53 protein-coding genes and 1 tRNA gene (1 of these 54 only partly in view) are annotated in these 56937 nt (G+C 71.6%); 39 read left to right on the top strand and 15 right to left on the bottom strand.

Annotated elements, in window-relative coordinates:
• The 5 genes from GE300_RS22330 to GE300_RS22310 form a co-directional block, all read left to right on the top strand.
• On the top strand, positions 1-1299 hold the 3' portion of the coding sequence (locus GE300_RS22330; RefSeq protein ID WP_154449755.1) for an NAD(P)-dependent oxidoreductase. The gene continues 42 nt to the left of window position 1, outside the view; 1299 of the gene's 1341 nt are visible here — the last part of the coding sequence; the start codon falls outside the window, past its left edge; it ends in the stop codon at positions 1297-1299.
• Between the two features lie 130 nt (positions 1300-1429).
• Positions 1430-1801, top strand: a complete 372-nt coding sequence (locus GE300_RS23480) for a DUF3052 family protein (protein ID WP_325063368.1) — start codon at positions 1430-1432, stop codon at positions 1799-1801.
• Positions 1794-3095, top strand: a complete 1302-nt coding sequence (preA, locus tag GE300_RS22320; protein ID WP_154449753.1) for an NAD-dependent dihydropyrimidine dehydrogenase subunit PreA — start codon at positions 1794-1796, stop codon at positions 3093-3095. The genes GE300_RS23480 and preA overlap by 8 nt, the downstream gene beginning before the upstream one ends.
• Before the next feature lie 298 nt (positions 3096-3393).
• Positions 3394-3576, top strand: a complete 183-nt coding sequence (locus GE300_RS22315) for a hypothetical protein (RefSeq protein ID WP_154449752.1) — start codon at positions 3394-3396, stop codon at positions 3574-3576.
• Positions 3577-3715: 139 nt separating this feature from the next.
• A complete protein-coding gene (locus GE300_RS22310; protein WP_154449751.1) occupies positions 3716-3865 on the top strand; it encodes a hypothetical protein in 150 nt (49 codons plus the stop codon).
• On the opposite strand, the gene rutR is transcribed toward GE300_RS22310, so the two are convergent.
• A complete protein-coding gene (gene rutR, locus GE300_RS22305) occupies positions 3862-4512 on the bottom strand; it encodes an HTH-type transcriptional regulator RutR (protein ID WP_154449750.1) in 651 nt (216 codons plus the stop codon). The two genes, GE300_RS22310 and rutR, sit on opposite strands and share 4 nt — an antisense overlap.
• Before the next feature lie 191 nt (positions 4513-4703).
• Here rutR and GE300_RS22300 point away from each other — a divergent pair, with 191 nt between their 5' ends.
• The 5 genes from GE300_RS22300 to hydA all read left to right on the top strand — a co-directional run bounded on the left by GE300_RS22300 (position 4704) and on the right by hydA (position 9965).
• A complete protein-coding gene (locus tag GE300_RS22300; RefSeq protein WP_154449749.1) occupies positions 4704-6032 on the top strand; it encodes an aspartate aminotransferase family protein in 1329 nt (442 codons plus the stop codon).
• Between the two features lie 145 nt (positions 6033-6177).
• The gene (locus GE300_RS22295) at positions 6178-7428 is read left to right on the top strand and encodes a Zn-dependent hydrolase (RefSeq protein ID WP_154449748.1); all 1251 of its coding nucleotides are present in this window, start codon (positions 6178-6180) and stop codon (positions 7426-7428) included.
• Positions 7425-7772: a hypothetical protein gene (locus GE300_RS22290; RefSeq protein WP_154449747.1), complete on the top strand. Its 348-nt coding sequence runs from the start codon at positions 7425-7427 to the stop codon at positions 7770-7772. The genes GE300_RS22295 and GE300_RS22290 overlap by 4 nt, the downstream gene beginning before the upstream one ends.
• 111 nt (positions 7773-7883) lie before the next feature.
• Positions 7884-8408: a hypothetical protein gene (locus GE300_RS22285; RefSeq protein ID WP_154449746.1), complete on the top strand. Its 525-nt coding sequence runs from the start codon at positions 7884-7886 to the stop codon at positions 8406-8408.
• 96 nt (positions 8409-8504) lie between these two features.
• Positions 8505-9965 (top strand): dihydropyrimidinase, encoded by a 1461-nt coding sequence (gene hydA / locus GE300_RS22280; RefSeq protein WP_154449745.1) that lies wholly within the window; start codon positions 8505-8507, stop codon positions 9963-9965.
• Between the two features lie 41 nt (positions 9966-10006).
• Here hydA and GE300_RS22275 read toward each other — a convergent pair whose 3' ends face one another.
• Positions 10007-10420 (bottom strand): cupin domain-containing protein, encoded by a 414-nt coding sequence (locus GE300_RS22275; protein ID WP_154449744.1) that lies wholly within the window; start codon positions 10418-10420, stop codon positions 10007-10009.
• Positions 10421-10466: 46 nt separating this feature from the next.
• Here GE300_RS22275 and GE300_RS22270 point away from each other — a divergent pair, with 46 nt between their 5' ends.
• From GE300_RS22270 to GE300_RS22245, 6 genes are all read left to right on the top strand, one after another.
• Complete coding sequence (locus tag GE300_RS22270; protein ID WP_233417323.1) at positions 10467-11288, top strand: ABC transporter ATP-binding protein; 822 nt, start codon at positions 10467-10469, stop codon at positions 11286-11288.
• Between the two features lie 68 nt (positions 11289-11356).
• On the top strand, positions 11357-11740 hold the full coding sequence (locus tag GE300_RS22265; protein WP_154449742.1) for a hypothetical protein: 384 nt from the start codon (positions 11357-11359) through the stop codon (positions 11738-11740).
• The gene (locus GE300_RS22260; RefSeq protein WP_154449741.1) at positions 11737-12723 is read left to right on the top strand and encodes an ABC transporter permease; all 987 of its coding nucleotides are present in this window, start codon (positions 11737-11739) and stop codon (positions 12721-12723) included. Before GE300_RS22265 ends, GE300_RS22260 begins: the two co-directional genes overlap by 4 nt.
• A gap of 20 nt (positions 12724-12743) precedes the next feature.
• Entirely contained in the window at positions 12744-13646 is a 903-nt protein-coding gene (locus tag GE300_RS22255; protein WP_407647757.1) for an ABC transporter permease, read from the top strand.
• 55 nt (positions 13647-13701) lie between these two features.
• Entirely contained in the window at positions 13702-14703 is a 1002-nt protein-coding gene (locus GE300_RS22250; RefSeq protein ID WP_154449739.1) for an ABC transporter substrate-binding protein, read from the top strand.
• 120 nt (positions 14704-14823) lie between these two features.
• Positions 14824-15618, top strand: coding sequence for an AAC(3) family N-acetyltransferase (locus GE300_RS22245; protein WP_154449738.1), 795 nt, complete (start codon positions 14824-14826; stop codon positions 15616-15618).
• Between the two features lie 19 nt (positions 15619-15637).
• Here the strand turns inward: GE300_RS22245 and GE300_RS22240 are convergent, their stop codons facing one another.
• Positions 15638-16567: a LysR family transcriptional regulator gene (locus GE300_RS22240; protein WP_154449737.1), complete on the bottom strand. Its 930-nt coding sequence runs from the start codon at positions 16565-16567 to the stop codon at positions 15638-15640.
• Positions 16568-16768: 201 nt separating this feature from the next.
• Here GE300_RS22240 and GE300_RS22235 point away from each other — a divergent pair, with 201 nt between their 5' ends.
• Positions 16769-16975 carry a hypothetical protein gene (locus tag GE300_RS22235; RefSeq protein ID WP_154449736.1) on the top strand — a complete coding sequence of 69 codons (207 nt, stop codon included), beginning with the start codon at positions 16769-16771 and terminating at the stop codon, positions 16973-16975.
• Between the two features lie 249 nt (positions 16976-17224).
• Here the strand turns inward: GE300_RS22235 and GE300_RS22230 are convergent, their stop codons facing one another.
• From GE300_RS22230 to GE300_RS22215, 4 genes are read right to left on the bottom strand one after another with little or no spacing between them, the layout of a single operon-like run.
• Positions 17225-19324 (bottom strand): hypothetical protein, encoded by a 2100-nt coding sequence (locus GE300_RS22230; protein WP_154449735.1) that lies wholly within the window; start codon positions 19322-19324, stop codon positions 17225-17227.
• A complete protein-coding gene (locus tag GE300_RS22225) occupies positions 19325-22132 on the bottom strand; it encodes a DUF4159 domain-containing protein (RefSeq protein ID WP_154449734.1) in 2808 nt (935 codons plus the stop codon).
• Entirely contained in the window at positions 22133-23026 is an 894-nt protein-coding gene (locus GE300_RS22220) for a DUF58 domain-containing protein (protein WP_325063367.1), read from the bottom strand. It lies immediately after the preceding gene.
• A complete protein-coding gene (locus tag GE300_RS22215; RefSeq protein ID WP_407647759.1) occupies positions 23023-24000 on the bottom strand; it encodes an AAA family ATPase in 978 nt (325 codons plus the stop codon). Before GE300_RS22215 ends, GE300_RS22220 begins: the two co-directional genes overlap by 4 nt.
• A 335-nt stretch (positions 24001-24335) precedes the next feature.
• On the opposite strand from GE300_RS22215, the gene GE300_RS22210 reads away from it, so the two are divergent.
• Positions 24336-24932 carry a DUF1285 domain-containing protein gene (locus GE300_RS22210; RefSeq protein WP_154449732.1) on the top strand — a complete coding sequence of 199 codons (597 nt, stop codon included), beginning with the start codon at positions 24336-24338 and terminating at the stop codon, positions 24930-24932.
• On the opposite strand, the gene truA is transcribed toward GE300_RS22210, so the two are convergent.
• Positions 24929-25696: a tRNA pseudouridine(38-40) synthase TruA gene (gene truA, locus GE300_RS22205; RefSeq protein WP_154449731.1), complete on the bottom strand. Its 768-nt coding sequence runs from the start codon at positions 25694-25696 to the stop codon at positions 24929-24931. The two genes, GE300_RS22210 and truA, sit on opposite strands and share 4 nt — an antisense overlap.
• Before the next feature lie 93 nt (positions 25697-25789).
• Between truA and GE300_RS22200 the strand changes: the two genes are divergently transcribed.
• The 6 genes from GE300_RS22200 (at position 25790) to GE300_RS22175 (ending at position 35188) form a co-directional block, all read left to right on the top strand.
• A complete protein-coding gene (locus GE300_RS22200; protein WP_154449730.1) occupies positions 25790-27217 on the top strand; it encodes a YcjX family GTP-binding protein in 1428 nt (475 codons plus the stop codon).
• On the top strand, positions 27214-27690 hold the full coding sequence (locus GE300_RS22195) for a GNAT family N-acetyltransferase (protein ID WP_325063366.1): 477 nt from the start codon (positions 27214-27216) through the stop codon (positions 27688-27690). Before GE300_RS22200 ends, GE300_RS22195 begins: the two co-directional genes overlap by 4 nt.
• On the top strand, positions 27687-28709 hold the full coding sequence (locus GE300_RS22190; RefSeq protein ID WP_154449729.1) for a YcjF family protein: 1023 nt from the start codon (positions 27687-27689) through the stop codon (positions 28707-28709). The genes GE300_RS22195 and GE300_RS22190 overlap by 4 nt, the downstream gene beginning before the upstream one ends.
• 81 nt (positions 28710-28790) lie before the next feature.
• The gene (locus GE300_RS22185; RefSeq protein ID WP_154449728.1) at positions 28791-31583 is read left to right on the top strand and encodes a DUF2339 domain-containing protein; all 2793 of its coding nucleotides are present in this window, start codon (positions 28791-28793) and stop codon (positions 31581-31583) included.
• Positions 31584-31751: 168 nt separating this feature from the next.
• Positions 31752-34712, top strand: coding sequence for an isoleucine--tRNA ligase (gene ileS, locus GE300_RS22180; RefSeq protein ID WP_154449727.1), 2961 nt, complete (start codon positions 31752-31754; stop codon positions 34710-34712).
• Positions 34712-35188 carry a hypothetical protein gene (locus GE300_RS22175; RefSeq protein ID WP_154449726.1) on the top strand — a complete coding sequence of 159 codons (477 nt, stop codon included), beginning with the start codon at positions 34712-34714 and terminating at the stop codon, positions 35186-35188. Before ileS ends, GE300_RS22175 begins: the two co-directional genes overlap by 1 nt.
• 17 nt (positions 35189-35205) lie before the next feature.
• Here GE300_RS22175 and GE300_RS22170 read toward each other — a convergent pair whose 3' ends face one another.
• The 5 genes from GE300_RS22170 to fsa form a co-directional block, all read right to left on the bottom strand.
• The gene (locus tag GE300_RS22170) at positions 35206-35922 is read right to left on the bottom strand and encodes a CDP-alcohol phosphatidyltransferase family protein (RefSeq protein ID WP_154449725.1); all 717 of its coding nucleotides are present in this window, start codon (positions 35920-35922) and stop codon (positions 35206-35208) included.
• Between the two features lie 77 nt (positions 35923-35999).
• Positions 36000-36575, bottom strand: a complete 576-nt coding sequence (locus tag GE300_RS22165) for a cytochrome P460 family protein (protein WP_154449724.1) — start codon at positions 36573-36575, stop codon at positions 36000-36002.
• Between the two features lie 115 nt (positions 36576-36690).
• Positions 36691-37629: a tyrosine recombinase XerC gene (locus GE300_RS22160; RefSeq protein WP_154449723.1), complete on the bottom strand. Its 939-nt coding sequence runs from the start codon at positions 37627-37629 to the stop codon at positions 36691-36693.
• Positions 37626-38342, bottom strand: a complete 717-nt coding sequence (locus GE300_RS22155; protein ID WP_154449722.1) for a DUF484 family protein — start codon at positions 38340-38342, stop codon at positions 37626-37628. Before GE300_RS22155 ends, GE300_RS22160 begins: the two co-directional genes overlap by 4 nt.
• A gap of 16 nt (positions 38343-38358) precedes the next feature.
• Positions 38359-39012, bottom strand: coding sequence for a fructose-6-phosphate aldolase (gene fsa / locus GE300_RS22150; RefSeq protein WP_154449721.1), 654 nt, complete (start codon positions 39010-39012; stop codon positions 38359-38361).
• A gap of 87 nt (positions 39013-39099) precedes the next feature.
• Here fsa and GE300_RS22145 point away from each other — a divergent pair, with 87 nt between their 5' ends.
• The 7 genes from GE300_RS22145 (at position 39100) to GE300_RS22115 (ending at position 46446) form a co-directional block, all read left to right on the top strand.
• Positions 39100-41295: a primosomal protein N' gene (locus GE300_RS22145; RefSeq protein WP_325063365.1), complete on the top strand. Its 2196-nt coding sequence runs from the start codon at positions 39100-39102 to the stop codon at positions 41293-41295.
• 66 nt (positions 41296-41361) lie between these two features.
• Positions 41362-42450, top strand: coding sequence for a histidinol-phosphate transaminase (hisC, locus tag GE300_RS22140; RefSeq protein ID WP_154449720.1), 1089 nt, complete (start codon positions 41362-41364; stop codon positions 42448-42450).
• Positions 42447-43379, top strand: coding sequence for a prephenate/arogenate dehydrogenase family protein (locus GE300_RS22135; protein WP_325063364.1), 933 nt, complete (start codon positions 42447-42449; stop codon positions 43377-43379). The genes hisC and GE300_RS22135 overlap by 4 nt, the downstream gene beginning before the upstream one ends.
• On the top strand, positions 43376-44002 hold the full coding sequence (locus GE300_RS22130) for an extensin-like domain-containing protein (RefSeq protein WP_154449719.1): 627 nt from the start codon (positions 43376-43378) through the stop codon (positions 44000-44002). Before GE300_RS22135 ends, GE300_RS22130 begins: the two co-directional genes overlap by 4 nt.
• Before the next feature lie 32 nt (positions 44003-44034).
• Positions 44035-45450: a pyridoxal phosphate-dependent decarboxylase family protein gene (locus GE300_RS22125; protein WP_154449718.1), complete on the top strand. Its 1416-nt coding sequence runs from the start codon at positions 44035-44037 to the stop codon at positions 45448-45450.
• 4 nt (positions 45451-45454) lie between these two features.
• Positions 45455-46069, top strand: coding sequence for an SOS response-associated peptidase (locus tag GE300_RS22120; RefSeq protein ID WP_154449717.1), 615 nt, complete (start codon positions 45455-45457; stop codon positions 46067-46069).
• 50 nt (positions 46070-46119) lie between these two features.
• Positions 46120-46446, top strand: coding sequence for an antibiotic biosynthesis monooxygenase family protein (locus GE300_RS22115; protein WP_154449716.1), 327 nt, complete (start codon positions 46120-46122; stop codon positions 46444-46446).
• A gap of 706 nt (positions 46447-47152) precedes the next feature.
• Here the strand turns inward: GE300_RS22115 and GE300_RS22110 are convergent.
• Together GE300_RS22110 and uvrB are read right to left on the bottom strand one after the other, a co-directional pair.
• Positions 47153-48007: a hypothetical protein gene (locus tag GE300_RS22110; protein ID WP_154449715.1), complete on the bottom strand. Its 855-nt coding sequence runs from the start codon at positions 48005-48007 to the stop codon at positions 47153-47155.
• Positions 48008-48022: 15 nt separating this feature from the next.
• Positions 48023-50200, bottom strand: a complete 2178-nt coding sequence (uvrB, locus tag GE300_RS22105) for an excinuclease ABC subunit UvrB (protein ID WP_325063363.1) — start codon at positions 50198-50200, stop codon at positions 48023-48025.
• Between the two features lie 379 nt (positions 50201-50579).
• Here uvrB and GE300_RS22100 point away from each other — a divergent pair, with 379 nt between their 5' ends.
• The 8 genes from GE300_RS22100 to GE300_RS22065 all read left to right on the top strand — a co-directional run.
• Positions 50580-50891, top strand: coding sequence for an ETC complex I subunit (locus tag GE300_RS22100; RefSeq protein WP_154449714.1), 312 nt, complete (start codon positions 50580-50582; stop codon positions 50889-50891).
• 59 nt (positions 50892-50950) lie between these two features.
• A tRNA-Arg gene (locus tag GE300_RS22095) sits at positions 50951-51027 on the top strand.
• Positions 51028-51345: 318 nt separating this feature from the next.
• Positions 51346-52389 (top strand): pyridoxal-phosphate dependent enzyme, encoded by a 1044-nt coding sequence (locus GE300_RS22090; RefSeq protein WP_154449713.1) that lies wholly within the window; start codon positions 51346-51348, stop codon positions 52387-52389.
• Positions 52382-53548, top strand: a complete 1167-nt coding sequence (locus GE300_RS22085; RefSeq protein ID WP_154449712.1) for a M24 family metallopeptidase — start codon at positions 52382-52384, stop codon at positions 53546-53548. The genes GE300_RS22090 and GE300_RS22085 overlap by 8 nt, the downstream gene beginning before the upstream one ends.
• Positions 53545-54297: a maleate cis-trans isomerase family protein gene (locus GE300_RS22080; RefSeq protein ID WP_154449711.1), complete on the top strand. Its 753-nt coding sequence runs from the start codon at positions 53545-53547 to the stop codon at positions 54295-54297. The genes GE300_RS22085 and GE300_RS22080 overlap by 4 nt, the downstream gene beginning before the upstream one ends.
• Positions 54298-54425: 128 nt before the next feature.
• Positions 54426-55433 (top strand): NAD(P)-dependent oxidoreductase, encoded by a 1008-nt coding sequence (locus tag GE300_RS22075; protein WP_325063373.1) that lies wholly within the window; start codon positions 54426-54428, stop codon positions 55431-55433.
• Positions 55430-56200 (top strand): class II aldolase and adducin N-terminal domain-containing protein, encoded by a 771-nt coding sequence (locus tag GE300_RS22070; RefSeq protein ID WP_154449709.1) that lies wholly within the window; start codon positions 55430-55432, stop codon positions 56198-56200. The genes GE300_RS22075 and GE300_RS22070 overlap by 4 nt, the downstream gene beginning before the upstream one ends.
• Positions 56201-56224: 24 nt before the next feature.
• Positions 56225-56937: TauD/TfdA family dioxygenase (locus tag GE300_RS22065; protein WP_233417322.1), on the top strand; the 713-nt coding region annotated here is incomplete at its 3' end.

Genomic DNA, 56937 nt, shown 5'->3' with positions numbered 1-56937 from the left:
CTGGATCCCGCCACGCTGGAAGCCAACTTCGCCGACCTGCACCCGCCGCTGGACCCGCACGAGGCGCGGGTCGCCGCCGACCGCTGCTATTTCTGCCACGACGCGCCCTGCGTGACGGCCTGTCCGACCTCGATCGACATCCCGCTGTTCATCCGGCAGATCGCCACCGGCGTGCCCGAGGCGGCGGCGCGGACGATCTTTCAGCAGAACATCCTCGGCGGCATGTGCGCCCGGGTCTGCCCGACCGAGACGCTGTGCGAGGAGGTCTGCGTGCGCGAGGTGGCCGAGGGCAAGCCGGTGCTGATCGGCCAACTGCAGCGCTATGCCACCGACACGCTGATGGCGAAGGGCGAGCACCCATTCGCCCGCGACGCGCCGACCGGCAGGCGCGTCGCCGTGGTCGGCGCCGGCCCCGCCGGGCTGGCCTGCGCGCACCGGCTGGCGATGAACGGGCACGAGGTCACGCTCTACGACGCGCGGCCGAAGCCGGGCGGGCTGAACGAATACGGCATCGCCGCCTACAAGACCGTCGACGGCTTCGCCCAGGCCGAGGTCGACTGGCTGATGCGAATCGGCGGGATCGTGCAGGAGCACGGCAAGGCGCTGGGCCGCGATCTGGATCTGGACGCGCTGCGCGAGAGCTACGACGCGGTGTTCCTGGGCGTGGGCCTGGCCGGCGTCAACGCGCTGCGCACCAGGGGCGAGGATCGCGACGGGGTGCAGAACGCCGTCGACTTCATCTCGAAGCTGCGCCAGGCCGACGACCTGGCGGCGCTGCCGGTGGGCCGGCGCGTGGTGGTGATCGGCGGCGGCATGACCGCGATCGACGCCGCCGTGCAGTCCAGGCTGCTGGGCGCCGAGGAGGTGACGATGGTCTACCGCCGCGGCCCCGAGGAAATGGCCGCCAGCCGTTTCGAGCGGGATCTGGCGACCTCCAAGGGCGTGCGGATCGTGTTCAACGCGCAGCCGGTGCGGATCCGCGGCAAGAAGGACGGCACCGAGCGCCGGGTGGAGTTCGCCTACACCCGCTACGGGCCGGACGGGTTCGAGGTCACCGACGAGACCTTCGAGATCCGCGCCGACCAGGTGCTCAAGGCGATCGGGCAGACTCTGTACGAGCCGCCGCAGGCGCTGGCGCTGAAGCGCGGCAAGATCCGCGTCGACGCCGCCGGGCGCACCTCGGTCGCGGGCGTCTGGGCGGGCGGCGACTGCGCCAGCGGCGGCGACGATCTGACCGTCACCGCGGTGGCCGAGGGCCGCGACGCCGCCGAGGACATCCACAAGGCGCTGATGTCGTGAGCGCGGCGGCGGGACATGCCGCGGGTTATCCGGGCACGCCGCTGGTCCGCAAGCTGGGCTACGGCGCCCGCGGTGGCGTCTGGGCCCCCGGCCCGCCGGGGTGCGTGCACAGATCGAACGGGACGGCCCGGTGCACTGGGCCGGGTCCGACGCGGCCGCCGATGCGCATCTGTTCGTGACCGACCGCGCCGCCCTGTCCCGGTCCCTTGCACAGGCGATGCGCTGCCTGCCCGAAACCGGTATGATCTGGGTGTCCTGGCCCAAGCGCGCCGCGAAGGTGCCGACCGATCTGACCGAGGACTGGATTCGCGACGCCGCGCTGCCGCTGGGCCTGGTCGACGTCAAGGTCTGCGCCGTCGACGCCACCTGGTCCGGGCTGAAGCTGGTGCTGCGAAAGGAACTCAGAACCGGGGCCGCGACCATGGCCCGCCCCGACACGCCGATACCCGATACGCCCATACCCGATACGCCCATACCCGATACGGAGGTTTCCAATGGCTGACCTGACCACCGATTTCGCGGGCATCAAGAGCCCGAACCCGTTCTGGCTGGCCTCGGCGCCGCCGACCGACAAGGAATACAACGTCCGCCGCGCCTTCGAGGCCGGCTGGGGCGGCGTGGTGTGGAAGACGCTGGGTCTGGACCCGCATGTGGTCAACGTGAACGGGCCGCGCTACGGCGCGGTCTGGGGCGCCGACCGCCGCCTGCTGGGGCTGAACAACATCGAGCTGATCACCGACCGCCCGCTCGAGGTGAACCTGCGCGAGATCAAGCAGGTCAAGCGCGACTACCCCGACCGGGCGATGGTCGTCAGCCTGATGGTCCCTTGCGAGGAAGACCCCTGGAAGTTCATCCTGTCGCAGGTCGAGGACACCGGCGCCGACGGGGTGGAACTGAATTTCGGCTGCCCGCACGGCATGTCCGAGCGCGGCATGGGCAGCGCCGTCGGCCAGGTGCCCGAGTACATCGAGATGGTCACCCGCTGGTGCAAGCAGAACACCCGCATGCCGGTGATCGTCAAGCTGACGCCGAACATCACCGACGTGCGCAAGCCGGCCAAGGCGGCGAAGGACGGCGGCGCCGACGCGGTGTCGCTGATCAACACGATCAACTCGATCACTGCGGTGGACCTGGACAATTTCGCGCCCGAGCCGACCATCGACGGCAAGGGCAGCCACGGCGGCTATTGCGGCCCGGCGGTCAAGCCGATCGCGCTCAGCATGGTCTCCGAGATCGCCCGCGATCCGGACCTGCAGGGCCTGCCGATCAGCGGCATCGGCGGCGTCACCACCTGGCGCGACGCGGCCGAGTTCATCGCGCTGGGCTGCGGCAGCGTGCAGGTCTGCACCGCCGCGATGACCTACGGCTTCAAGATCGTGCAGGAGATGGTCTCGGGCCTGGGGCAGTGGATGGACGACAAGGGCCACGCCGATCTCGACGCGATCCGCGGCCGCGCGGTGCCGAACGTCACCGACTGGAAGTATCTGAACCTGAACTACGTCACCAAGGCGCGCATCGACCAGGAGCTGTGCATCAGCTGCGGCCGCTGTTTCGCAGCGTGCGAGGACACCAGCCACCAGGCGATCGCGATGAAGCCGGGCCGCGTGTTCGAGGTGATCGACGAGGAATGCGTCGCGTGCAACCTGTGCGTCAACGTCTGCCCGGTCGAGAACTGCATCACCATGGAGCGGATGGCGCCCGGCACGGTCGATCCGCGCACCGGCCGCATGGTCGAGGCCGAGTACGCCAACTGGACCACGCACCCCAACAACCCCGCCGCCAAGGCGGCCGAATAGGAATGGCTGCCCCGGTCGCTGTCGAGGCCGCGCTGCTGGCCCTCGATCAGCCGAGCCGGGGCCGGGTCCAGGACGGGCGCGGGGCCCTGCTGCCGCTGGCGCCGGCGATTTTTCCGGCCGTGTTGCAGGTTTAACCGCGCCTGCACGGCTGGCGCGCCCCGTCGCGCTGATGCACACCGTCGCGCCGGTGCACACCGCGCTGAAGTTCGCGCTGGTGCAGCCGGACGCGGTGGCGCTGGCGCGCGCGCTGGGCGACCGCTCGGCGCCGGTGCGCCACAACGCCTGACTGCTGCTGGCGGTGGCCGGTCGGCGCAATAGGATCCCGGCGCTGGCCGCGCTGCTGGGTCACCCCCGAGAGGCCACCCGCGCCATCGCGCGCGGATCGCGCAAGCTGTTCCTCGACCGCACCGGCTCGGGCCGGGTGCATATCGACATCGGCGGCCTCGTCCAGCCCGGCGCCGGAGCCGCCGCGCCCTGGTAGCCAAGGCGCGGACGGTCAGAGCCGCGGCCGCCGCCAGCCTCCCGCCGCCCGAATCCGCCACCTGTGACAATTGCGGTGCCAGAATCGGTGCGACATTGTTATGTTTGAATGTGTAGGTATTGAGTGTGGGGATTTCATCATGTCCAGCATATCGGACTACCTGTTCGCCGGCATCGCGATGGTGGCCTTGTTCGTCATCGTCGGCGGCTACATGTGGTCGTCGCAGCCGAACGAGCCGACCGACATCGTTCCGGCGATCAACGTTCTGGGGACCGAGCCGGCCCGCTAGGGCCGGCGGCGCGCCCCGGCCGCCGGTGGTTTCAGGCCGCCGGTGTAGAGCTGCGTCAGGAACCGCGCGGCATCGTGGAAATGGCCGTCGGCGCCGGCGCCCAGGATGCCACGCACCTGCACCTCGAAATCCGCGTAGTGCTGCGTCGTGGCCCAGATCGAGAAGATCAGATGATAGGGATCGACCGGCGCCAGCCTGCCCGCCTCGACCCAGCCGCGGATCACCTGCGCCTTCTCGTCCACCAGCGCCTTCAGCTCGCCCTGGATCTCGTCGCTGATACGCGGCGCGCCCTGCAGCATCTCGTTCGCGAACAGCCGGCTTTCGCGCGGGTAGTCGCGGCTCATCTCAAGCTTGCGCAGCAGGTAGGCGCGGATCTCGCGCAGCGGCTCGCCCGCCGGGTCCAGCTGCCGCAGCGGGTCCAGCCAGGTGTCCAGCAGCCGGTGCAGCAGGGTGCGGTGGATCGCCTCCTTGCCCTCGAAATAGTACAGCAGGTTCGGCTTCGACAGCCCCGCCGCGTCGGCGATCTGGTCCAGCGTGGCACCGCGGAAGCCGTGCTGCGAGAACACCTCCAGCGCGGCGTCCAGGATCGCCCGGGTCTTTTGCCTCTGGATGCGCGTCGGGGTCTTCTTGGCGGCGGCGCGGGCCATCGGTTCCTACCGGTCTCCGTTCTGGCGGCCGGGCCCGGGATACCCCTTGACCTGTCACCGGGTTTGGCTAGCGTGGTTTTTACCAAATGGTCAAAGCGACTGTCGCACAGCCCGCCCGGGCTGGCAATCGCCAAGACTTCAGGCGCACCCAGCGCGGGGCCGGCACCGCCCCGCAGTCAGCGGAGTACCCCATGTCCGAACGCCGTCCCGTCGCCCCGAACGACCTCAAGGCCTTCTGGATGCCGTACACGGCGAACCGCCAGTTCAAGTCCGCGCCGCGGATGCTGGTCGCCGCCGAGGGGATGCACTACACCACCGCCGACGGGCGGCAGATCCTCGACGGCACCGCCGGGCTGTGGTGCTGCAACGCCGGCCACAAGCGGCCGAAGATCGTCAAGGCGATCCAGCAGCAGGCCGAGGAGCTGGACTACGCGCCGGCATTCCAGATGGGCCACCCGAAGGCGTTCGAGCTGGCCAACCGGCTGACCGAGCTTGCGCCCGCGCCGTTCGAGCATGCCTTCTTCACCAACTCCGGCTCCGAGGCGGTCGAGACCGCGCTGAAGATCGCGCTGGCCTATCATCGCGCGAAGGGCGAGGGGCAGCGCTTCCGCCTTGTCGGGCGCGAGCGCGGCTACCACGGGGTGAACTTCGGCGGCATCTCGGTCGGCGGCATCGTGCCCAACCGCCGCATGTTCGGCACGCTGCTGACCGGCGTCGACCACCTGCGCCATACCCACCTGCCCGAGCAGAACGCCTTCACCCGCGGCCAGCCCGAGCACGGCGCCGAGCTGGCCGACGAGCTGGAGCGCATCGCCCAGCTGCACGGCCCCGAGACCATCGCCGCGGTGATCGTCGAGCCGATGGCCGGCTCGACCGGCGTGCTGCTGCCGCCGAAGGGCTACCTGCAGCGCCTGCGCGAGATCTGCGACCGCCACGGCATCCTGCTGATCTTCGACGAGGTGATCACCGGTTTCGGCCGGCTCGGCGCGCCCTTCGCCGCCGACTATTTCGACGTGATGCCGGACATGATCGTCTGCGCCAAGGGGCTGACCAACGGGGTGATCCCGATGGGCGCGGTGCTGGCCACCGCGGCGATCCACGACGCCTTCATGACCGGCCCCGAGCACATGATCGAGTTGTTCCACGGCTACACCTACTCCGGCAACCCGATCGCCTCGGCGGCGGGGCTGGCCACGCTCGAGACCTATGCCGACGAGGGGCTGCTGACCCGCGGCGCCGAAATCGGCAGCTACTGGGAGGACGCGCTGCACGGGCTCAGGGGCCTGCCGCACGTCGTCGACATCCGCAACATGGGCCTGATCGGTGCGGTCGAACTGGCGCCGATCGCCGGCGCGCCGACGCAGCGGGCGTTCTCGGCGTTCCTGAAGGCCTACGAGAAGGGCATCCTGATCCGCACCACCGGCGACATCATCGCGATGAGCCCGCCGCTGATCATCGACAAGGACCAGATCGACCAGCTGGTCGGCACCCTGGCCGAAGTGCTGCAGGAGATCGACTGAAACCGCGCCCCGTCCCTGCGCCCGTCCCCGCACCCGGCCGCCACGACGGCCGCGGGCGGCGGGGCCCCGGCCCGGCAGGGACGGGGGGAAGCGACCCGGCCCGGAACGGGCCTCCGCTGGATCAACCGAAAGAAGGAGCCGCTCCATGTCAGCCCCCGGCGAAAACCTGAAGATCGACGGCAGCCGCCTGTGGGAGTCGATCATGGAGATGGCCATGATCGGCCCCGGCGTCGCCGGCGGCAACAACCGCCAGACGGTCACCGACGAGGACGGCCAGGGCCGGGCGCTGTTCCAGCGCTGGTGCGAGGCCGCCGGCTGCTCCATGGGACTCGACCGGATGGGCACCATGTTCGCCCGCCGCGAGGGCACCGACCCGGACGCGCTTCCGGTCTATGTCGGCAGCCACCTCGACACCCAGCCCACGGGCGGCAAGTACGACGGCGTGCTCGGCGTGCTGGGCGGACTCGAGATCATCCGCACGCTGAACGATCTGAACATCCGCACGAAGCATCCCATCGTCGTCACCAACTGGACCAACGAGGAGGGCACCCGCTTCGCCCCGGCGATGCTGGCCTCGGGCGTGTTCGCCGGCGTGCACGAGCTGGACTGGGCCTACGCCCGCGCGGACGCCGAGGGCAAGACCTTCGGCGACGAGCTGGCGCGGATCGGCTGGAAGGGCGACGAGCCGGTCGGCGCGCGCAAGATGCACGCCTTCTTCGAGCTGCACATCGAGCAGGGCCCGATCCTCGAGGCCGAGGGCAGGGACATCGGCGTCGTCACCCACGGCCAGGGTCTGTGGTGGCTGCAGGTCACGCTTATCGGCAAGGACGCGCACACCGGCTCGACGCCGATGGAGATGCGGGTCAACGCCGGGCTCGGCATGGCGCGGATCACCGAACTGGTGCACGAGATCGCGATGCAGAGCCAGCCTGACGCGGTCGGCGCCATCGGCCAGGCCAACGTCTATCCGAACTCGCGCAACGTGATCCCCGGCAAGGCGGTGTTCACCATCGACTTCCGCTCGCCCGACCTGGAGAAGCTGGACGGCATGAAGGCCCGCCTCGAGGCCGAGGCGCCGAAGATCGCCGCCGACCTGGGCCTGGGGATCGAGATCGAGCCGGTCGGCCATTTCGACCCGGTGACCTTCGACGAGGGCTGCGTGGCGGCGGTGCGCGACGCCGCCGAGCGGCTGGGCTACTCGCACCGCAACATCGTCTCGGGCGCCGGCCACGACGCCTGCTGGATCAACCGCGTCGCGCCGACGGCGATGGTGATGTGCCCCTGCGTCGACGGCCTGTCCCACAACGAGGCCGAGGAGATTAGCCCGGAATGGGCCGAGAAGGGCGCCAACGTGCTGTTCCACGCGGTGGTCGAGACGGCGCGGATCGTCGAATGACTGCCCCCCACAAGCACGACAAGAAGGGGCTGATGTGCAACCACGTCGCCAAGGGCAAGCGGCCGCTGCGGATGGTGGCGCACGACGCCGACGGCGTCTGGCAGTTCATGTGCGGGCAGGACGATCACAGCCGGGCCAAGCAGGCCAGGCGGATCTGCGTCGCCTGCACCTTCGGCAAGAACCTGCGCAGCCTGACCGCCGGGCAGGTGCCCGCGGGCCATGTCGCCGAGCGCGACGGCTCCGGCGCCGCCTGGGCGGTGCGCGAGATGACCGCCGAGGAGCTGGGCCAGATCGGCGATGCCGCCACCGCCCCGGTGAAGGGCGCAAATGCGCCCCGCGGCTGAACCGTGCCCGGGCGCTGCGCCGATCCCCCGACCGGATGCACGCCGGCGCAGCGCCGCCCGGCGCGCTGTGTTACGACGGCAGGGCAAGATGACAACAGGAAGGGCGAAACCATGACGACATGCGACAACGGCATCCGGCGCTCCCTCGGCACGCTGGCGGTCGCGCTGGCGCTGACCGGCGCCGGGCTGCCGGCCGCCGCCGACCAGCACGACGATGCCGACTGGGAGATCGTCTATCTCGACGACCGCGGCCGCGAGACCCGCCGCCATAACGCGGCCGAGACCGTCGCCCGCGTGCTGGGCCCCCGCGACACCGTGCTCGAGATCGGCTGCAACCCGAACTCGGACAACCGCTACCTGCGGATCGCGCGCGGCGGCGATCGCGAGCCGCAGTTCGCCGGCGAGGAACTGGCGGCCCATGTCGAGGTGTTCTTCGGCGGCCGGACGATCCACGACGAGAGCCTGGAGCTGGGCTGGCGCGACGAGGGCTACTACCAGGTCCGCGCCCGCGCCCGGCTGGGCAACGCGCTGAAAGAGGGCATCCGCGTGGTGTTCAGCGACGAGGACCAGGACATCCGCCTGCCGTTCACGCTGCGCGGCAGCTATGTCGCGATTTCGGCGGTGCCCTGCGACTGACGCGGGTGCCCGCCCCGCCGCGCCCGCCGGGGCGCGGCCACCGCAACCGGACAAGCCGCGCGCCAAGCGCGGCGCCACAGAACAGGGAAGCAGACCATGACCAAGGTTATCAAGGGCGGCACCGTCGTCACCGCCGACCGCAGCTACAAGGCCGACGTCGCCATCGAGGGCGAGACGATCAGGGAGATCGGCCCCGACCTGAAGGGCGACGAATACGTCGACGCGACAGGCGCCTACGTGATCCCCGGCGGCATCGACCCGCACACGCACCTGGAAATGCCGTTCATGGGCACCACCGCCGCCGAGACCTTCGAGTCCGGCACCTGGGCGGCCGCCGCCGGCGGCACCACCATGCTGGTCGATTTCTGCCTGCCCGGCGCCGACGGGTCGATCCGGAACGCGATCAACGAATGGCACCGCAAGTCGGCGCCGCAGATCTGTTCTGACATCGGCTACCACATGGCGGTGACCGGCTGGAACGAGACCATCTTCAACGAGATGAAGGACGCCGTCGACATGGGCGTCAACTCGTTCAAGCACTTCATGGCCTACAAGGGCGCGCTGATGGTCGAGGACGACGAGCTGTTCGCCAGCTTCAAGCGCTGCAGGGAACTGGGCGCGCTGCCCATGGTCCACGCCGAGAACGGCGACGTGGTCGACCTGCTGCAGAAGCAGATGCTGGAGCAGGGCATCACCGGCCCCGAGGGCCACGCCTATTCCCGCCCGCCGGAAGTCGAGGGCGAGGCCGCCAACCGCGCGATCATGATCGCCGACGCCGTGGGCACGCCGCTTTATATCGTGCATGTGTCGTGCGAGCAGGCGCACGAGGCGATCCGCCGCGCCCGCCAGAAGGGGATGCGCGTCTACGGCGAGCCGCTGGCGCAGTTCCTGATCCTCGACGACAGCGAGTATCTGTCGAAGGACTGGGACCACGCCGCGCAGCGGGTGATGTCGCCGCCGTTCCGCTCGAAGGAGCATCAGGACGGGCTGTGGAACGGGCTGGCCGCCGGCTCGCTTCAGGTCGTAGCCACCGACCACGCCGCCTTCACCACCGAGCAGAAGCGGATGGGCCGCGACAATTTCTGCATGATCCCCAACGGCACCGGCGGGCTGGAGGAGCGTCTCGCGGTGCTCTGGACCTATGGCGTCGAGACCGGCCGGCTGACCCCCGAGGAGTTCGTCGCCGTCACCTCGACCAACATCGCCAAGATCCTGAACATCTATCCCCGCAAGGGCGCGCTGGTGCCCGGCGCCGACGCCGACATCACCGTGTGGGACCCGAAGATCAGTCGCACGCTGTCCGCCAGCAACCAGAAGTCGGTGCTGGACTATTCGGTCTGGGAAGGCATGCAGGTCAGCGCGCAGGCCCGCTACACCCTGTCGCGCGGCGACGTGATCTGGGCCTGGGGCCAGAACAGCCAGCCGCAGCCCGGCCGCGGCAAGTTCATCCCCCGACCCGCGTTCAGCTCGGCCGCCAGGGCGCTGTCGCAGTGGAAGGAACTGAACAGCCCCCGCAAGGTCGAACGCGATCCGCTGAACATCCCGGCGGGGATCTGAGCACCATGCGGCGCGCGGCGGCGCGGGGCGCCGGGCCGGGATCAGATCCCGGCCAGCGCCTCCAGTTCGGGCAGCAGCTGCACGCTTTCCTGCTCGTGCGGGTCGGTGCGGGCGATGACGGCGACGGCCTCGGTGCTGCCGGTGTTCATCGGCAGGTGCGGCACGTCGGCGGGGATGTAGATCATGTCGCCGGGGCCGACCTCCATCCGGTGTTCGAGCCGCTCGCCCCAGAGCATGGCCGCCGTGCCCTCGAGCACGTAGATCGCGGTCTCGTGGGCGGCGTGCTTGTGCGCCTTGGCGCGTCCCCCCGGCGGGATGCGCAGCAGGTGCATGCAGATGCCCTGCGCGCCGACGGTCTCGCGCGCGATGCCTTCGAAATAGTCAAAGCCCTGCTTTCCGGCATACTGCCCCGAGGCCCGCAACCTGCGGCAGACGGGCTTGGATGATCCGGTCATGGCGGTATCCTCCCTGAGGGCAAAAGATAACAAGCGAGGACGGTTGTTGACACCTGAAACGGCCCCCCGGCCGGAAACTCCCGCCGAAACCGCCGCCCCGGTGATCCGGGCGCGCGACCTGTCGCTGACCTTCCAGACCGGCGACGGGCCGGTGCATGCGCTGAAGGACGTTACCCTGGACATCGCCAAGGGCGATTTCGTCAGCTTCATCGGCCCCTCGGGCTGCGGCAAGACCACGTTCCTGCGGGTGCTGGCGGACCTGGAGCAGCCCACCGCGGGCAGCGTCACCGTCAACGGCGTCACCCCCGAGCAGGCCCGCCGCGCCCGCGCCTATGGCTATGTGTTCCAGGCGGCGGGCCTGTACCCGTGGCGCACCATCGGCGGCAACATCCGCCTGCCGCTGGAGATCATGGGCATCTCGCGCGCCGAACAGGCCAGCCGGGTCGCCCGCGTGCTGGAGATGGTCGAGTTGGACGGCTTCGAGAGGAAATACCCCTGGCAGCTGTCGGGCGGCATGCAGCAGCGCGCCTCGATCGCGCGGGCGCTGGCCTTCGACGCCGACATCCTGCTGATGGACGAGCCGTTCGGCGCGCTGGACGAGATCGTGCGCGACCACCTGAACGAGCAGCTGCTGGCGCTGTGGGCGCGCACCGGCAAGACCATCGCCTTCGTCACCCACTCGATCCCCGAGGCGGTGTACCTGTCGACCCGGATCGTGGTGATGAGCCCGCGCCCGGGCCGGATCAGCGACGTGATCGAAAGCCCGCTGCCGCGCGAGCGGCCGCTGGACATCCGCGATACGCCGGAGTTCATCGAGATCGCCCACCGCGTCCGCGAGGGGCTGCGCGCGGGGCACGAGGATGTCTGACCATTCGCGCGCGGCCGGCGCCGGGAGGCCTGCGGCGGGGATATTCGAGGAAAGTGGAAGGGGCGCCGGTGAGCTATGACCTGAACTTCTGGCGCTACGCCGACGAGGGCGCGGCGCGCACGCTGGACGATCACCTGGCCACATACCACGCGCTGTCCAAGGGCGAGGTGCCCGCCGGGCTGGGCCCCATCGACCGCGGCGCGGTGCTGGCGGCGCTGCGCGCGGCGCTGGAGCCCGCCTGGACATGGGAGGGTGGCGCCTGGACCCGCCCCGGCGCGGTGATCGAGTTCGGCGGCACCGCGGCCTCGGTGCGGATCGACCTGCGCGGCAAGTGGCCGCACAGCGACGCGAACCGGATCATCGACATCATGGCGGACGATTTCGGCTGCCCGCTGTTCGACCCGCAGATCCGGCCCAGGGGCGAGCGGTTCGGTCCGCGCGGCGGCGCATGAGCGACGTCACCGCAGCCGGGGCCGGTGTCGGCCGCAGCGCGGCGACCGGCTGGATCGGGCGCCGGGTTGTCGCGCTTGGCCCGGTGCTGGCCGTCGTCGCCGGGATCCTGGCGATCTGGTACGCCGCCGTGCCGCCGATGAACATCCACTGGGCGGCCAGCCGGGCGGCGCGCGCGGATGTCGCCGTCTCGGTGCCCGAGGGGCAGTCGATCCGCAGCGCCGGCGCCTGGGCGCTGGTGCTGCGCAATCCGGGGCTGATCCCGGCGACCTACACCCAGGACAAGCCGCGCCTGCCGGCCCCGCACCAGGTGGCGGCCGAGCTGTGGTCCACCACCGCGGGCCCGCCGGTGACCTCGAACAAAAGCCTGATCCATCATGCAAGCATAACCCTCGGCGCGACGCTGCTGGGCTTCGTCTTCGGGGCGCTGGGCGGGCTGCTGCTGGCGGTGGGCATCGTCTACAACCGGGTGATGGACGCCTCGGTGATGCCGTGGGCGATCGCCAGCCAGACGATCCCGATCCTGGCGCTGGCGCCGATGATCGTGGTGGTGTTGAATTCCATCGGCGTCACCGGGCTGGTGCCCAAGGCGGTGATCGCGGCCTACCTGTCGTTCTTCCCGGTCGTCGTCGGCATGGTGAAGGGCCTGCGCAGCCCCAGCGCGATCCAGTCCGACCTGCTGCACACCTACAACGCCAACGGGTGGCAGGGGTTCTGGAAGCTGCGGCTGCCCGCGGCGATGCCGTTCCTGTTCCCCTCGCTCAAGGTCGGCATCGCGGCCAGCCTTGTCGGCGCGATCATCGCGGAACTGCCGACCGGCGCGCAGGGCGGCCTTGGCGCGCGGCTGCTGTCGGGCAGCTACTACGGGCAGACGATCCAGATCTGGTCGGCGCTGTTCGCGGCCGCGATCCTTGCGGCGGTGCTGGTGGGGATCGTGGGCGCGATCCAGACGGCGACGCTGAAACGCATGGGGTTCGGGCGATGACCGGCGCGAACGGATTCTTGGTGACCGCCGCAAGCGCGCTGGTGCTGGTGGTGCTGACCCTGCTGCTTCTGGCCACCGGGGCCGAGGGCGCGGCCCTTGGCGCGGCGGCTCTGGCGGGCGTGGCGCTGGTGGCCCTGATCGCGCACCTGGTGCGGGCGGGGCAGCGCGGCGTGCTGCCGCCGCTGCTGCTGGGCTTCATCATCCTTTTGTTGTGGGAGGCCGGGGTCCGCGCCTTCGACGTGCCGGGGGTGATCCTGCCCTCGGTCAGCGCGATCCTGGCGCGGATGGCGTCCAGCGCGCCGACCCTGTGGGAGGATTTCGCCCAGACCTTCCTGCGCGGCGCGCTGGCCGGCTATGCCATCGGCTGCGGCGCCGGGTTCGTGGTGGCGCTGGTCGCCGACCGCACGCCGGCACTGCAACGCGGCATCTTGCCGGTCGGCAACTTCCTCGCCGCCATGCCGATCGTCGGCACCGCGCCGATCCTGGTGATGTGGTTCGGCTTCGACTGGCAGTCCAAGGCCGCCGTGGTCGCGGTGATGTGCTTCTTCCCGATGCTGGTGAACACCGTGCAGGGCCTGGCTGCGGCCGAGCGGATGCAGAAGGATCTGATGCGGACCTACGCCGCCGGCTACTGGAAGACGCTGACCAAGCTGCGCCTGCCCGCCGCGGCGCCGTTCATCTTCAACGGGCTGAAGATCTGCACCACGCTGGCGCTGATTGGCGCTATCGTGGCCGAGTTCTTCGGCTCGCCGATCCGCGGCATGGGGTTCCGGATCTCGACCGAGGTCGGGCGGCTGGCGCTGGACATGGTCTGGGCCGAGATCGTGGTGGCGGCGCTGGCGGGCTCGGCCTTCTACGGGCTGGTCGCGTTGCTGGAGCGCGCGGCGACCTTCTGGCATCCGTCGCAGCGGCGGGCCCGATGACAACGACAAGACGTGCAACGCACGCGCAAAAAGACGTGCAACAAGGAGAGTGAGAATGAGACGACTGATCGCGACCGCGCTGGCGCTGGGGCTGACCGCCACCGCCGCCTCCACCGCCGCCGCCCAGGACGAGGTGACGCTGCAGCTGAAATGGGTCACCCAGGCCCAGTTCGCCGGCTATTACGTCGCCAAGGACAAGGGCTTCTACGAGGAAGAGAACCTCGACGTCACCATCAAGTCGGGCGGGCCGGACATCGCCCCCGAGCAGGTGATCGCCGGCGGCGGCGCCGACGTCATCACCACCTGGATGGCGGCGGGCCTTGCGGCGCGCGAACGCGGCGTGCCGCTGGTCAACATCGCCCAGCCGTTCAAGACCGGCGGGCTGCAGCTGACCTGCCTGAAGGAGACCGGCGTCGAGACCCCGGACGACTTCGCCGGCCGCACGCTTGGCGTCTGGTTCTTCGGCAACGAGTACCCGTTCTACGCCTGGATGGCGCAGCTGGGGCTGGAGACCGACGGCGCGGACGAGAACGGCGTGACCGTGCTGAAGCAGGCGTTCAACGTCGATCCGCTGCTGCAGGGCCAGGCCGACTGCATCTCGACCATGACCTACAACGAGTATGGCCAGGTGCTGGACGCCGGCTATACCGGGGACGACCTGGTGAACTTCAACTATCTCGAGCAGGGCATCGGCATGCTTGAGGACGGTCTCTATGTGCTGGAGGAGAACCTCGAGGATCCGGCGTTCGTCGACAAGATGGTGCGTTTCGTCCGCGCCAGCATGAAGGGCTGGAAATACGCCGAGGAGAACCCCGAGGAGGCGGCGCAGATCATCATCGACAACGATCCGACCGGCGCGCAGACCCTCGACCACCAGACCTACATGATGGGCGAGGTCGCCAAGCTGACCGCGGGCAGCAACGGCGCGCTGGACCCGGCCGATTACGAGCAGACCGTGCAGACGCTGCTGTCGGCGGTGTCCGAGGACAACCCGGCGATCACCGAGCAGCCCGAGGGCGCCTGGACCCACGCGATCACCGACGAAGCGCTGAACTGAGGCGCCTGCACCGGGCCGGTCACAGCGCCGGCCCGGTTGCCTGCCGCCCTCTCGCGCGCGTCGCCGTCGGCGTGTAGACTGGCCGCCCGCCCCGGCTGGGGACGACGGCGGAGAACTTGGATGCACGGTGCCGGGGCCGAAACCTCGATACGGGAACTGACGGCGCAGTTGCGGGCGCTGGGCGTGACGCCCGGCGACACGCTGCTGGTGCACGCCTCGTTCCGCGCCGTGCGCCCGGTGGCCCGCGGGCCGGACGGGGTGATCGACGCGCTGCTGACCGCCCTGGGCGAGGACGGCACGCTGCTGATGCCGTCCTGGACCGGCGACGACGACGTGCCGTTCGACGCCGCCACCACCCCGGCGGCACAGGATCTGGGGGTGATCGCCGACCGGTTCTGGCGCCGCATCGGCGTGCTGCGCGCCCGCCATCCGATGGCGTTCGCGGCCCATGGCCCAGCGGCGATCCGGCTGCTGCGCGACCGGCTGGTGCTGCCGCCGCACCAGATGGCCAGCCCGGTCGGCCGGCTGCTGCAGGCCGAGGGCAAGGTGCTGCTGCTGGGGGTGGACCACGACGCCAACACGCTGCTGCACCTGGCCGAATGGATCGCCGGCGTGCCCTATGGCGTGCCGCATCACGTCACCCTGCGCGACGCGGCCGGCCAGCCGATGCGCCGCACCTACCGCGAACCCGACCATTGCTGCCAGCTGTTCCGCCAGGCCGGCAACTGGCTGCGCGCACAGGGGCTGCAAGGCAACGGCCGCGTCGGCCGGGCCGAGGCGCGGCTGTTCCGCGCCGCCGACCTGATCGAAGTCGCGCTGCCGCGGCTGCGCCGCGATCCCTTCGTGTTCGTGCACCGCGCCGACTGCGCCGAGTGCCAGGCCGCCCGCGACAGCGTCGCCCGGATGCAGGGCTAGCCGCGCCGCGGCGCCGCGTTCAGGGCCGCACGCCGCCGCCCAGGGTCGCGACGTCGGCGCCGCTGATTTCCTCGAGGGTCTCGATCACCCGGTCCTGCTCGTCGTGCAGCGACCGCACCACCTCGTGCAGCGCGGCGGCGGCGGCGTCCTTCAGTCCCGGCTCCAGGTCCGCGCGCCACACTGCCCACACCGGGTAGGGAAAGGTCGGCGCGCCGGGCACCAGGTACAGCTCGCCCGCGTCCAGGTGGCGCTTCGCGTACTGCGCCGGCAGATAGGCCGCCAGCCCGCGCCGCAGGATGTAATCAGCCCCCAGCGCGCCCAGCGACAGGGTCAGCCCCGGATTGGTCAGCGCCGGCAGGTGCAGCGCGTGCGCCTGCACGAATTCCGGCCCCCAGTCGATGAACGCGTAGCGCCCGGCCAGGTCCAGCGTCGGCTCCGGCCAGGCGGCGACCAGGATCAGCTCCTCGTCCAGCAGCTTCTCGGCGCGCAGCCCGGGGCGCAGCTGCGGCGTGTACAGCAGCCCGGCCTGCACCGCACCCTCGATCAGGAAGCGGGTGATGCGGTCGGGCATGCCCAGCTCTGCGCGGATGTTCAGCGCCGGCCGGGCGTCGCGCAGCCGGTCGATCCAGCGAAAGCCAAGCCGCGGCCACAGCGAGTACTGCGCACCGATCGACAGGCTTTCGTTGAAGCCCTCGGGGATCGCCACCTGCTGGCGGGCCTCCTCCCAGATCCGGAGCAGCGACAGCGCGTAGCGTTCGAACTCGCGCCCGGCGGCGGTCGGTTCGGCCCCGGCCTTGGAGCGGGTGAACAGCGGCCGGCCCAGCGACTCCTCCAGCCGCTGCACCCGCAGGCTGACCGCCGACTGGGTCACGAACAGGCGCTCGGCCGCGTTCACGAACGACCCGGTCGCCGAGACTTCGAGGAAAGTCCGGATCAGGGTGATGTCCATCGCAGAGATCCATGAGCAAATCTTGTATAAAACATGTTTATTATTCGTTTTTCTTGCGGACTGCAATGGACCACAGTGCCAGGCAAGGAAGCGGGCCGGGACTTCGGCCCAATGGCGCGCAGGCGGGTGGGGGCCCGTCCCGTGGCATCGGCCCTCGCGGCCCGCTTCCGGCGAGAAACCGTTCGCGAAAAGGAGATCGCAATGAAAACGACCATTCTGCGCAAGCCCGCCATCGCCGCCGTACTGGCCGCCGCCGTCGCGCTGAGCGCCTGCACCTCGGACCAGGTGATCGACAACACCGTCGGCGTCGCCTCGGGCGCGACCAAGGTCGTCGCCAAGGGCGCCGTGGGCGCGGGCAAGCTGGTCTACAAGGGCGGCCAGGCGATCGTCGGCTCGGACGACGAGTGACCGCCGCCGCCGGTGCGCGGCAGACCCAGCCGTTACCCGGGGCCAAGCCTGACCCGGGCACCTGACACCCGCAAGCCAAGGCTTGCGGGTGTTTTTTTTGATCCGGCGACGGGGCGCGGGCGCAGGTCGCAACCCCGAACGGCAGCGCCCGGATGCGGCGTCAACCCGACATCAAGAATTGAGGTGTCTTTTCAATCAATGGCTTAAGGGGGTTTTCACGGTGAAATCACAGATGTCGCCGCCGTCGCCTCAGCGTCCCTCGATGCGCCAGGCCAGGAACAGCAGGCTGCCGGCCAGCAGCAGCATCATCCAGCCGGGCGCCAGCGGCGTCAGACGGATGTCCAGCACGTCGTAGGCTTCGCGCCGCACCAGCCCGATCCAGCCGCGGCCCTCGGCGACGCGGCCCTCGCGGACCCGGCGCAGGTCGGGCGCGCCGTCCGGCGCGACACGCAGCGTGCCGCCGCCGGTGGCGTCGGCCAGCGGCGCCAGCACCTGGCCGGTCGAGACCGGGTTCTCGAACTCCTTCGGCGCGGCGGGCCCGACCGCGGTGACCGCTTCGGTCTCGCCCTCGGCCAGCCGGTAGATGCCATGCTCGGCGGCGGTGAAACGCGCCTGCCAGGTGCCCGGCGCGACCTGGGTCAGCGTCAGCGTGGTCTCCTCGCCCGAGGGGCTGGTGACGGTGACCGGGCCGACCGTCTCGGCCAGGGTGCGGCGGGTGACGGTGACCTCCTCGCCGGCGGGTTCGGCGACCAGCACCTCTTCCTCAAGTTCGGGCTCCTGCATCAGCCAGTGCGCCAGCCGGCGCAGCAGCTCGCGCTGCGGGCCGCCGCCCTCGTAGCCGCGCGACCACAGCCAGGCGTGGTCCGAGGCCAGCATCGCGATCCGCCCCGCGCCGGGCCGGTCCAGCACCAGCAGCGGCCGGCCCTCGGGGCCCTCCATCACCGTGGTGCCCTGCCGCGCCTCCATCTCGATCAGCCGGAACCAGCGGCCCCAGCCCGGCACGCCATCGGCGCCGGTCGGACGCGGGGCGAACGCCTCCAGCCCGCTGGTCACCGGGTGCCGCTTGCCGATTTCCGAGATGCGCGGCACATAGCCCTGCTCGACCACCCGCGCGGTGGGCGCGGCCGGCAGCACGTCGCGCAGCGGCGTGCGGTACAGGCTTTCGGCGCCGGCGAAGGCGGGCCCCGAGGCGATCAGCACCGCGCCGCCCTCGCGCACATAGCGGCCGATGTTGTCGATGTAGAGCGAGGGCAGGACCCCGCGCCGCCGGTAGCGGTCGAAGATGATCAGGTCGAACTCGTCGACCTTCTCCATGAACAGCTCGCGCGTCGGAAAGGCGATCAGCGACAGCTCGAACACCGGCACGCCGTCCTGCTTTTCCGGCGGGCGCAGAATGGTGAAGTGGACCAGGTCCACCGCCGAGTCCGATTTCAGGATGTTGCGCCAGGTGCGCTCGCCGGCATAGGGCTCGCCCGAGACCAGCAGTACCCGCAGCCGGTCGCGGATGCCGTTGATCGACACGATCGCCTGGTTGTTGCGGTCGGTCAGCTCGCCCTCCAGCGCCGGGGCGGTGATCTGCAGCACGTTCATGCCGCCGCGGTCCAGCTCCAGCGGCAGGGTCTGGACGGTGTCGGCCTCGACCATGAACGACACCGGCTCGGCGCCGTTGACCGAGACCTGCAGCGGCGTGCGCGCAGGCAGGGTGGCCGGCGCGCGGCCCAGCGTCTCGACGCTCAGGCGCAGTTCGACCGCCTCGCCGACGATGGCGAAGGCGGGGGCGGTATCGATCCGCAGGCGGCGGTCCCATTCGTCCTCGCGGCCGGTGAGCACGGTGTGCACGGGGGCCGGGAACTCGGCCAGCGCGGCGGGGTCGTGGACCTGGCCGTCGGTCAGCAGGATCGCCCCGGCGATACGGTCGGGCGAGACTTCGGCCGCCGCCTCGGCCAGCGCCGACAGCAGCAGCGTTCCCGGCGGGCCGCCTTCGCCGGAGGTGTCGGTGACGGTGATCCGGCGCACCTCCAGCGGGGCGGCCGGATCGGTGGCCAGTTCGGCCAGCCTGGCGTCCAGCTCGGCGCGTGCCGCCTCGATCTGGGCGGGGCGCACGTCGATGCCCTGGCTGGCGGTGGCGTCGGTGACGACGAAGGCGATGTCGGGCAGGTAGGCGCGGTCCTCCTGCCGCCAGCGGGGCTCGGCCAGCGCCAGCAGCAGCACGACCGCCGCCAGCCCGCGCAGCCACCAGCCGGTCAGCCCGCGCCAGAGCGCGACCGCCACCAGCACGGCGGACAGCACCGCCAGCGCCACCAGCACCGGCAGCGGGATCAGCGGCGCGAACGAGACCGAGCTTTCCATTCAGTTCCCCAGCCGTTCCAGCAGCGCGGGAACGTGCACCTGGTCGGATTTGTAGTTGCCGGTCATCACGTGCATGATCAGGTTCACCCCGAAACGATAGGCCATCTCGCGCTGCTGCGCGCCGCCGGTGCCGCGGCCGACCGGGTACATCGGCGCGCCGCGCGCGTCGACCGCCCAGGCGGCGGCCCAGTCGTTGGCGCCGATCACCACCGGGGTCACGCCGTCGTTGAGATCGCGGAACGGCATGCCCTCGACCTCCTCGACGTCGGGGGCGGCCTCGACCCACACCTCCGAGCCGGAATAGCGGCCGGGGAAGTCCTGCAGCAGGTAGAAGGTGCGCGTCAGCACATGGTCCTGCGGCGCCGGCTCCAGCGGCGGGATGTCGAGCTTGGCCGCCAGCTGCTGCAGCGTGCGGCCGTTGGCGGTGCCCGATCCCAGCCGCCCGCCCAGGTTGGCGTCGCGGGTGTCGAACAGGATCATCCCGCCCGAGCGCAGGTATTCGTTCAGCTTGGCGTAGGCCGCGTCCGAGGGCGGGCGCTGCACCTCGCTGACCGGCCAGTAGAGGAACGGGAAGAACGCCAGGTCGTCTCGCTCCAGTTGCACGCCGACCGGGTCCACCGGCTCGATCGCGGTGCGGCGGGTCAGCACCTGGCTCAGCCCGCGCAGACCGGCCTCGGAGGTCTGGTCGAGCTGCCGGTCGCCGGTGACGACATAGGCCAGCACCGTGTCGGTGGTGGCATGGAGCGCCAGCTCGTCCTCGGTCATCTGCTGCGCGCGCGCCTGCGGCACGGCCAGCGTCGCCGCCAGCGGCCCGGCCAGCGTCACCGCCAGCAAGACCGCCGTGCCCTGCGCCATGCGCGGCCCGGTCAGCCGGCCCGACAGCCACAGCGTCGCCAGGATGTCCGCCGCCAGCGCCAGCAGCGCGGCCAGCAGCAGCCAGGGCTTGAGCGGGGTTTCCGGCGCCACCTGCATGCTTTCGACCACGATGCCGGCGGGCAGCGCGCCGATCGGCGCGATCATGTCGCCGTCGCGGAACAGGTTCACCGCCACGGTGCGCTCGCCCGAGGAATAGACCCCCGGCGGCATTTCGGCCGAGGGCCGCTCGTCGATCAGCCGCGCGCCGTCGACGCCGGCCAGAAGGCGCGGCTCGACCGGGTTGCCGAAACCGTCGAGCACGGTGACCGGCGTCCAGGTCTGGCCGGCAAGGTCCTCGGCCGCGGGGCGGGCGACGCGGGCGCTGACGGCAAGCCGCTCAAGCATCTGCACGAACAGGCCCGACAGCGGCAGGCTGGACCATTCGGCGTTGGCGGTCACGTGGAACAGCACCACGCGGCCCTCGCCCTGCGCGCGGCCGGTGACCAGCGGCGTGCCGTCCTCGAGCGCGGCCAGCACCCGCTCGGCCAGTTCCGGGTCGGGCTGCGCCATCACCTGGCTGGTGACGTTGACCTCTTCGGGGGTTTCCAGGCCGAAGAACGGGCTGCCCTCGCGGAACGGGCGCAGCGCCTTGGGCGCGCCCCAGGACATCGCCCCGCCGACGCTGCGCCCGCCGGCGCGCAGCCGCACCGGCAGCAGCGCATCCTCCTCCAGCTGGCCCTCGCCCGAGGCCGCCAGCCGCGGCCCGGCGAAGCGGACCAGCAGGCCGCCGCTCTCGATCCAGTCGATCAGGCGGGCGCGCTCGGTCTCGGCGACGGCGCCGACGTCGGCGAACACGATCACGTCGGGCTGCGCCGACAGGATGTCGTCCAGCGGCGCCTCGATCAGGTCGGTGCTGTCCTCCAGCGCGGTGCGCAGGTAGTGCAGCGGGTCGACCAGCCGCTGCGCCTCGCCGGCGTCGCCGCCGGCCAGCAGCCCGACCTTGCGGCGCTTCAGCCCGTCGTCGGCCAGCGCCACCGCGCCGGCCGAGCGTTCGCCCGGGATCGTCAGCCGGGTGACGCGGTTGCGCAGCTCGACCGGCAGCTCCAGCGCGACCTCCGTGGCGGCGCCGTCGTCGGGCTCGAACACCACCCGCTGCGTGCCCAGCACCCGCTCGATGCCCAGCGGGTCGGCGCCGATCGCGGCGATCTCGACCGAGCGGCCGGCGCCGGCCTCGGGGCGCAGCACCTGGGTCTGCAGCGCGCCGTCGGCGAAGCCGGGCGCGGTCAGCGCCAGCGGCGTGCGCGGGTCGGCGATCATCCGCACCGGGCCGCGATCGGCCAGCGCGTCGAAGAAGGCGCGGTCGCCGTCGGTGCCCAGCCCGTCGGTCAGCCAGACGGTCTCGAAGCCCTCGTCCTCGACCGTCTCCAGCCACGCGGCGAAGCCGGCGCGGTCCGGCGCCCAGGCCTTCGGCGCCAGCCCGCCGATGCGGGTTGCCCAGTCCTCGGCGGCGCGGAACGGCAGCCGCGGCTCGCCCGGGCGCGGCTCGGCCAGCGAGATCACCGCCGCCGGGCGGCCGTCGCGGGCGGCCTGGTCCAGGATGTCGGCGGCCCGCGCCTGGCGCTGCGCCCAGTCCGGCGCCGAGCCCCAGCCGCCGTCCAGCAGCAGCAGCACCGGGCCGGTGCCGCGCTCGCGCACGTCGGGGTTCAGCACCGGGTCGGCGAACGCCAGGATCGCCGCGGCCAGTGCCGCCATGCGCAACAGCAGCAGCCACCATGGCGTGCGCTCGGGCATGCGCTCGGGGTCCTTCAGGCCCAGCAGCAGCCGCACGCCGGGGAACAGCCGGCGGGCGGGCGCCGGCGGCACCGCGCGCAGCAGCCACCACAGCACCGGCAGCGCCACCAGCGCCGACAGCAGCCACGGCGCCAGGAACGAGAGTGCGCCCAGCGACAGCATCTAGCGCAGCCCCCCGATTGCCATGTAGAGCCACAGCAGCGCCGCCCGCGGGCTTTGGGACGTGCGATGCACGCTGAACTGCCAGCCGGTATTGCGGGCCACGTCGCGCAGCTGCGCGCGCCGTTCGGCCAGCCGCTTGCGATAGGCGTCGCGCAGCGCGCGGGCGCGCTGGGTCTCGAACTCGACCGAGCCGCCGACCGAGCGGAAGATCGTGCGCCCGTCGAAAGGGAAATCCTCCTCGGTGTCGTCGACGATCTGCACGAACACGCCCGAGACGTTGTGCTGCGCCGCCTCGACCAGGGCCGGGAACACCTGTTCCTTGTCGCCCATGAAGTCGGACAGGAACACCGCCCGCCCGCCGGTGCGGTACTGCGCCGGCGGCGGCGCGCCGTAGTCCGGGCGCACGCGGTCGCCGGCCAGCGCCATGGCGATGCGGTTCAGCTGCAGCTCGCCGCTGCGCGGCTGCACCGCGTCGGTGCCCAGCAGCGAGACGCGCTCTCCGGCCTTGACCAGCAGCACCGCCAGCGCCAGCGACAGCAGCCGGGCGCGCTCGGCCTTGGTGAACTCGGAGCGGGGCCCCTTGTAGTCCATCGCCTGCGCGTCGTCGCACCAGATCGAGACGGTCTGCGCCGCCTCCCATTCGCGCTGGCGGATGTACTGGATGTCGGACCGGGCCGAGCGGCGCCAGTCCACCTGGGTCAGCACGTCGCCCGGCACCGCGCGGCGGTACTGCCAGAAGTTCTCGCCGATGCCGGCGCGCCGGCGGCCGTGGACGCCGAAGGCGACGGTCATCGCCAGCCGCTCGGCCTCGGCCAGCAGCGGCGGCAGCGAGCCGCCGACCTTCTCGGCATCGCCGCGCAGGCGCGTGGCGCGGCTGGCGACGGTCTCGGTCACGCGGCGATGTCCGTCTGCAGCGTCTCGGAGACCAGCGCCGCGATCACGTCGTCCAGGGTCCGGCCGGCGGCGCGGGCGGCGAAGGTCAGGGCCATGCGGTGCACCAGAATCGGGTGCGCCAGCGCCGCCACGTCGTCGACCGAGGGCGCCAGCCGGCCGTCCATCAGCGCGCGGGCGCGCACCGTCAGCATCAGCGCCTGCGCGGCGCGCGGGCCCGGGCCCCAGGCGATCTCGTCCTTCACCAGCGCGCTGGTGTCGTCGGTGCCGGGGCGCGCGGCGCGCACCAGGTCGAGGATCCGGTCCACCACCTGCTCGCCCACCGGCATCCGCCGGATCAGCGCCTGCGCGGTCAGCAGCCCGGCGGCGTCGAACACCTGTTCGGCCACCGCGTCCTCGGTGCCGGTGGTGGCCAGCAGGATGTCGCGCTCGGCCGCGCGGTCCGGATAGCCGACGTCGATCTGCAGCAGGAAGCGGTCGAGCTGCGCCTCGGGCAGCGGGTAGGTGCCCTCCTGCTCGATCGGGTTCTGGGTGGCGAGCACGTGGAACGGCTTGTCCAGCACCCGCTCGGCGCCGGCGATGGTGACGCGCTTCTCCTGCATCGCCTGCAACAGCGCGGACTGGGTGCGCGGGCTGGCGCGGTTGATCTCGTCGGCCATCAGCAGCTGGCAGAACACCGGGCCTTCGATGAACTTGAAGGTCCGGCTGCCGTCGGCGCCGGTTTCCAGCACCTCGGCGCCGAGGATGTCCGAGGGCATCAGGTCGGGGGTGAACTGCACCCGGTTGGCGTGCAGGCCCATGACCGTGCCCAGCGCCTCGACCAGGCGCGTCTTGGCCAGGCCGGGCGCGCCGACCAGCAGCGCGTGGCCGCCGCACAGCAGCGCGTTCAGCGTCAGGTCGACGACCTTCTCCTGGCCGATCACCCTTCGGGCCAGCATATCGCGCGCGCGGACCAGCGAGGCGGCGGTCGCCTCCATGGCCTCGATCATCTCGCCCGTGGTCTCAGCGTCGGGATCGGTCATGCGGGGACTCCTCGTGTCGGGGCGCGTCATAATCTGCGGTTGCCCCTTCTGCCTGCCTCAAAGCTAACGTTTCAGCCGCAAAGGGCAATGACGGCGGTTCACCCCCGGACAATTGTGATGCGATCCGCCGGCGGCCTGTCACCGGCCGTTGGAGCAGTCGAATGCGGCGATTCGGCGGTCGCCAGCCGCCCCGCGCGCCGACGGGCGGCGCGGCGCCGGCATGGCGCGGCGCGCGCCGGGCGCTATAGTGACGCCAAGTCGCACCCGTCCGCAGCCGCAACGGAGGCCCCATGTCCGACGCCCCCGGCCGCCGCTCCGCCCCCTCGGCCGACGGCATCGCCAAGCACGCCCGCGCCGCGAAATCCCGCGGCCCGGCCCCGGTGCATCTGTGGAACCCGCCGTTCTGCGGCGACCTGGACATGCGGATCGCCGCCGACGGCACCTGGTTCTACCTGGGCACGCCGATCGGCCGGAAGCCGCTGGTCAGGCTGTTCTCGTCGATTCTCAAGCGCGAGGGCGACCGGTATTTCCTGGTCACCCCGGTCGAGAAGGTGGGAATCACCGTCGACGACGCGCCGTTCGTGGCGGTCGACTTCTCGGTCGACGGCGCCGGCGCCGAAACCGCGCTGACCTTCCGCACCCAGGTCGACGACGAGGTACCCGCCGGCCCCGGGCACCCGATCGACGTGCGCCGCGACCCGCGGACCGACGCGCCGCGCCCCTATGTCATGGTACGCGACGACCTGTGGGCGCTGATCGACCGCAAAAGCTTCTACCGGCTGGTCGAGCTGGGCGTGCCGGCCGACGTCGACGGCGTGTCCTGGTTCGGCGTCCGCTCGCGCGGCGCGTTCTTCCCGATCATCCCCGAGGCCGAGCTGCCGGGCTAGGCGAACGGGTCCTGCGGATAGCCGACGCCCGCCAGGTACAGCCCGCCGGGCGGGCTGACCGGGCCGCAGGCGGCGCGGTCGCGGGCCTCCAGCGCGGTGCGGACATCTTCGGGCGACCACGCCCCCGCGCCGACCCGCTCCAGCGTGCCGACGAAGCTGCGCACCTGGTTGTGCAGGAAGCTGCGGGCGCGCACGTCGAAGCGGAACTCGGTGCCGTCCGGGCGGGCGAGCGCCGTCACCTCCAGCCGGTCCAGCGTGCGCACCGGGCTGTCGGCCTGGCAGATCGACGAGCGGAAGGTGGTGAAGTCGTGCCGCCCCAGCAGGTGCCGCGCGCCGTCCCGCATCGCCTGCAGGTCCAGCCGCTGCCGCACCTGCCAGACCTTTTCCCGCTCCAGCGCCGGCGGCGCGCGGCGCTGCAGCAGCCGGAACAGGTAGCGCCGCTCGATCGCCGAGAAGCGGGCGTGGAAGTCGCCCGCCACCCGGACCGCGCGCAGGATCGACACCGGCGCCGGCCGGACGTGGTGGTTCAGCGCCTCGGACAGGCGGAACGGATCCCAGTCGCGGGCCATGTCCACCGTCGCCACCTGGCCCAGCGCATGCACGCCGGCGTCGGTGCGCCCGGCGGTGGCGATCGAGGGCAGGTCCGGCTCCAGCCGGGCCAGCGCCTGCTCGATCGTGCCCTGCACGCTGGGCAGCGTCGACTGGCGCTGCCAGCCGTGGAACGGCGCTCCGTCGTATTCGATCAGCAGGGCGTATCTGGGCATGGCCTGCCCCTAGCGGGCGGCGCGGCGGTTGCCAAGCCCTCGAAATGTGCGCGGGGCGCGGCTATATCGTTGGGGCCGGCGACAGGGGAATACATGGCCCGACTATCCGATCTGACCGACAGCATGGGCCGCGCGCTGGAATCGGCGCAGGCGCGCACCGGCGAGTTCCTGTTCGAGCCGACCCTGCGGCTGGGCGTCACCGGCCTGTCGCGGGCCGGTAAGACGGTGTTCATCACCTCGCTGGTGGCCAATCTGCTGAACCCGGGCCGGATGCCGCAGCTGGCGGCCGCGCGCGACGGGCGACTGCTGCTGACCTTCCTGCAGCCGCAGCCCGACGACGACCTGCCGCGCTTCGCCTACGAGGATCACCTGGCGACGATGACCGGGCCGGACCCGGCCTGGCCGGACAGCACGCGCCATGTCTCGCAACTGCGGCTGTCGATCCGGGTGCGGCCGACCGGGTTCCTGACCGGGTTCACCGGCCCGCGCACCGTGCACCTGGACATCGTCGACTATCCCGGCGAGTGGCTGCTGGACCTGGCGCTGCTGAACCAGGACTACGCCGACTGGAGCGCCGGCGCGCTGGCGCTGGCCGAGGGTCCGGCGCGGGCGCAGGCCGCCGCGCCCTGGCTGCAGGCGCTGCGCGGCGCGGACTCGGCGGCGAGCTTCGACGAGGCGCAGGCGCAGGGGCTGGCGCGCGCCTACACCGGCTATCTGACCCGCGCCAAGGACGCCGGCTTTTCCGGCTGCACGCCGGGCCGTTTCCTGCTGCCCGGCGAGATGGAGGGCTCGCCGGCGCTGACCTTCGCGCCGCTGCCGCGCCCGGACAAGCCCGGCCGCGACAGCCTGTGGACCGAGTTCCGCCGCCGCTTTGAATCCTACAAGCGGCTGGTGGTGAAGCCGTTCTTCCGCGACCACTTCGCCCGCATCGACCGCCAGATCGTGCTGGTCGACGCGCTGGGCGCGATCGCCGCCGGCCCGCCCGCGGTCGAGGATCTGCGGCTGGCGATGGCCGACATCCTGCGCGCGTTCCGGCCCGGCCCGAACAGCTGGCTGAGCTCGGTTCTGGGCCGGCGGGTCGAGCGCATTGCCTTCGCCGCCACCAAGGCCGACCATCTGCATCACACCCAGCACCCGGCGCTGACCGCGATCATGGAGGCGCTGGTCGCCGACGCGCGCGCCCGCGCCGCCTACAGGGGCGCGCAGACCCGCAGCTTCGCCATCGCCGCGCTGCGTACCACCATCGAGCAGACGCTGGACCACGACGGCCGGCAACTGGACTGCGTGCGCGGCGTGCTGATGTCGACCGGCCGCGAGGCGGCGCTCTATCCCGGCCGGCTGCCCGAGGATCCGGCGATGCTGCTGACCCCGGCGCGGCGGGGCGCCGGCGCGTGGCTGGACGCGGACTACGACATCATGGCGTTCCGCCCGCCAAGTGCGGCGCTGGGGCAGGGCATGGGGCCGCCGCACATCCGGCTCGACCGGGTCGCCGAGTTCCTGGTCGGGGACCGGCTGCTGTGAGGCTGGCGCTGCGCTTCGCCCGCCGTGCGCCGCGGCTGCGCCGGGCCCGGCCGAAGGACGCCGCCGCCTGCGCCGCGATCCTGCGCGGCTGGATCGACGAGACGCCGTGGTTCCGCACCGCGCACCCGCCGCGCGCCGACGCGCGTTCGGTGGCCGGAAGGATCGACGCCGGCGCGGTGACGGTGGCCGAGCGCGGCGGCGCGGTCGCCGCCTTCCTGGCGCTGGAGGGCGACTATGTCGCGTGCCTCTACGTCGCGCCGGACGCGCGCGGCGCGGGGTTGGGCCGGCGGCTGATCGCCCGCGCCAAGCGCCGGCGGCAGCGGCTGTGCCTGTGGACCTTCCAGGCCAACGCCGCCGCGCGCCGGTTCTACGAGCGCGAGGGGTTCGTCGAGCGGCGCCGCACCGATGGCCGCGACAACGACGAGGGGCTGCCGGACGTGGAATACGTCTGGCCCGCGCAGGAGGCCGCATGAGACCACCCGACGACAGACGCCGCGACCACCGCCCGGTGCTGCTGGAGGGCGACGCGCTCGATCCCCATGCGCCCAGCGTCGCCGAGGCGCCGCCGGTGCCCGAGCCGGACGCCCCCGAGCCGCCGCCGCAGGGCGCCGCGATGCGCCGCGCCACCGGACTGGCGGCACGCGGCGCCGGCTTCGGCACGCTGGTGCTGGGCGCGCTGGGGGCGCTGGTCAGCCTGGCGCTCGGGGTCGCGGCCTGGGACTTCGTGATGACCCTGATCGACCGCAACGCGCTGTTGGGCAACCTTGCGCTGGCGCTGGTCGTGGTGGTGCTGACCGGGCTGCTGGCGATCTGCATCCGCGAGCTGGCGGCGATCCTGCGCCTGTCGCGGCTGGGCCGGGTGCAGGCGCGCGCCGCCGACCCGCTGGCGCGTTCCGACCGGGCGCGCGCGGCGCGGGTCTGCGACGACATGCTGGCGCTCTATGCCGCCCGCGCCACGCTGCGCCTGCCGGCGAAGGAGCTTGCCGCGCGCCAGCCCGAGATCCTCGACGCCGACGCGCTGATCGACGCCACCGAAACCGCGCTGATGGCCCCGCTCGACGCCGCCGCGCGCGCCGAGGTCGAATCCGCCGCCCGCCAGGTCGCCGCCGCCACCGCGCTGGTGCCGCTGGCGCTGGCCGACGTGATCGTGGCGCTGACCGCGAACCTGCGGATGATCCGCCGCGTCGCCCAGGTCTATGGCGGGCGCGGCGGCACGCTGGGCTCGTGGCGGCTGATGCGCGCGGTGGCGCAGCACCTGGTCGCCACCGGCGCGGTGGCGGTGGGCGATGACATGATCGGCTCGATCGCCGGCGGCGGCGCGCTGTCGAAGCTGTCGCGCCGGTTCGGCGAGGGGGTGATCAACGGCACCCTGACCGCCCGCGTCGGCATCGCCGCGATCGAGGTCTGCCGGCCGATGCCCTTCGCCGCGCTGCCGCGCCCGCGCACCACGCGTCTGGTGCAGCGCGCGCTTTCGGGCCTGTTCGGCGGCTGATCCTGGTCCGGCGCGCAGCCGGGGCATTGCCAGCGCCGCCGGCTGCCGCCAAGATCGCCCCGGAGGCAGGGAAGGGCAGGCATGGGCTTTATCCTCGGGCTGCTGGCGCTGACGTACGGTCTGGGCCTGCCGGTGGCGGTGATCTTTCTGCTGGTGCGCAGCGCCGATCTGCAGCGGCGGGTGCAGGGGCTTGAGCGCGCCCGGCCGGCGTCCGGCGCGCCGCAGCCGGCGGCGCCACGCGCGCCCGCCGCGCCGCCGCGCCCCTCGGCCGACGATCTGGCACCGCTGCCGCAGGACCGCCCGTTCATCCCCGAAACCGCGCCGCCGCCGTCCGCCGCGCCGCCGCCCGCCGCCGCGCCGCCCGAAGGCGATGCCACCGCGCCCGGCGCGGAACCCGGAGCGGCATCCGGCGCGTCGCCGCGCCCGCCCCGCGCCTTCGTCTTCCGCCAGCAGCGCCTGCACGAGGCCGGCCACTGGCTGCGCGCCAACTGGTTCCTCGCCGTCGCCGCGCTGTCGCTGGCGCTGGCGGGCGTGTTCCTGGTGCAGTACGGCATTGAGACCGGCCTGCTGACCCCATGGATGCGCGTTCTCGGCGCGGTCGCGCTGGGCCTCGCGCTGATCGGCGCGGGCGAGTGGATGCGCCGCCGCGGGGCCGAGGACGACCACGCCACCGCCTTCGTGCCGCAGACCTTCGCCGGCGCCGGGCTGGTGTCGGTGTTCGTGGGCGTGCTGGCGGCGCGGCAGCTGTACGGGCTGATCGGCGCCGAGGCGGCCTTCGCCGGGCTGGCGCTGACCGGCGCGGGGGCGCTGCTGCTGGGCTGGTACCACGGCCCGTTCCTGACCTGCGTCGGCCTGCTGGGCGCGTTCGCCGCGCCGTTCCTGGTGGGCGGCGAGGCCGAGGACCCGTCCTGGCTGCACGGCTATTTCGCGCTGGTGACGGTGGTGGGGCTGGGCATCGACGCGGCGCGGCGCTGGGCCTGGGTGTCGGTGCTGGCGCTGGGCCTGGGCTTCGCCGCGGCCGGCCTGCTGGCGCTGGCGCAGGGCGGCGGCGCGGCGCAGCTGGGCTTTGCGCTGGTCGCCGCCGGCGCGGCCGCCGCGGTGCCGGTCTGGCGCGTGGTTCCCGACCAGCGCGGCGAGACCGTCAGCGGCAGCCTGCTGCGCCTTGCGAGGCGCGCAAGGCCGCGCTGGCCCGAGTTCCCCACCCGGCTGGCGTTCGGCGCGATGGCGGCGGCCAGCGCCGTCGCCGTCTGGGTCGCCGGCGAGGGGCCGGCGGAGTTCTGGGCGGCCTGCGCCGCGCTGGGTGCGCTCTATCTTCTGGCCGCGCTCTGGCTGCGCCACGCGCCGGCGCTGGCCGACCTGCCGGCGCTGCCGGTGCTGGGCTTCTGGGCGGTGCTGGTCCTGCAGGCGCTGGACCGCGGCGCGGTGTTCCGGTCCTTCACCGGCTGGTCCCTGCCGCAGGCCGACGCCGAGGCGCTGCCGCCGGCCAGCGTCACGATCCTGGCGGCGGGCGCGCTGACCGCCAGCCTGGTCGCCGGCTGGCGCGCCGCGGCGCCGGGCCGGGCCGCTGTGCCCTGGGCCTTCGGCGCGGCGCTGGCCGGGCCGGTGGCGCTGGTCCTGCTCGAGGCGCTGTGGCAGCCGGCGGCGGTGCTGGGCGGCTACCCCTGGGCGCTGCACGCGGTCGCGGCGGCGGTGCTGCTGACGGTGCTGGCCGAGCGCCACGCCCGCGCGCAGGGCGGCCCCGGCCTGGGCGTCGCGGTGCTGGCGATCGCGGCGATGACGATGTTGAGCCTGGGCGCGGTGGTGGTGTTCACCAAGGCGGCGCTGACCGTGGCGCTGGCGGTGATGGTGCTGGCCTCGGCGCTGCTGGACCGGCGGTTCGATCTGCCGCAGCTGGGCGCGTTCACCGCGCTGGGCGTGATCGTCGCCGGCTGGCGGCTGGTGCTGGATCCCGGCGTCGCCTGGGCGCTGGATGCGCCGCTGGCGGCGGTGCTGCTGGCCTACGGCGGCGTGCTGGCGATGTTCGCCGGCGCGCTGTGGGCGGTGCGGCAGCGGCAGCGGGTGCGGCAGGCGGTGTATCTGGAGTCGGGCCTGTGGCTGGCGGGCGGGGTGTTCGTCTCGGTGCTGCTGGCGCGCGGGCTCGGCGAGGACGGTTTCTGGATCGCGGGCCTCTACGGCACCGTCTGGCTGGTGGTGGCGCTGGGACAGGTGCACCGCGCCGGTCTCGGCGGCGCACTGCGCTGGCTGCGGCTCGGCCTCGCGGCGCTGGCCGGGCTGGTCGCGGCGGCGGCGTTCGGCGTGACGCTGACGCTGCTGCACCCGGTCTGGGGCGTCTTCCCCGAGCCGGTGCCGGGGCCGTGGCTGCTGAACCCGCTGCTGGTCGCGTTTGCGTTGCCGGCGCTGGTGCTGCTGGCGGGCGCCCACTGGCTGCGCGAGCTGCCGCGCCCGCTGCGCGGCGCGCTGGCGGGGCTGGGCGCGGCGATGCTGGCGCACTGGCTGGCGCTGGAGATCCGCCATCTCTGGCGCGGGCCGCGCATGGACCAGCCGGGGGTGACCGATCCCGAGCTTTATTCCTACACCGTCGCGCTGCTGCTGACTGCCGCCGCGCTGATGGCGGCGGCCTGGGCGCGGCGCTCGGCCGTGCTGCGGCGGCTGGCGCTGGGCGCGGTCGGGCTGACCGTCGCCAAGGTGTTCCTGGTGGACATGGCCGGGCTGACCGGGCTGATCCGCGTGGTCTCGTTCCTGGGGCTCGGGCTGTCGCTGGCGGGCCTTGCGATGCTGAACCGCTGGATGGAGGCCGCCTTCGCCGCGCCGCCCCCGCAGGCGCCGCCGGGGGGCGCCGCTCCGCCGCCCGAAACCGGGGTGGACGGACCCTGAGGGCCAACCTATAAGCAAGGCCCATGCGGACCATTCTCGGCATCGCCATTCGAATTACGTTCCCGGCCCTCGCATCCTGAGGCGCCGGGACCACTGGCGTAGGAGACCCGCCGCGCCGAGCCATCCGAGACGACATCCCCCGACGATCCGACCGACGGAGAGCGCGACATGTGCGCCGACACACCCGACTACAAAGACACGCTGAACCTGCCGACGACCGAGTTCCCGATGCGCGCGGGGCTGCCCAGGCGCGAGCCCGAGTGGCTTGACCGCTGGGCCCGGCTGCGCGTCTACGACCGCCTGCGCGAGACCGCCGGAGGCCGCCAGCCGTTCGTTCTGCACGACGGCCCGCCCTACGCCAACGGCCACCTGCACATCGGCCACGCGCTGAACAAGACGATCAAGGACATGATCGTGCGCAGCCACCAGATGATGGGCTTCGACGCGCGCTATGTGCCCGGCTGGGACTGCCACGGCCTGCCGATCGAGTGGAAGATCGAGGAACAGTACCGCGCCAAGGGCAAGTCGAAGGACGACGTGCCGGTGGTCGAGCTGCGTCAGGAATGCCGCCGCTTCGCCGAGCACTGGGTCGATGTCCAGCGCGAGGAGTTCAAGCGCCTCGGGATCACCGGCAAGTGGGACGATCCGTATCTGACGATGGACTTCCACGCCGAGGCGGTGATCGCCGAGGAGTTCATGAAGTTCCTGATGAACGGCAGCCTCTACCAGGGCTCCAAGCCGGTGATGTGGTCGGTGGTCGAGAAGACCGCGCTGGCCGAGGCCGAGGTCGAGTACCACGACCACCAGAGCCACACGATCTGGGTGAAGTTCCCGGTGGTGAACGCCACCCACGGCCCCAGCCCGCTGGACGAGCCCGACGACTATGTCGGCTACGGCTCGGACCTGCTGGTCGACCAGCTGAAAGAGGCGCAGGTGGTGATCTGGACCACCACGCCGTGGACGATCCCGCAGAACCGCGCGGTCAGTTTCAACCCGGATCTCGCCTACGGGCTGTACCGGGTGGTCGAGGCCGATGCCGACAACTGGGCCCGGGTCGACGACACCTTCCTGCTGGCCGACCGGCTGGCGGACGACGTGATGACCCAGGCCCGCGTCGCGAAGTGGGAAAAGGTGCGCGAAGTGTCCGCCGACGAGTTGGAGCGGGTCACCTGCGCGCATCCGCTGCGCGGCGCGGCCGGCGCGGACGGCGAATGGGATTTCGACGTGCCGCTGCTGCCGGGCGAGCACGTGACCGACGACGCCGGCACCGGCTTCGTGCACACCGCGCCCAGCCACGGCGCCGACGACTACGTGATCGGCCAGAAGCACGGCCTGCCGATGACCTACAACGTGCTCGAGGACGGCAGCTTCCGCGCCGACCTGCCGCTGTTCGGCGGCGCGGTGATCTTCGATCACAAGGGCAAGGAAAAGGACGCCAACAAGCGCGTGATCGAGGCGCTGGCCGGGGTCGGCGGGCTGATCGCGCGCGGCCGGGTGAAGCACTCCTACCCGCACTCGTGGCGCTCCAAGGCGCCGCTGATCTTCCGCAACACGCCGCAGTGGTTCGTCGCCATCGACAAGCCGCTGGACGACGGCCTTGGCGAGCTGGGCGAGACGATCCGCAAGCGCGCGCTGCACTCGATCGACCGGCTGGTGAAATGGACCCCGCAGAGCGGCCGCAACCGGCTGTACGCGATGATCGAGACGCGGCCCGACTGGGTGCTGTCGCGCCAGCGCGCCTGGGGCGTGCCGCTGACCTGCTTCGTGAAGAAGGGCGCCAGGCCCGACGATCCGGACTTCCTGCTGCGCGACCCGACCGTCAACGCCCGCATCGCCGAGGCGTTCCGGGCCGAGGGCGCCGACGCCTGGTACGCCGATGGCGCCAAGGCGCGCTTTCTGGGCGGCGACCACGACCCCGAGGACTGGGAGCAGGTGTTCGACATCCTCGACGTCTGGTTCGACTCGGGCTCGACCCACGCCTTCGTGCTGCGCGACCGCGCCGACGGCACCCCGGACGGCATCGCCGACGTCTACATGGAAGGCACCGACCAGCATCGCGGCTGGTTCCATTCCTCGCTGCTGCAGGCCTGCGGCACGCTTGGGCGCGCGCCCTACCGCAACGTGGTGACCCACGGCTTCACGCTCGACGAGAAGGGCGAGAAGATGTCGAAGTCCAAGGGCAACACGATCCTGCCCGACGAGATCATCCGCCAGTACGGCGCCGACATCCTGCGGCTGTGGGTGGCACAGACCGACTACACCGCCGACCAGCGCATCGGCCCCGAGATCCTGAAGGGCACCGCCGACAGCTATCGCCGGCTGCGCAACACCATGCGCTTCATGCTGGGCAACTTGTCGGGCTTTTCCGAGGCCGAGCGCCTGCCCGAGGCCGAGATGCCCGAGCTGGAGCGCTGGGTGCTGCACAAGCTGGCCGAGCTGGACGAGGCGGTGCGCAAGGGCTATGCCGCGTTCGACTTCCAGGGCGTGTTCCAGAAGCTGTTCCAGTTCTGCACGGTGGACCTGTCGGCGGTCTATTTCGACATCCGCAAGGACGCGCTGTACTGCGACGGCGACGACAGCACCCGCCGCCGCGCGGCGCGCACGGTGCTGGACCTGCTGTTCCACCGGCTGACCACCTGGCTGGCGCCGATCCTGCCGTTCACCATGGAGGATGTCTGGCTCGACCGGTTCCCGGGCGACGACAGCTCGGTGCATCTGCAGGATTTCCCGGCCACGCCCGCGGGCTGGCGCGACGCGGATCTGGCGGCGAAGTGGGACACGGTGCGCCGCGTGCGCCGTGTCGTCACCGGCGCGATCGAGGTCCAGCGCCGCGACAAGGCGATCGGCGCCAGCCTCGAGGCGGCGCCGGTGGTGCACGTCGCCGATCCGGCCGTGCGCGCGGTGCTCGAATCGGTCAGCTTCGAGGACGTCTGCATCACCTCGGCGATCGCGGTCCGCGGCGATCCCGCCCCCGCCGATGCCTTCACCCTGCCGGATGTGGACGGGGTCGCGGTGGTTTTCGCGGCGGCCGAGGGCGAAAAATGTCAACGCTGCTGGAAGATCCTGCCCGACGTGGGCAGCCATGCGCATCCCGGCGTCTGCGCCCGGTGCGACGCGGCGCTGGCGTGATGCCGCTGCGGTCGCTGGCGCTTCTGTTCGGGCTTTTCGGCCCCGCCGCGGCGCAGGAAGCGACCGCGATCCCGCCGGCCTGCGAGGCGCTGGAGGACAGCGGCGCGGCGCACGCACTGGGGCCGGTGGTGGCGTTCGAGCCGGTGACCGCGATCGACAGCACGGCGCTGCGGCTGGACCAGTGCCGCGCGGTGGCGCCGGGCGGCGCCCCGTCGCTGCTGCTGATCCTGCGGCAGATCGAGGCCGGCGGCCTCGATCTCGACTCGCAGATGGCGCGCTTCGCGCCGGGCGGCGAGGCCACCGCGCCGCCCGAGCGGCTGGAACTGGGCGACGGCGCGCTGTGGTTCGAGAACCTGGCGCAGCTTGCCGTCTGGCACCGCCAGGGGCAGGTGCTGTTCGTGCTGACCGCCGCCGGCGAGGATCCGCAGGCGCTGGCGGTCTCGGGCGCCGAGGCGCTGCTGCGGACCTATCCCTGACGCCGCAGGCGGATTACCTATCCCTCACGCCGCAGGCGGAACGGCCGGCCCGCGGGCACGATCTGCTGCGCGATGCCCGCGCCCATCAGGTACAGGCTGCTGGCCACCAGCAGCGCGCTGACCGCCGCCGGCGCCTCGAACGAGGTCCACGCCGCCCAGACCGCGCAGCCAGCCCAGACCGCCATCGCGCCCAGGTTCGCGGGACGCCAGCGCCTCGTGCGCACCGGGTGCACGAATTTCAGCGGGAAGAACTGCATCAGCGCGATGGCGATCATCAGCAGCATCGCCCCCCACGAGCCGATGTCGACCGCGAACAGCACCAGGATCACCATGTTCCAGCAGCCGGGAAACCCCGAGAACGAGTTGTCGCGGGTCTTCATCCGCTTGTCGGCGAAATAGATCACCCCGGTGCAGCAGATCATCAGCCCGGCGGCCAGGCTCCAGCCCGGGCCGATCAGCGCCGCCTCGACCATGGCGTAGGCGGGGATGATGACGTAGGTCAGGTAGTCGATGATCAGGTCCAGCAGCACGCCGTCCCATTGCGGGGCGTGCACCTCGATCCGCACCCTGCGCGCCAGCGGGCCGTCGATGCCGTCGACGACCAGCGCGAACAGCAGCCACAGGAACATCATCGGCCAGTCGCCGCGGCCCGCGGCCAGCATGGCCATCAGCGCCAGCGCCGCCCCCGAGGCGGTCAGCAGGTGTACGGCGAAGGCTTGGACGAAGCGGTGCATCTGCGCGCTATGACATTTTTGCGATGCCGGCGCAAACGGCTGCCGGCGGCGAACCCGCCGGCAGGTGGGCCGGGCAGTCAGCCGCCGGCGCCGACGCGCACCTCTTCCAGCGGATAGCCCAGGCTGTCCTGATCCTCGAAGCCGCTGTGGCAATCGCTGCAGAAGCTCTGGCTGATCTTCATCGGCTCGCCGTTGGGCTGCACGGCCGTGTAGACCCAGTTGTCGAACTCGTCGGCCTCGCCTTCGGCGACCTTGGTCATGATGAACAGCGGGCCGACCGCGGCGGTGCCGTCGGTCAGCTTGAAGCTTTCCTTCGCCAGCATCGAGCCGACCGGCATCTCGAAGTCCCCGGTTTCGAACTTGAGGTACTGCTCGGCGCCGGCGTCGTTCGCGAAGGTCTGCAGGAACCGCTCTCCGTGCGGGCCGGCGACGGCCGGCCGGGTCGAGGTGACGGTCCAGTCCCGGTAGGCGGCGGCGATCTCGTTGCCGCCCGCGGTGTAGCCCTCGACCATCGCGCTCTCGATGCAGTCGTACAGCGCCGCGACCGCGTCGGCGTCGAGATCGAAGGCGTCGCCCTCGGCGGTGCAGTCCTGCGCCGCGGCGGCGCCGGCGCCCAGCACCAGGGCGGCAGTGATGACCAGTGCGTGTTTCATGGAATCTCCCGTTGCGGATCCGCGAACCTGGCGGATGCGCGCACTGTGCCACGGCGCCGCGGGCTTTTCCCCTAACGTACTCGCACGATGACGTGAATTCGGGGTGTACGGCGCGTCAGCGGCGCCGGCCGCGGGGATGGGCGGCCTGGTAGACGCGCATCAGGCCGGCCTCGTCGACGGCGGTGTAGGCCTGCGTCGTCGACAGCGAGGCGTGACCCAGCAGTTCCTGGATCGCGCGCAGATCGGCGCCGCGCTCCAGCAGGTGGGTGGCGAAGCTGTGGCGCAGCGCGTGCGGCGTGGCGGTGGCGGGCAGGCCCAGCGCCTGGCGCAGCAGCTGCATGACCTTGCGCACCTGGCGCTGGTCCAGCGCCCCGCCGCGCAGGCCGCGGAACACCGGCTGGTCCGCCGCCATCGGCCACGGGCAGGCGCGGACATAGGCGGCGACCGCGGCGCGTGCGACCGGGATCACCGGCACCATCCGCTCCTTGCCGCCCTTGCCGCGGATGCGCAGCACCTCGGCCAGCGGCAGCGCCGCGCCGGTCAGCCCCAGCGCCTCGGAGATGCGCAGCCCGCAGCCGTAGAGCAGCGTCAGCACGGCGGTGTCTCGCGCGCCGATCCACGGCTCGTCATGCATGCCGCCGGCCAGGTCCAGCACCGCCGCCGCGCCCTCGGCCGAGACCGGGCGCGGCAGCCGCTGCGCCCGCCCGGGCGCGCGCGCCGACGAGACCGCGGCGCAGTCCACGCCCTCGGCCTCGGCCAGCCAGCGGTAGAACCCCTTCACCGCGCTCAGGCTTCGCGCCAGCGAGCGCGGCGACAGCTCGCGCCCGCGCTCGTGCGCCATCCAGGCGCGCATGTCGCGCGGGCCGACCCGGGCCAGCGCCGCACGCCCCGCGGGCTCGCCCCAGTAGCCGTTCAGGAAGCCCAGGAACCCGGCCACGTCGCGCCGGTAGGCGGCGACGGTGGCGGGGCTCATGTTGCGCACCCCCGAAAGCGTCGAGAGCCAGCGGTCCAGCAGCGCCTGCGCGCCCTCGGACGCCGCCGGCCGGTCGCTCATGCCAGCCAGCGGCGCAGCATCCGTTCCACGGTGCCGCCGAAGAAGGTCAGCAGGTCGGTCGCCTGGTCCGGGGTGAAGCGCTGCGGATCCTCGGCGCCCATGCTCAGCAGCGCCGGGTTGGTGCCGGGCCCGAGGTCGAGCCGCAGCACCGCCTCGGACTGCATCCAGCCCTCGCCGCCGAACAGGTCGTCCGAGACGCCGGTGGCGCGGCGCAGCGTCACCCGCCGCGCGGGCTGGTCGGCGCCGGTGGACAGGTAGGCGTTCACCCCGCCGCGGGGCAGGGCGAGGACCAGCTCGGCCAGCTCGCCCTTCGGCCCCAGCGCGGTGCCGGCGCGGGCGTTCGCGGCCTCCAGCCCCAGCCGGATCGCGTCGATCGACAGGATGTGCGTCACCTCCTGGCCCAGCGTGGTCAGGAACGCGCGGAAATCCGGCGCCTCCAGCAGGGCCAGCACCGCGCGGTGCACCTGGTTGGTGCCGGCCAGGTTCTCGTAGGCGGCGGCGATGACCGTGCGGTTGGTCTGCTCCAGCTGGTCCAGCCGGTCCTCCAGCCGGTCGACCAGCTTGCCGCGCAGATCGACGATCTTGCGGCTGCCGGCGCCGGGGCCGTCGGCGCCCAGCAGGGCGCTCATCAGCTCGCGGTCGGCGAGGATCACGTCGGGGTTGCGCAGGATCTCGCTGCGCACCTCGGTCGAAGGCTTTTCCGCTTCGCTCATGCTGCTGCCGGGCCGATCAGAGGATCGACTGCCCGGTTTTCTTCCAGTCGGCCAGAAACGCGTCCAGCCCCTTGTCGGTCAGCGGGTGGTCGGCCATCTTCTGCAGCACGGCGGGGGGCGCGGTCACCACGTCGGCGCCGATCCGGGCGGCTTCGGTGATGTGGTTGACGCTGCGCACCGAGGCGGCAAGGATCTGCGTCTCGAAGCCGTAGTTGTCATAGATCGTGCGGATGTCCTGGATCAGCTCCATCCCGTCCATGTTGATGTCGTCCAAACGCCCGATGAACGGGCTGATGAAGGTCGCGCCGGCCTTGGCCGCCAGCAGCGCCTGGTTGGCCGAGAAGCACAGCGTGACGTTGACCATGTGGCCCTCGCCGCGCAGCAGCTTGCAGGCCTTCAGCCCGTTCAGTGTCAGCGGCACCTTGACGGCGATGTTGTCGGCGATCTTGGCCAGCTTGCGGCCCTCGGCGACCATCCCGTCGACGTCCAGCGAAACGGTCTCGGCGCTGACCGGGCCGTCGACGATGTCGCAGATCTCCTTGGTCACCTCCCAGATGTCGCGGCCGGACTTCATGATCAGCGACGGGTTGGTGGTCACGCCATCCAGCAGCCCGGCCTCGGAGAGGTCGCGAATCGCGTCTATGTCGGCGGTGTCTGCGAAGAATTTCATGATGCACTCTCTGCTCTGCTCCGGGGCCTCGGGCGCGGAGTCTAGCCCAACGGCGGGGCGGGCGAAACACCCGAATCAGGCGCCCGCGTGAGCCACGGCAGAAGCTTTCCGCAGGGCGCGCTGGTGGGCGTCCTGACCGCCGAGCCGCTGGACCGCGTGCTGGACTACAAGGCCCCCGAGGGCGGCGTGTCCACGGGCGATTTCGTCGTCGTGCCACTGGGTCCGCGCAAGGTGGCGGGGGTGGTCTGGGGGCCGGGCGAGGGCGGCTTCGATCCGGCGAAGATCCGCCCGGTCGCGGGGCTGCTGGACGTGCCGCCGATGCGCCCCGAGATGCGCGAGTTCCTGACCCGCGCCGCCGACTACACGCTGACGCCGCTGTCGATGATGCTGCGCCTGGCCACCCGCTGCCCCGGCCTCGGCCAGCCGCCGGGCACCCGCGACGTGCTGCGCCGCGGGCAGGGCGCGCCGGACCGGATGACCCCCGCCCGCGCCCGCGTGCTGGAGGTGCTGGAGGAACACGGCGGCGCCGGCTTTGCGCCCGGCGAGCTGTCGCAGCTGGCGGGGGTGTCGTCCTCGGTGCTGAAGGGGCTCGAGGCGCAGGGCGCGCTGGTCCGCGTGCCCGAGCCGCGCGACCGGCCCTATGACCGGCTTGACGGCAGCCTGCCCGGACGTCCGCTGTCCGACGACCAGACCCGTGCCGCCGAAGCCCTGCGCGCGACGGTCGCCACAAGGCGTTACTCGACCACGCTGCTCAAGGGCGTCACCGGTTCGGGCAAGACCGAGGTCTATCTCGAGGCCGTCGCCGAGGCGCTGGCGCAGGGTCGGCAGGCGCTGGTGCTGCTGCCCGAGATCGCGCTGACCGGCGCCTTCCTCGACCGGGTCGAGGAACGCTTCGGCGCCAAGCCGGCAGAATGGCATTCCGGCGTGACCCAGGCCGAGCGCCGCCGCTGCTGGAACGCCGTCGCCGAGGGGCAGGCGCAGCTGGTGGTCGGCGCCCGCTCGGCGCTTTTCCTGCCGTTCCGCGACCTCGGCCTGCTGGTGGTCGACGAGGAACACGACAGCTCCTACAAGCAGGAGGACGGCGCGCTCTACCATGCCCGCGACATGGGCGTGCTGCGCGCCTCGATCAGCAACGCCGCGGTGATCCTGGCCTCGGCGACGCCGGCGCTGGAGACCTGGGCCAACGCCGACGCGGGCAAGTATGCCCGGCTGGACCTGCCGCAGCGCTTCGGCACCGCGTCGCTGCCCGAGATGGCCGCCGTCGACATGCGCACCGACACCCCCGAGCGCGGCACCTGGCTGTCGCCCGGGCTGGTCGAGCAGGTTCGCGCCCGGATCGAGGCGGGCGAGCAGTCGCTGCTGTTCCTGAACCGCCGCGGCTATGCGCCGCTGACGCTGTGCCGGGCCTGCGGCCACCAGCTGGGCTGCACCCACTGCGACGCGCGGCTGGTCGAGCACCGGTTCCGCAAGCGCCTGGTCTGCCACCAGTGCGGCGACAGCCAGCCGATCCCGACCGATTGCCCCTCATGCCACGTCGAGGGCAAGCTGACCGCCATCGGCCCCGGCGTCGAGCGCATCGCCGAGGAGGTCACCGCCCGCTTCCCCGACGCCCGCATCGCGGTGCTGTCCTCGGACCAGCTGGAGAGCGCCCGCGCGCTGAAGGCGCGGATCGAGCAGATCGCCGCCGGCGGCGCCGACATCATCGTCGGCACCCAGATCGTCGCCAAGGGACACAACTTTCCGCTGCTGACGCTGGTCGGCGTGGTCGATGCCGACCTCGGGCTGATGGGCGCGGACCTGCGCGCCGCCGAGCGCACCTTCCAGCTGATCCGCCAGGTGGCGGGGCGCGCCGGCCGCGCCGAACGGCCCGGCGTCGCCCTGCTGCAGACCTACCAGCCCGAGCACGGCGTGATCCGGGCGATCCTGAACGGCGACGAGGAGGCGTTCTGGCGCGCCGAGGCCGCCGCCCGCGAGGCCGCCGGCGCGCCGCCCTACGGCCGCATGGCGGGGGTGATCATCAACGCTCCGGACGAGCAGCGCGCCTTCGGCGTCGGCCGGGCGCTGGCGCAGAACGCCGGCGGGCTGACCCGGCTGGGCGCGCAGGTGTTCGGCCCGGTCGCCGCCCCGGTGGCCCGCGTCCGCGGCCGCATCCGGGTGCGGCTGCTGGTCAAGGCGCCGCGCGGCATCGCGCTGCAGGCCGCGCTCGCCGCCTGGCGGAGCTCGGTGCAGGTGCCGTCGAACACCCGCGTGACCATCGACATCGATCCGCAATCCTTCTATTGACCGGCCCGCCGGGCTTCCCAAGCGCGCGCCGGCGCGCTAATCACGCTGGCATCCAAGGAGTTTCCCATGACCGCCGCCCCGATCCCGCAACCCGGCATCCTTGAAATCACGCCCTACAAGGCCGGCGACAGCGCCGCTGACGGCGGCAACGTGGTGACCAAGCTCAGCTCGAACGAGAACCCGCTGGGCGCCAGCGCCGCCGCCCGGCAGGCGGTGCGCGACGCCGCCGGGACGGTGAACCTGTACCCGTCGTCCGACCACCGCGAGCTGCGCGCCGCCATCGCCGAGATCCACGGGCTGGATCCGACGCGGATCACCTGCGGCGCCGGCTCGGACGAGCTGATCTCGCTGCTCTGCGCCGCCTATGCGGGCGCCGGCGACGAGGTGATCCACACCGAGCACGGCTTCGCCATGTACCCGATCTCGGCGCTGGCCGCGGGCGCGACCCCGGTATCGGTGCGCGAGCGCCACCGCACCGCCGACGTCGACGCGATCCTCGCCGCGCTCACACCGCGCACCGCGATCGTGTTCCTCGCCAACCCGAACAACCCCACCGGCACCATGCTGCCCGAGGCCGAGATCGCGCGTCTGGCCGACGGCCTGCCGGACGAGGTGCTGCTGGTGCTCGACGGCGCCTATGCCGAGTACGTCGAGGGCTTCGACGGCCACGCCCGGCTGGTCGAGACCCGCGACAACGTGGTGATGACCCGGACCTTCTCGAAGATCCACGGGCTGGGCGGGCTGCGCGTCGGCTGGTGCTACGCGCCGGCGAAGGTGTGGGACGTGCTGAACCGGGTGCGCGGGCCGTTCAACGTCGCCTCGACCGGGCTGGCGGCGGCCGAGGCGGCGATCCGCGACACCGCCTGGGTCGAGTTCTCGCGCAAGGCCAACGCGCAGTGGCGCGGCTGGCTGACGCAGGAGCTGACCGCGCTGGGCCTGCCGACCGACGAAAGCTTCGCCAACTTCGTGCTGCCCCGCTTCGCCAGCGCCGAGCAGGCCGCCGCCGCCGACGCGCACCTGCGCGGCCACGGGCTGATCGTGCGCGGCGTCGCCGGCTACGGCCTGCCCGAACACCTGCGCATCACCGTCGGCGACGAGATCGCCTGCCGCCGCATCGTCGCGATCCTGGGCGAGTTCCTGCAGGGCCAGCTGTGAGCCTGCCCTACAGGCACATCGCGCTGATCGGTCTGGGCCTGATCGCCTCGTCGATCGCCCATGCCGCGCGCCGCGCCGGGTTCGAGGGCCGGATCACCGGCACCGCCCGGTCGGCCGAGACCCGGGCCGAGGCGGCGCGGCTGAACCTGTGCGAGGTGTGCGACACCCCCGAGGACGCCGCGCGCGGGGCCGATCTGGTGATCCTGTGCGTGCCGGTCGGCGCGATGGGCGCGGTGGCGCAACGGATCGCGCCGGTGCTGGCGCCGGGCACGACCCTGTCCGACGTCGGCTCGGTCAAGGCGCGGGTGATCGAGGAGGTCGGCCCGCACGTTCCCGAAGGCGTGCATTTCGTCCCCTCGCACCCGATCGCGGGCACCGAGCAGTCCGGTCCCGCCTCGGGCTTCGCCGAGTTGTTCGACAACCGCTGGTGCCTGTTCACCCCGCTCGAGGGCGGCGACCCGCAGGCGGTCGCGGACCTGCGCGCGTTCTGGGAAGGGCTCGGCGCCAGGACCGAGGCGATGGACGCCGCGCACCACGACCTGGCGCTGGCGGTGACCAGCCACGCGCCGCACCTGATCGCCTATACCATGGTCGGCGTCGCCGACGACATGCGCCGGGTGACCGAGCAGGAAGTGATCAACTACTCCGCCGCCGGCTTTCGCGACTTCACCCGCATCGCCGCGTCCGACCCGACGATGTGGCGCGACGTGTTCCTGAACAACCGCGAGGCGACGCTGGAGATCCTCGGCCGCTTCACCGAGGAACTGTTCGCCCTGCAGCGCGCAATCCGCACCGGAGACGGCGACCATTTGCACGCCTATTTCACCCGTACCCGCGCGATCCGGCGCGGCATCATCGACGCCGGCCAGGACATCGGCGCCCCGGATTTCGGCCGGGCCGTCGCCCGCAAGACCGGGGACCGGACATGATCGTGCGCACCCTTGCCCTGCTCTCGGCCGTCGCGCTGACCACCTGCGGGCGCGGCGGCGGCGAGGGCATCGATCTGGCCCGCGCCATGGGCCTGCCGGCCGAGGTCGGCGCGATCTGCGGCAACCCGCTGATCCTGGGCGAGCGGATCGCCGACATCGGCGGGCCCGGCTCCTGCGGGATCGAGGACGCGGTCCGGGTGCACGCCGTGGGCAAGGTCCGGCTGTCGCCCTCGGCGCGGATCAACTGCCAGACCGCGCAGGCGCTGTACGAATGGACCACCGGCGCCGCGCAGCCGGTGGCGCGGCAGGCCGGAACCAGCCTGACCGGGCTGAAGATCGCCGCGTCCTACTCCTGCCGGCGGCGCAACAACGCCAGCTCGGGCAAGCTGTCCGAACATGCCAGGGGCAATGCGGTCGACATCTCGGCGTTCCGTTTCGCCAACGGCGAGACGGTGACGGTGCTGGGCGACTGGGCCGGCGGCGACTGGTCGCCGATGCTGCAGACCGTGCACGCCGAAGCCTGCGGCCCGTTCGGCGTGGTGCTGGGACCGCGCGCCAACCGGTATCACCGCGATCACTTCCATTTCGATATTTCCAACAGGAGCAGCCGCTACTGCCGCTGACCGCGCTATACTGACGGCACAGGGGGGACGCGATGGACTGGAAGGACTTCGCCCACTGGGGCGCCGAGGCCGCCCGCTGGGCCGCCGAGTATCACGATACCCTGCGCGAGCGCCCGGTGCGCGCGCAGGTGGCGCCGGGCGAGATCCTGGCGCAGCTGCCTCAGGCCCCGCCCGAGGACGCCGAGCCGGTCGCCGCGATCTTCGACGACTTCAAGCGGGTCATCGTGCCGGGGATGACGCACTGGCAGCACCCGCGCTTCTTCGCCTATTTCCCGGCCAACGCCGCGCCGGTCTCGGCCTTCGCCGAGGTGCTGGTGAACGCGATGGCGGCGCAGTGCATGCTGTGGCAGACCTCGCCCGCCGCGACCGAGCTGGAAACGCGGATGATGGACTGGCTGCGCCAGGCCACCGGCCTGCCGCAGGCGTTCACCGGCGTGATCCAGGACAGCGCCTCGACCGCGACGCTGGCCGCGGTGCTGGCGATGCGCGAGCGGGCGCTGGGCTTCGCCGGCAACAAGGACGGGCTGCCGGGGCAGGCGCGGCTGCGGGTCTATGCCTCGGCCGAGGTGCACAGCTCGGTCGACCGGGCGGTGCGCTATGCCGGGATCGGGCAGGACAACCTGGTGCGGGTGCCGGTCGCCGGCGATCTGCGCGGCATGGACCCCGAGGCGCTGCGCCGGATGATCGCCGAGGACCGCGCCGCCGGGTTCCTGCCCGCGGGCATCGTCGCGGCAGTGGGCGGCACCGGCGTCGGCGCCACCGACCCGCTGGAGCAGGTCGCCGCCATCGCCCGCGACAAGGGGCTGTTCCTGCACGTCGACGCCGCCTGGGCCGGCGCGGCAATGATCTGCCCCGAGCACCGGGCGCTGTGGGCGGGGGTCGAGCATGCCGACTCGGTGGTGTTCAACCCGCACAAGTGGCTGGGCGCGCAGTTCGACTGCTCGGCGCATTTCCTGCGCGACCCGGACGCGCTGGTGCGGACGCTGGCGATGAAGCCGGAATACCTGCGCACCGTCGGGCAGAAGGGGGCGCGGGACTATTCCGACTGGTCGATCCCGCTGGGCCGCCGGTTCCGCGCGCTGAAGCTGTGGTTCCTGATCCGCGCTCACGGGCTGGCCGGGCTGCGGCAGATGATCCGCGACCACGTCCGCTGGTCGCGCGAGCTGGCGGCGCGGCTGGCGCGGCAGCCGGGCTTCGAGATCGTGACCGAGCCGGTGCTGTCGCTGTTCGCGTTCCGCTACGCCCCCGAGGATGCGCCGGACCCCGACGCGCTGACCCTGTCGCTGCTCGAGGCGATCAACGACGACGGCCGGATCTACCTGACCCACACAAGGCTGGACGGGGCGATGGTGCTGCGTTTTCAGGCCGGGGCGTTCACCATGACCGCCGAGGACGTCGATGTGGCGTTCCAGGCGATCCGCGACTGCGCCGCCGGGCTGGGGCGCTAGATCCATGCCCGGCCGGGTCGCGCTGACCACGCCGCCGGCCCGGCTCGCGCGGGCCTTCGACGCCCGGCTGGAGGTTCCGGACCCCGGCCCGCGCGAGGATGCCGCCCCCGGCGAACAGGTCGCGGCGCTGATCCTGCACGATGAAACCGGCGTGCTGGTGCAGGCGCGCTGGGGCATGGTGATGTCGGGCCGGGTCAACGCCCGCGGCCGTCCGGTGATGGAGACGATCGTCAACGCCCGCGCCGAGACGGTGTTCGGCAAGTCGGCCTTTGCCGGCGTCGGCCGCGCGGTGCTGCCGGTCGACGCCTGGTACGAATGGACCGGCACGGCCGGCCGCAAGACCCGCTGGCGGATCGGCGCCGCCGACGGCGGGCTGCTGGCCTTTGCCGCGATCGCCGACGTCTGGACCGCGCCGGGCGGCACGCGGGTCCGGCAGCTGGCGACGCTGACCTGCGCGCCGAACGCGGACGTGGCGGACTACCACCACCGGATGCCGGTGATCCTGCCGGACGCGGCAGCGGTCGGGGTCTGGCTGACCGCGCCCGCGGACCGGGCCGCCGCGTTGCTGGCGCCGCTGCCCGGCGGCCGGCTGAGCGTGCGGCGCTCCGAGCTGAAGTGATCGCCGGCGAGAGCCGTGCTAGGCTGGGCCGAAACAGCCGGAGGAACCCGATGCCGACGATTTCCAGTGACGCCAGCCACCAGACCGTGATCACCACCTTCGAGGTCAACCCCGGCACCTGCCAGGACCTGGTCGACAAGCTGACCGAGGCCTATGACGGCTTCATCCGCCACCAGCCGGGGTTCATCGGCGTGGCGATCCACGTCAACGACGCCCAATGCCGGATCGCCAGCTATTCGCAGTGGACGCGGCGCGAGGATTTCCTGGCGATGCTGCGCACCGAGCACATGCGTGCGGTGAACCGCGAGCTGACCGGGCTGTGCCGCAGTTTCGAGCCGGTGATGTACGACGTCGTGCATACGGCCGCGGCGGGGTGAATCCCTGAAATTCCGGGATTTCGCCGTGAAAACCCCATCAGGCTGTTGAAATGGCAGGGGTTTCGAATCCGAAAACTTCGTGAATGCTCGCGGCGGCGCGGTCCGCCCCGGCATGCGCGGTCAGGCGTCGGTCGCGGTACCGGTTTCGGCACCCGCGACCTGCGCGGTGCGGGACGAGACTCGGCGCGATTCGTCATGGACCTGGCTGCAGCTGAAATCCGCATAGGTCTCGGGCAAGGTGCAGGCGGCCGATATCTCGGCCTGCGTTGCAGAGCGCAGGGCCGATCCGGAGATCTCGGCAGGCACGGAATGGCTGTCGCCGGCATGATTGATGTAACTGGCCTATGTGGTCGCCTTCGTCCATGACGAAGAGGCGCAGTCGACCCTGTCGGCGGCGGAGATTCCGGAAAGGTTCAACGAGCTGTTGCCGTAAAGCGGCGGCGCACCGGCGCGGCCCCCTCGTGCCGCCGAGCGGGGGCGGGCGCATCCGATCCGCGACGCGGAGGATTGCGCGACGCATGTCGCGTATTGTTGGGGCAATCCGGTGAGGCACGGGCCGGTGGCGGGGGATATTGGGCAGAAAATGCCCACCCTACGGCATGTTGCTGCGCTCGGGCCCCACTGTTACCCCCGCGAAAGCGGAGGTCGGGCGTCGTGGCCGGAAAGGTGCGCTGAAGCGCACCCTACGGCTTGCTTGCTGCGCTTACTATCCGAAATCCAGAAAAGTCGGCTCAAGTCCAGGCCGCCAAGACGCCTCGGAAATAATTGCCACTGCAGCTTGAGCGCCTAGCGCCATGGAAATCACGTCCATACGAAGCAATTCCTCGGGAAAATACCTGCTCTTGTTATATTCTGGCAGCATTTTCGTTGCTTTGGAGAGATTATTGAAATCTTCTGAATTCAATTTCAGCCTAAGCACCTCGAGAATTCGTTTTCGATAGTGATCAAGTTTTTTGATTTTATTATCATCTAATCCCATTTCAATCAGGAACGCCTTCGCAGCAAACTCAAATGCTAGCCATATCTCGGAGCTCGAGAAGCCAACAAAGTATGAGCCTGCAAGATTGTCACCGATGGAATTCAGGTATGACTGTGATTTCGAAAAATATAATTTTGCCTTTTCGTTTGAAAGTCTTTGAGGTCCGCGAGAAATAGACCAAATACATTTGGATTGCGATATCACGGACTGGATAATTTTTTCATCTTGCCTACAAAAATCAAGAAGTTCCTTTTCGGATCGCATCCCGCAAATTTGATGCGTATTAAGGCGTATAGTTCCAAATACAACCGGCAATATTACTTTTTTAACTCTGTCCACTGAGCAAATTATCCCTATACCTCCACCAAATGACATCGACGAGTACTCCGGAAAAAGTTCATTGTATCTCTTGGCAATAGCTTCCTCCTCCGGGCTCTTATCTCCAAAAGAAAGCGATACTCCATCCTTAATAAGCGCTTGCGTGACGTGAAAACATCTCGCGTGAAACGGAATTCCACGATTTGCTAGTTCACCATCTATTTCAAACAGGGTTTGGTCATTCCAATTCTTGAAATACGACATGGGCTATCCTGCTTACTACCGCTTCCCCCGCCGCTTCACATTCCCCCCGCGCATCCCGCCACGGCCTGCCGTGCTCCGCCCCTTCGCGGCCTCGTTCTGGGCCACTGCGGCCTCGACCGCGCTCTGGCGGGCCAGGGGGTCGTCGGCGACGGCCAGGTCGACTGCTTCCAGCCGCTTGACCTCGTCGCGCAGGCGGGCGGCTTCCTCGAATTCCAGGTTCTCGGCGGCCTTCAGCATGTCGCGGCGCAGCGCGTCCAGGTGCGTCTGCAGGTTGGCGCCGACCATCTGCCGGTCGACCGTCGCGGTGACCCGCGCCATGTCGGTGTCGCCCTTGTAGAGGCCGGCCAGCACGTCCTCGACGTTCTTGCGCACCGTCGCCGGGGTGATGTCGTGTTCCTCGTTGTAGGCCCGCTGCTTGGCGCGGCGGCGGTCGGTCTCGCCGATGGCGCGTTCCATGCTGCCGGTGACGCGGTCGGCGTACATGATCACCTTGCCGTCGGCGTTGCGCGCGGCGCGGCCGATGGTCTGGATCAGCGAGGTCTCGGAGCGCAGGAAGCCCTCCTTGTCCGCATCCAGGATCGCCACCAGCCCGCATTCGGGAATGTCGAGCCCCTCGCGCAGCAGGTTGATGCCGACCAGCACGTCGAACGCGCCCAGCCGCAGGTCGCGCAGGATCTCGATCCGTTCCAGCGTGTCGATGTCGCTGTGCATGTAGCGCACCCTTATGCCCTGCTCGTGCAGGTATTCGGTCAGGTCCTCGGCCATGCGCTTGGTCAGCACCGTGGCCAGCACCCGGTAGCCGGCCTGCGCGGTGGCGCGGATCTCGTCCAGCAGGTCGTCGACCTGGGTCTCGACGGGGCGGATCTCGACCGGGGGATCCAGCAGGCCGGTGGGGCGGATCACCTGCTCGGTGAAGACGCCGCCGGACTGCTCCAGTTCCCACGCCGCGGGGGTCGCCGAGACGAACACCGACCGCGGGCGCATCGCGTCCCATTCCTCGAACTTCAGCGGCCGGTTGTCCATGCACGACGGCAGGCGGAAGCCGTGCTCGGCCAGGGTGAACTTGCGCCGGTAGTCGCCCTTGTACATCGCGCCGATCTGCGGCACCGAGACGTGGCTTTCGTCCGCGAACACGATGGCGTTGTCGGGGATGTACTCGAACAGCGTCGGCGGCGGCTCGCCGGGCGCGCGCCCGGTCAGGTAGCGCGAGTAGTTCTCGATGCCGTTGCACACGCCGGTGGCCTCGAGCATCTCCAGATCGAAGTTGGTGCGCTGCTCCAGCCGCTGCGCTTCCAGCAGCTTGCCCTCGGCCACCAGCTGGTCGAGGCGCTGGCGCAGCTCGGCCTTGATGCCCCTGATCGCCTGCTGCATCGTCGGGCGCGGCGTGACGTAGTGCGAGTTGGCGTAGACGCGGGTCTTGTCCATCGCGCCGGTCTTCTGCCCGGTCAGCGGGTCGAACTCGACCAGGCTTTCCAGCTCCTCGCCGAAGAAGGACAGCCGCCAGGCGCGGTCCTCGAGGTGCGCCGGCCAGATCTCCAGCGAATCGCCGCGCACCCGGAAGCAGCCGCGCTGGAAGGCGTTGTCGTTGCGCCGGTACTGCTGCGCGATCAGGTCCGCCATCACCCTGCGCTGGTCGTAGGCGTTGCCGACGATCAGGTCCTGGGTCATCGCGCCATAGGTCTCGACCGAGCCGATGCCGTAGATGCACGACACCGAGGCGACGATGATCACGTCGTCGCGCTCCAGCAGCGCCCGGGTGGCCGAGTGGCGCATCCGGTCGATCTGCTCGTTGATCTGGGATTCCTTCTCGATATAGGTGTCCGAGCGCGGGACATAGGCCTCGGGCTGGTAGTAGTCGTAGTAGCTGACGAAATACTCCACCGCGTTGTCCGGGAAGAAGCCCTTGAACTCGCCGTAAAGCTGCGCCGCCAGCGTCTTGTTCGGGGCGAGGATGATCGCCGGGCGCTGCGTCGCCTCGATCACCTTGGCCATGGTGTAGGTCTTGCCGGTGCCGGTGGCGCCCAGCAGCACCTGGTTCTGCTCGCCCGCGTCGACGCCCTCGACCAGTTCGGCGATGGCGGTGGGCTGGTCGCCGGCGGGCCGGAATTCGCTGTGCATGACGATGCGGCGGCCGCCGTCCAGCTTGCGGCGGTCGTGCGGCTGCGCCAGCGGCGCTGCGTTCTCTACACTCATCGGGGCCCCCTTGGTGACCTGCATCATGTGCGGGCTGCGGCCCCGAGTTCAAGACGGCGCGCGCGGCGGCGGCGGTCCCGAGCAACGTTGCCGGGAGAAGTTCATTTGCATTTCAATTTTAGGTTGCGTTGGGAAAATGTCTGGGCTAGATAGTTCATGCAAGCAGCAAATGAATGCCGCCGGCCGACGCTGGATCCCCCCACCCCCCCCTCCCAGCGTCGGTCCGGCGGCGTTCTTTTGCCGCGCCGGCCCGGTCCGGGTCTGCGCCCGGGTCTGCGCCCGGGTCTGCGCCCGGTTCGTGCCCGGTTCGCGCCGGCCCTCTTGCCAGCAGCGGCCGAATTGGCGATACGGATCCTCGAGTTCAGCGACGGAGGCGGCGATGCCGGCACGAATCTACAAGCCCGCGCGCAATGCGATGCAGTCCGGCACCGCCGGCACCGACTGCTGGGTGCTGGACTTCGCCCCGGCCGAGGCGCGCTCGCGCGATCCGCTGATGGGCTGGACCAGCTCGGGCGACACCCAGTCCCAGGTCCGGCTGCGCTTCGAGACGCTGGAGCAGGCCAAAGCCTATGCCGAGAAGCACGGCATCGCCTATCGGGTGCGAACGGCCAAGCCGCGCAAGCCGAACATCCGACCCGGCGGCTATGGCGACAACTTCGCCCACAACCGGCGCAGCGGCTGGACCCACTGAGCCCCGGGCCGCCGGCCCTTGACCGACGGCGGGTTTCCGGCGACACCCTTGCGCCCAGCGGCCCCTTAGCTCAACGGGATAGAGCAGCTGACTTCTAATCAGCAGGTTGAGGGTTCGAGTCCTTCAGGGGTCGCCAGAAAACCACTTACAGAACAGATAGTTACGGCTCATCTGAAAGCCCGGAAAAGTATGGTCTTTTGATACTATGGCTATAGTATGCAGCTCTGCATGCTCTGGCTGAACATCGGCATGGCCCTGCGCCGCGTTGCCGGACGGGGCGGTCGTGATCCAGGCGCTGTCGCGCAAGTCGCCGCAAGTCGCCGCGCGGCTGTCGGCTCGGCTGCGGGCGCGTCGCCGGGCCGCGGAACTTTCTGCCGCATCTCGGACGGAAAATCGCGACCCCGGCGCGCAACCGCGATAGCGTCGGGCGGAGTCCACAGCAGGAGGGTGCCGGATGCCGGTGATCACGCGGAACCCCTGGCGCGGGCACGGCCTTGGGCTGGATGCGCCGATGCCCTGCGATGATCCGTCGGCCGTGTCGGCGCTGCTGGCGCGCTGCCCGGCGCACGCGCCGACGCCGCTGCGCGAGGTGCCCGCCCTGGCCGGGCCCGCCGGTGTCGCGCGGGTGTTCGTCAAGGACGAGCGGGGGCGCATGGGCCTGGGCAGCTTCAAGGCTCTGGGCGCGGCGCACGCCATCGCGCGCGACGCCGCCGCGGCAGGGGCGGACGACTGGGCGCTGGCGCTTGCGGGGCGCAGCTACGTCACCGCCAGCGCCGGCAATCACGGGCTGTCGGTGGCGGCCGGGGCGCGGGTGTTCGGCGCCCGCGCCGTGATCTTTCTGGCCGAGACCGTGCCCGAAGCCTTCGCCGGCCGGCTTGCCGCCAGGGGCGCGCAGGTCGTGCGCGCGGGGGCGACCTACGAGGCCAGCATGGACGCGGCCGAGGCGTACGCCCGCGACAACGGCTGCACGCTGCTTTCCGACAGTTCCTGGCCCGGGTACACCGAGATGCCGCTGCGGGTGATGGAGGGCTATCTGCAGCTTGCCGCCGAGGCCGCGGATGCGCTGCCCGAGGCGCCGACCCACATCCTGCTGCAGGCCGGGGTCGGCGGGCTGGCGGCCGCCGTCGCCGCCCACGCGCGCCGGCGCTGGGGCGACGCGCCGCAGATCGTCGTGGTGGAGCCCGACGCCGCGCCGGCGCTGGTCCAGAGCATCCGCGCCGGCCGGGTCATCCGGACGCAGGGGCCGGTGTCGTCGATGGGGCGGCTGGACTGCAAGACGCCGTCGCTGATCGCGCTCAACGGGCTGGCGCGCGATGCCGACCTGTTCGTGACGATCACCGAGGCCGAGGCGGCGCGGGCGGTGGCCACGCTGGCCGAGCACGGCCTGTCGACCACGCCCTCGGGCGGGGCCGGGCTGGCCGCGCCGCTTGCCGGACAGGCGTTCGGGCCTCAGGCGCGGGTGCTCGCCGTTCTCAGCGAGGGGCCGGAGGATGGCTGAGCGGTCGATGATCTTCCCCGCGGCGGAGTTCCGCGACCGCACGGCGCGGCTGCAGGCGGCGATGGCCGGGGCCGGGCTGGGCGCGCTGCTGCTGACCTCGGCGGCGGACATCTTCTATGTGACGGGCTTTCTCACCCGGTTCTGGGAAAGCCCGGCGCGGCCGTGGTTCGTCGTGGTGCCGGCGGCGGGGGCGCCGGTGGCGGTGATCCCGGAAATCGGCGCGGCGCTGATGCGCCGCACCTGGCTGTCGGACATCCGCACCTGGGAGGCGCCGGACCCGCGCGACGACGGCATCGGCCTGCTGGCCGAGACGCTGTGCGGGCTGGTGCCCGAGCGCGGCAGGATCGGTCTGCCGATGGGGCCCGAGACCGCCCTGCGCATGCCGCTGGCCGACCACGACGCGCTCGGGCGGCGGATCGCGCCGCGGCTCTTCGCCGACGCCACCGCCTGTCTGCGGCGCGTGCGCGAGATCAAGTCCGGGGCCGAGATCGCCAGGGTCCGCGCGATTTGCGCCATCACCGGGCGGGCGTTCGACCGGGTGCCCGAGTTCGCGCGCCCCGGCTGCCCGCTGGAGGCGGTGTTCCGCGCGTTCCAGATCGCCTGTCTGTCCGAGGGCGCGGACTGGGTCAGCTACGTCGCCGGCGCCGCCGGCCCGGACGGGTACGCCGACGTGATCTCGCCGGCCGACGCGCGGCCGCTGACCGGCGGCGACGTGCTGATGCTCGACACCGGTGCGGTGCGCGAGGGGTATTTCTGCGATTTCGACCGCAACTTCGCCATCGGCCCGGTGTCCGAGGCGGTGCGGCGGACCCACGGCGCGCTGTGGGAGGCCACCGAGCAGGTGCTGGGCGCGATCCGCCCGGGCCTGCGCGCCTGCGACGTGCACCGGATGCTGTGCGAGGCGCTGCAGCGGCGGGGCGCCGAGCCGGCCGGCGGCCGGCTGGGCCACGGGCTCGGGCTGGCGCTGACCGAATGGCCGTCGCTTTCCGCGCTCGACGAGACGCCGCTGCGCGCCGGCATGGTGCTGACGCTGGAGCCGGGCGCGGTGGTCCGGCCGGGGCGGCTGCTGGTGCACGAGGAGGTCGTCGTGCTGCACGAGACCGGCGCCGAGCTGCTGTCGCCCCGCGCCCCGTCCGAGCTGCCGGAGATCGGCGGATGACAGGGATCGCCTACGAGCTGACCACCGACCCGCGGCCCCGGCTGGGCCTGGTGGTGCTGCAGGTCGACGAGACCATCGAGGAGGACGCCCGCCGCCTGTTCCCGCCTGAAGGCGCGCGGCTGCACGTGAGCCGCGTGCCCTCGGGCGCGGAACTTACCCCCGACACGATCCGGACGATGGCGGCGGCGCTTCCCGCCGCGGCCGCGCTGCTGCCCCCCGCAGTCACCTTCGACGTGGTCGGCTACGGCTGCACCTCGGGCACCGCAATGATCGGCGCGGCGCGGGTGCGGCAGCTGGTCCGGTCGGCGGTGCGGACGCGCGCGGTGACCGATCCGCTGAGCGCCGCCCTGGCCGCGCTCAGCGCCCTCGGGCTGCGGCGCATCGGCATCGTCTCGCCCTATGTCGCCTCGGTCGCCGGGCCGATCCGCGCGGCGTTCGAGGCCGACGGGATCGCGGTTGCCGACACCTTCTCCTTCGGCGAGGAGGTCGAGGCGCGGGTGGCCCGGATCCCGCCGTCGGCGATCCGCGCCGCCGCGCTGGCGCTGGCGGGGCGCAGCGCGCTCGACGGCGTGTTCCTGTCCTGCACCAATCTGCGCACGCTCGACCTCATCCCCGAGCTCGAGGCCGACCTCGGCCTGCCGGTGCTCGGCTCGACCCAGGCGCTGGCCTGGCACATGGCCCGGCTGTCCGGCGCCGGCGTCGCGCCGGCGGGACGGCTGATGACGGCAGGTCTGCCCGGCGCGCGCTGACGGGATCGGGGCGCGACCGGCCGGGCCGCGGCGTCGCCGCATGGCGTGCGCGCGTCTGTCCGCTTCAACCACAGTTTGGCCTGAGCGGGAAATCGCATCGTTTCTCACCCGCTGCCGATCTTGCGATCATCTGGTCCGGCGCGCAGCACGCAGCGGAGCATCGGGCAATGCAGGTCGGGTTCATCGGGCTTGGAAACGTGGGCGGCAAGCTGGCCGGCAGCCTGCTGCGCAACGGCGTCGATCTGACCGTGCTCGACCGGAAGCCGGATCTGGTCGCCGGGTTCGCCGCGCGCGGCGCGACGGCGGCTGGCGATGCCGCCGCGCTGATGCGCGGCTGCGATGTGGTCGCCACCTGCCTGCCCTCGCCAGCCGCCTCGGCGGCGGTGGTGGAGGAAATGCTGCCCGAGGTCGCCGCGGGCAAGACCTGGCTGGAGATGTCCACCACCGACGATGCCGAGATCCGGCGCCTCGCCGCGCTGATCGAGGCGCGCGGCGGTGCGGCGGTCGATTGCCCGGTGTCCGGCGGCTGCCACCGCGCCGACACCGGCAACATCTCGATCTTCGCGGGCTGCGACCGCGCGACCTTCGAGCGCGTGCTGCCGTTGCTCAAGCTGCTGGGCCGCCGGGTCCTGCACACCGGCCCGGTCGGCAGCGCCTCGGTGCTGAAGGTGGTCACCAACTATCTCGCCACCGCCAACCTGGTATCTGTGTGCGAGGCGCTGGTCACCGCCAGGGCGGCGGGGATGGACCTGAACACCGCCTACGAGGCGATCCGGATCTCGTCCGGCGCCTCGTTCGTGCACGAGACCGAGGGCCAGGTGATCCTCAACGGCTCGCGCGACATCTCGTTCACGATGGACCTGGTCGCCAAGGACATCGGGCTGTTCCAGGCCATCGCCGAGCGGACCGGCGTGCCGCTGGAGATCTCGCCGCTGCTCAACGAGATCTTCCGCGACGGGCGGGCGCGGTACGGCCCGCGCGCGCTGTCGCCCAACATCATCCGCCGGCTGGAGGAAGCCACCGGGCTGGACATCCGCGCCCCCGGCTTTCCGCCGGAACTGATCGACGACGAGCCCGAGGCGCCGGGCCACGAGGTGGCGCCCGCCGGCGCCGCGCGCCCGGTGGCGGCGCGATGAGCCGGGGCAGGGCCGCGGGCCTGGAGCGGCCGGCAGAGCGCCCGGGCCACCGGCGCGAGCGGACCGACCTGGCCGCCGCCTTCCGCTGGACCGCGCGGCTGGGCCTGCACGAGGCGGTGGCGAACCACTTCAGCCTGGCGGTCGACGACGGCACCCGGTTCCTGATCAACCCGAGCCAGGTCCATTTCTCGTGCGTCACGGCGTCGAGCCTGCTGCTGCTCGACGCCGCCGACCCGGGGGCGCCGGACCGGCCCGACGCGCCCGACCCGACGGCCTGGGGGCTGCACGGCGCGGTGCACCGGCGCTGCCCCCATGCCCGCTGCGTGATGCATGTCCATTCGATGTTCGCCACCGTGCTGTCCGCGCTGGCCGACAGCAGCCTGCCGCCGATCGACCAGAACACCGCGACCTTCTACGGGCGCGTGGTGATCGACGCGCAGTTCGGCGGGCTGGCGTTCGCGGCAGAGGGCGAGCGTTGCGCCGCGCTGCTCGCCGATCCGAAGAAGAAGGTGATGATCATGGGCAACCACGGCGTTCTGGTGCTGGGCAACAGCGTCGGTGACGCCTTCAACCGCCTCTACTACTTCGAGCGCGCCGCCGAGACCTATGTCCGCGCGCTGCAGACCGGCCGGCCGCTGCGGGTGCTGCCGCACGACATCGCCGAGAAGACCGCGCGCGAGCTGGAGGACTATCCGGGGCAGGCGGAGGCGCATCTCGCCGCGATCCGCCGGATCCTCGAGCGGGAAAATTCCGACTACGCAAGCTGACACGGCGACAGGAAGGTCCGAGCCATGACCGACACCCCGATCACGCTGACCGACACCGGGATGGTCGTGCCGCTGGCTTGCGGGCCTGCCTATTTCAATCACTGCTGGCTGCGCGACGCCTGTCCCGGCTGCATCGACCCGCAGACCCGCGAGCGCATCTTCGACGTCGCCTCGCTGGCCGGGCTGCCCCGCGCCCGCGCCGCCCGGATCGACGGCGGCGCGCTGGTCGTCGACTGGCAGACCGAGCAGCACAGCAGCCGCATCCCGCTGGCGCTGCTGGAAAGCTTCGCCGCGCGCGGCCGGGCCGAGGACCCCGCCGATCTGCCGCGCCGGCTGTGGTACGCCGACCACGCGCCGCGGATCGTCCGCGTGCCGCAGGCGGCGGTGCTGACCGATCCCGCCGCCCGCGCCTGCCTGACCCACGCGCTGATCGAGGACGGCATCGCCATCGTCACCGACATGGCCGCGGACGACGACAGCCTGCCCCGGCTGGCGCACGCCTTCGGGCCGATCACGCCGTCGGCGGAAGGGCTGTTCTTCGACGTCCGGGTCGAGATCGCGCCGACCAACCTGGCCTTCACCGCCGGTCCGCTGGAGATGCACACCGACCTGCCGGGCGAAGAAGCGGCGCCGGGGGTGCAGTTCCCGCACTGTCTGGAAAGGGTCTATTCCAGCTCAGCGTCTGAGTGGGTTCATTCTGCACGATCTGAGGAGGATCTTGTAGAGATCCTGATCGC

The sequence above is a fragment of the Halovulum marinum genome, from assembly GCF_009697225.1.
In the GTDB taxonomy this organism is placed as follows: domain Bacteria; phylum Pseudomonadota; class Alphaproteobacteria; order Rhodobacterales; family Rhodobacteraceae; genus Halovulum; species Halovulum marinum.
This window is presented reverse-complemented; position numbering and strand designations above follow the sequence as displayed.

Coding starts and splice junctions, on each gene's coding strand:
- GE300_RS22110 (WP_154449715.1), bottom strand. CDS start 48,007: ATGTCGTATTTCAAGAATTGGAATGACCAAACCCTGTTTGAAATAGAT.
- GE300_RS22190 (WP_154449729.1), top strand. CDS start 27,687: ATGAGACCACCCGACGACAGACGCCGCGACCACCGCCCGGTGCTGCTG.
- truA (WP_154449731.1), bottom strand. CDS start 25,696: ATGCCCAGATACGCCCTGCTGATCGAATACGACGGAGCGCCGTTCCAC.
- GE300_RS22230 (WP_154449735.1), bottom strand. CDS start 19,324: ATGGAAAGCTCGGTCTCGTTCGCGCCGCTGATCCCGCTGCCGGTGCTG.
- hisC (WP_154449720.1), top strand. CDS start 41,362: ATGACCGCCGCCCCGATCCCGCAACCCGGCATCCTTGAAATCACGCCC.
- GE300_RS22085 (WP_154449712.1), top strand. CDS start 52,382: ATGGCTGAGCGGTCGATGATCTTCCCCGCGGCGGAGTTCCGCGACCGC.
- GE300_RS22245 (WP_154449738.1), top strand. CDS start 14,824: ATGCACGGTGCCGGGGCCGAAACCTCGATACGGGAACTGACGGCGCAG.
- GE300_RS22215 (WP_407647759.1), bottom strand. CDS start 24,000: ATGGAGGCGACCGCCGCCTCGCTGGTCCGCGCGCGCGATATGCTGGCC.
- GE300_RS22170 (WP_154449725.1), bottom strand. CDS start 35,922: ATGCACCGCTTCGTCCAAGCCTTCGCCGTACACCTGCTGACCGCCTCG.
- GE300_RS22310 (WP_154449751.1), top strand. CDS start 3,716: ATGTCCAGCATATCGGACTACCTGTTCGCCGGCATCGCGATGGTGGCC.
- GE300_RS22155 (WP_154449722.1), bottom strand. CDS start 38,342: ATGAGCGAAGCGGAAAAGCCTTCGACCGAGGTGCGCAGCGAGATCCTG.
- GE300_RS22295 (WP_154449748.1), top strand. CDS start 6,178: ATGTCAGCCCCCGGCGAAAACCTGAAGATCGACGGCAGCCGCCTGTGG.
- GE300_RS22165 (WP_154449724.1), bottom strand. CDS start 36,575: ATGAAACACGCACTGGTCATCACTGCCGCCCTGGTGCTGGGCGCCGGC.
- GE300_RS22160 (WP_154449723.1), bottom strand. CDS start 37,629: ATGAGCGACCGGCCGGCGGCGTCCGAGGGCGCGCAGGCGCTGCTGGAC.
- GE300_RS22240 (WP_154449737.1), bottom strand. CDS start 16,567: ATGGACATCACCCTGATCCGGACTTTCCTCGAAGTCTCGGCGACCGGG.
- GE300_RS22070 (WP_154449709.1), top strand. CDS start 55,430: ATGAGCCGGGGCAGGGCCGCGGGCCTGGAGCGGCCGGCAGAGCGCCCG.
- GE300_RS22290 (WP_154449747.1), top strand. CDS start 7,425: ATGACTGCCCCCCACAAGCACGACAAGAAGGGGCTGATGTGCAACCAC.
- GE300_RS22285 (WP_154449746.1), top strand. CDS start 7,884: ATGACGACATGCGACAACGGCATCCGGCGCTCCCTCGGCACGCTGGCG.
- GE300_RS22185 (WP_154449728.1), top strand. CDS start 28,791: ATGGGCTTTATCCTCGGGCTGCTGGCGCTGACGTACGGTCTGGGCCTG.
- GE300_RS22225 (WP_154449734.1), bottom strand. CDS start 22,132: ATGCTGTCGCTGGGCGCACTCTCGTTCCTGGCGCCGTGGCTGCTGTCG.
- GE300_RS22260 (WP_154449741.1), top strand. CDS start 11,737: ATGAGCGACGTCACCGCAGCCGGGGCCGGTGTCGGCCGCAGCGCGGCG.
- GE300_RS22100 (WP_154449714.1), top strand. CDS start 50,580: ATGCCGGCACGAATCTACAAGCCCGCGCGCAATGCGATGCAGTCCGGC.
- GE300_RS22200 (WP_154449730.1), top strand. CDS start 25,790: ATGGCCCGACTATCCGATCTGACCGACAGCATGGGCCGCGCGCTGGAA.
- GE300_RS22120 (WP_154449717.1), top strand. CDS start 45,455: ATGCCCGGCCGGGTCGCGCTGACCACGCCGCCGGCCCGGCTCGCGCGG.
- rutR (WP_154449750.1), bottom strand. CDS start 4,512: ATGGCCCGCGCCGCCGCCAAGAAGACCCCGACGCGCATCCAGAGGCAA.
- ileS (WP_154449727.1), top strand. CDS start 31,752: ATGTGCGCCGACACACCCGACTACAAAGACACGCTGAACCTGCCGACG.
- GE300_RS22275 (WP_154449744.1), bottom strand. CDS start 10,420: ATGACCGGATCATCCAAGCCCGTCTGCCGCAGGTTGCGGGCCTCGGGG.
- GE300_RS22090 (WP_154449713.1), top strand. CDS start 51,346: ATGCCGGTGATCACGCGGAACCCCTGGCGCGGGCACGGCCTTGGGCTG.
- hydA (WP_154449745.1), top strand. CDS start 8,505: ATGACCAAGGTTATCAAGGGCGGCACCGTCGTCACCGCCGACCGCAGC.
- GE300_RS22300 (WP_154449749.1), top strand. CDS start 4,704: ATGTCCGAACGCCGTCCCGTCGCCCCGAACGACCTCAAGGCCTTCTGG.
- GE300_RS22235 (WP_154449736.1), top strand. CDS start 16,769: ATGAAAACGACCATTCTGCGCAAGCCCGCCATCGCCGCCGTACTGGCC.
- preA (WP_154449753.1), top strand. CDS start 1,794: ATGGCTGACCTGACCACCGATTTCGCGGGCATCAAGAGCCCGAACCCG.
- GE300_RS22250 (WP_154449739.1), top strand. CDS start 13,702: ATGAGACGACTGATCGCGACCGCGCTGGCGCTGGGGCTGACCGCCACC.
- GE300_RS22125 (WP_154449718.1), top strand. CDS start 44,035: ATGGACTGGAAGGACTTCGCCCACTGGGGCGCCGAGGCCGCCCGCTGG.
- GE300_RS22080 (WP_154449711.1), top strand. CDS start 53,545: ATGACAGGGATCGCCTACGAGCTGACCACCGACCCGCGGCCCCGGCTG.
- fsa (WP_154449721.1), bottom strand. CDS start 39,012: ATGAAATTCTTCGCAGACACCGCCGACATAGACGCGATTCGCGACCTC.
- GE300_RS22210 (WP_154449732.1), top strand. CDS start 24,336: ATGTCCGACGCCCCCGGCCGCCGCTCCGCCCCCTCGGCCGACGGCATC.
- GE300_RS22175 (WP_154449726.1), top strand. CDS start 34,712: ATGCCGCTGCGGTCGCTGGCGCTTCTGTTCGGGCTTTTCGGCCCCGCC.
- GE300_RS22130 (WP_154449719.1), top strand. CDS start 43,376: ATGATCGTGCGCACCCTTGCCCTGCTCTCGGCCGTCGCGCTGACCACC.
- GE300_RS22115 (WP_154449716.1), top strand. CDS start 46,120: ATGCCGACGATTTCCAGTGACGCCAGCCACCAGACCGTGATCACCACC.
- uvrB (WP_325063363.1), bottom strand. CDS start 50,200: ATGAGTGTAGAGAACGCAGCGCCGCTGGCGCAGCCGCACGACCGCCGC.